General features: G+C 44.8%; 49 protein-coding genes (1 of these 49 running past the window's edge). 4 read left to right on the top strand and 45 right to left on the bottom strand.

Annotated elements, in window-relative coordinates; all coding sequences use genetic code 11:
- From ABYU67_RS05085 to rluF, 5 genes are all read right to left on the bottom strand, one after another.
- Positions 1 to 564 carry the beginning of a TIGR03364 family FAD-dependent oxidoreductase gene (locus ABYU67_RS05085; RefSeq protein ID WP_372843923.1) on the bottom strand. Its footprint begins 579 nt before the window's first position, so the window shows 564 of its 1143 coding nt (coding positions 1-564); its start codon is at positions 562 to 564; the stop codon falls past the left edge of the window.
- A gap of 73 nt (positions 565 to 637) precedes the next feature.
- Positions 638 to 1630, bottom strand: a complete 993-nt coding sequence (locus ABYU67_RS05080; protein ID WP_372843922.1) for an extracellular solute-binding protein — start codon at positions 1628 to 1630, stop codon at positions 638 to 640.
- Positions 1631 to 1712: 82 nt separating this feature from the next.
- Positions 1713 to 3395: an ABC transporter permease subunit gene (locus tag ABYU67_RS05075; protein WP_372843921.1), complete on the bottom strand. Its 1683-nt coding sequence runs from the start codon at positions 3393 to 3395 to the stop codon at positions 1713 to 1715.
- Between the two features lie 96 nt (positions 3396 to 3491).
- On the bottom strand, positions 3492 to 4379 hold the full coding sequence (locus ABYU67_RS05070) for an ABC transporter ATP-binding protein (protein ID WP_372843920.1): 888 nt from the start codon (positions 4377 to 4379) through the stop codon (positions 3492 to 3494).
- Positions 4380 to 4680: 301 nt separating this feature from the next.
- Entirely contained in the window at positions 4681 to 5679 is a 999-nt protein-coding gene (gene rluF, locus ABYU67_RS05065) for a 23S rRNA pseudouridine(2604) synthase RluF (protein ID WP_372843919.1), read from the bottom strand.
- Positions 5680 to 6053: 374 nt separating this feature from the next.
- Here rluF and ABYU67_RS05060 point away from each other — a divergent pair, with 374 nt between their 5' ends.
- Positions 6054 to 6467: a PaaI family thioesterase gene (locus ABYU67_RS05060; RefSeq protein WP_372843918.1), complete on the top strand. Its 414-nt coding sequence runs from the start codon at positions 6054 to 6056 to the stop codon at positions 6465 to 6467.
- A gap of 66 nt (positions 6468 to 6533) precedes the next feature.
- Here the strand turns inward: ABYU67_RS05060 and ABYU67_RS05055 are convergent, their stop codons facing one another.
- The 25 genes from ABYU67_RS05055 to ABYU67_RS04935 form a co-directional block, all read right to left on the bottom strand.
- Complete coding sequence (locus tag ABYU67_RS05055) at positions 6534 to 7349, bottom strand: sulfite exporter TauE/SafE family protein (protein ID WP_372843917.1); 816 nt, start codon at positions 7347 to 7349, stop codon at positions 6534 to 6536.
- A gap of 227 nt (positions 7350 to 7576) precedes the next feature.
- Positions 7577 to 8092: a flavin reductase gene (locus ABYU67_RS05050; RefSeq protein ID WP_372843930.1), complete on the bottom strand. Its 516-nt coding sequence runs from the start codon at positions 8090 to 8092 to the stop codon at positions 7577 to 7579.
- A 105-nt stretch (positions 8093 to 8197) separates the two neighbouring features.
- Positions 8198 to 9244, bottom strand: coding sequence for a methionine synthase (locus ABYU67_RS05045; protein WP_372843916.1), 1047 nt, complete (start codon positions 9242 to 9244; stop codon positions 8198 to 8200).
- A 47-nt stretch (positions 9245 to 9291) separates the two neighbouring features.
- Entirely contained in the window at positions 9292 to 10344 is a 1053-nt protein-coding gene (locus tag ABYU67_RS05040; RefSeq protein ID WP_372843915.1) for a DUF1852 domain-containing protein, read from the bottom strand.
- A 302-nt stretch (positions 10345 to 10646) separates the two neighbouring features.
- Positions 10647 to 11900 (bottom strand): NAD(P)/FAD-dependent oxidoreductase, encoded by a 1254-nt coding sequence (locus tag ABYU67_RS05035; RefSeq protein WP_372843914.1) that lies wholly within the window; start codon positions 11898 to 11900, stop codon positions 10647 to 10649.
- Between the two features lie 4 nt (positions 11901 to 11904).
- The gene (locus tag ABYU67_RS05030) at positions 11905 to 12930 is read right to left on the bottom strand and encodes an ornithine cyclodeaminase family protein (RefSeq protein ID WP_372843913.1); all 1026 of its coding nucleotides are present in this window, start codon (positions 12928 to 12930) and stop codon (positions 11905 to 11907) included.
- A 371-nt stretch (positions 12931 to 13301) separates the two neighbouring features.
- Positions 13302 to 14588: an NAD(P)/FAD-dependent oxidoreductase gene (locus tag ABYU67_RS05025; RefSeq protein ID WP_372843912.1), complete on the bottom strand. Its 1287-nt coding sequence runs from the start codon at positions 14586 to 14588 to the stop codon at positions 13302 to 13304.
- 17 nt (positions 14589 to 14605) lie between these two features.
- Complete coding sequence (gene nhaC, locus ABYU67_RS05020; RefSeq protein ID WP_372843911.1) at positions 14606 to 16075, bottom strand: Na+/H+ antiporter NhaC; 1470 nt, start codon at positions 16073 to 16075, stop codon at positions 14606 to 14608.
- Between the two features lie 319 nt (positions 16076 to 16394).
- Positions 16395 to 17885, bottom strand: coding sequence for an aldehyde dehydrogenase family protein (locus ABYU67_RS05015; protein ID WP_372843910.1), 1491 nt, complete (start codon positions 17883 to 17885; stop codon positions 16395 to 16397).
- 255 nt (positions 17886 to 18140) lie between these two features.
- Positions 18141 to 19538, bottom strand: a complete 1398-nt coding sequence (locus ABYU67_RS05010; RefSeq protein WP_372843929.1) for a VOC family protein — start codon at positions 19536 to 19538, stop codon at positions 18141 to 18143.
- A gap of 135 nt (positions 19539 to 19673) precedes the next feature.
- Complete coding sequence (locus tag ABYU67_RS05005) at positions 19674 to 20942, bottom strand: aspartate aminotransferase family protein (protein ID WP_372843909.1); 1269 nt, start codon at positions 20940 to 20942, stop codon at positions 19674 to 19676.
- A 162-nt stretch (positions 20943 to 21104) separates the two neighbouring features.
- Positions 21105 to 22082, bottom strand: a complete 978-nt coding sequence (locus ABYU67_RS05000; protein WP_372843908.1) for a LysR substrate-binding domain-containing protein — start codon at positions 22080 to 22082, stop codon at positions 21105 to 21107.
- 152 nt (positions 22083 to 22234) lie between these two features.
- A complete protein-coding gene (locus ABYU67_RS04995) occupies positions 22235 to 22948 on the bottom strand; it encodes a hypothetical protein (protein WP_372843907.1) in 714 nt (237 codons plus the stop codon).
- 500 nt (positions 22949 to 23448) lie between these two features.
- Positions 23449 to 24657: a chromate efflux transporter gene (chrA, locus tag ABYU67_RS04990; protein WP_372843906.1), complete on the bottom strand. Its 1209-nt coding sequence runs from the start codon at positions 24655 to 24657 to the stop codon at positions 23449 to 23451.
- A 119-nt stretch (positions 24658 to 24776) separates the two neighbouring features.
- Positions 24777 to 25484 (bottom strand): hypothetical protein, encoded by a 708-nt coding sequence (locus ABYU67_RS04985; protein WP_372843905.1) that lies wholly within the window; start codon positions 25482 to 25484, stop codon positions 24777 to 24779.
- Between the two features lie 294 nt (positions 25485 to 25778).
- Positions 25779 to 27044, bottom strand: coding sequence for a Rid family detoxifying hydrolase (locus ABYU67_RS04980; protein WP_372843904.1), 1266 nt, complete (start codon positions 27042 to 27044; stop codon positions 25779 to 25781).
- A 172-nt stretch (positions 27045 to 27216) separates the two neighbouring features.
- A complete protein-coding gene (locus ABYU67_RS04975) occupies positions 27217 to 27801 on the bottom strand; it encodes a HupE/UreJ family protein (protein ID WP_372843903.1) in 585 nt (194 codons plus the stop codon).
- Positions 27802 to 27897: 96 nt separating this feature from the next.
- Positions 27898 to 28536 carry an urease accessory protein UreG gene (gene ureG / locus ABYU67_RS04970; RefSeq protein ID WP_372843902.1) on the bottom strand — a complete coding sequence of 213 codons (639 nt, stop codon included), beginning with the start codon at positions 28534 to 28536 and terminating at the stop codon, positions 27898 to 27900.
- Between the two features lie 35 nt (positions 28537 to 28571).
- Positions 28572 to 29315 (bottom strand): urease accessory protein UreF, encoded by a 744-nt coding sequence (locus ABYU67_RS04965; protein WP_372843901.1) that lies wholly within the window; start codon positions 29313 to 29315, stop codon positions 28572 to 28574.
- On the bottom strand, positions 29269 to 29847 hold the full coding sequence (locus ABYU67_RS04960; protein ID WP_372843900.1) for an urease accessory protein UreE: 579 nt from the start codon (positions 29845 to 29847) through the stop codon (positions 29269 to 29271). The genes ABYU67_RS04965 and ABYU67_RS04960 overlap by 47 nt, the downstream gene beginning before the upstream one ends.
- A gap of 49 nt (positions 29848 to 29896) precedes the next feature.
- On the bottom strand, positions 29897 to 31600 hold the full coding sequence (ureC, locus tag ABYU67_RS04955; protein ID WP_372843899.1) for an urease subunit alpha: 1704 nt from the start codon (positions 31598 to 31600) through the stop codon (positions 29897 to 29899).
- Positions 31597 to 31932, bottom strand: coding sequence for an urease subunit beta (locus ABYU67_RS04950; RefSeq protein WP_372843928.1), 336 nt, complete (start codon positions 31930 to 31932; stop codon positions 31597 to 31599). Before ABYU67_RS04950 ends, ureC begins: the two co-directional genes overlap by 4 nt.
- Before the next feature lie 28 nt (positions 31933 to 31960).
- Entirely contained in the window at positions 31961 to 32263 is a 303-nt protein-coding gene (gene ureA / locus ABYU67_RS04945; protein ID WP_372843898.1) for an urease subunit gamma, read from the bottom strand.
- Between the two features lie 95 nt (positions 32264 to 32358).
- Complete coding sequence (locus ABYU67_RS04940) at positions 32359 to 33267, bottom strand: urease accessory protein UreD (RefSeq protein WP_372843897.1); 909 nt, start codon at positions 33265 to 33267, stop codon at positions 32359 to 32361.
- A 556-nt stretch (positions 33268 to 33823) separates the two neighbouring features.
- The gene (locus ABYU67_RS04935; RefSeq protein WP_372843896.1) at positions 33824 to 34468 is read right to left on the bottom strand and encodes a glutathione S-transferase; all 645 of its coding nucleotides are present in this window, start codon (positions 34466 to 34468) and stop codon (positions 33824 to 33826) included.
- Positions 34469 to 34936: 468 nt separating this feature from the next.
- Between ABYU67_RS04935 and ABYU67_RS04930 the strand changes: the two genes are divergently transcribed.
- Complete coding sequence (locus ABYU67_RS04930; protein ID WP_372843895.1) at positions 34937 to 36823, top strand: autotransporter domain-containing protein; 1887 nt, start codon at positions 34937 to 34939, stop codon at positions 36821 to 36823.
- A 181-nt stretch (positions 36824 to 37004) separates the two neighbouring features.
- Here ABYU67_RS04930 and ABYU67_RS04925 read toward each other — a convergent pair whose 3' ends face one another.
- The 8 genes from ABYU67_RS04925 to ABYU67_RS04890 all read right to left on the bottom strand — a co-directional run bounded on the left by ABYU67_RS04925 (position 37005) and on the right by ABYU67_RS04890 (position 46970).
- Entirely contained in the window at positions 37005 to 37637 is a 633-nt protein-coding gene (locus ABYU67_RS04925; RefSeq protein ID WP_372843894.1) for a hypothetical protein, read from the bottom strand.
- Positions 37638 to 38051: 414 nt separating this feature from the next.
- Entirely contained in the window at positions 38052 to 40097 is a 2046-nt protein-coding gene (betT, locus tag ABYU67_RS04920) for a choline BCCT transporter BetT (RefSeq protein ID WP_372843893.1), read from the bottom strand.
- A 318-nt stretch (positions 40098 to 40415) separates the two neighbouring features.
- Positions 40416 to 42116, bottom strand: coding sequence for a choline dehydrogenase (betA, locus tag ABYU67_RS04915; RefSeq protein ID WP_372843892.1), 1701 nt, complete (start codon positions 42114 to 42116; stop codon positions 40416 to 40418).
- Between the two features lie 118 nt (positions 42117 to 42234).
- Complete coding sequence (gene betB / locus ABYU67_RS04910; protein WP_372843891.1) at positions 42235 to 43749, bottom strand: betaine-aldehyde dehydrogenase; 1515 nt, start codon at positions 43747 to 43749, stop codon at positions 42235 to 42237.
- 131 nt (positions 43750 to 43880) lie between these two features.
- Positions 43881 to 44453, bottom strand: coding sequence for a TetR/AcrR family transcriptional regulator (locus tag ABYU67_RS04905; protein WP_372843890.1), 573 nt, complete (start codon positions 44451 to 44453; stop codon positions 43881 to 43883).
- Between the two features lie 20 nt (positions 44454 to 44473).
- On the bottom strand, positions 44474 to 44818 hold the full coding sequence (locus ABYU67_RS04900) for a multidrug efflux SMR transporter (RefSeq protein ID WP_372843927.1): 345 nt from the start codon (positions 44816 to 44818) through the stop codon (positions 44474 to 44476).
- Between the two features lie 319 nt (positions 44819 to 45137).
- Positions 45138 to 46265, bottom strand: coding sequence for a flavin monoamine oxidase family protein (locus ABYU67_RS04895; RefSeq protein ID WP_372843889.1), 1128 nt, complete (start codon positions 46263 to 46265; stop codon positions 45138 to 45140).
- Positions 46266 to 46292: 27 nt separating this feature from the next.
- Positions 46293 to 46970: a cupin domain-containing protein gene (locus ABYU67_RS04890; protein ID WP_372843888.1), complete on the bottom strand. Its 678-nt coding sequence runs from the start codon at positions 46968 to 46970 to the stop codon at positions 46293 to 46295.
- A 261-nt stretch (positions 46971 to 47231) separates the two neighbouring features.
- Here ABYU67_RS04890 and ABYU67_RS04885 point away from each other — a divergent pair, with 261 nt between their 5' ends.
- Positions 47232 to 48431, top strand: a complete 1200-nt coding sequence (locus ABYU67_RS04885) for a sugar transporter (protein ID WP_372843887.1) — start codon at positions 47232 to 47234, stop codon at positions 48429 to 48431.
- A 92-nt stretch (positions 48432 to 48523) separates the two neighbouring features.
- Here the strand turns inward: ABYU67_RS04885 and arfB are convergent, their stop codons facing one another.
- From arfB to ABYU67_RS04855, 6 genes are all read right to left on the bottom strand, one after another.
- Complete coding sequence (gene arfB, locus ABYU67_RS04880; protein ID WP_372843886.1) at positions 48524 to 48937, bottom strand: alternative ribosome rescue aminoacyl-tRNA hydrolase ArfB; 414 nt, start codon at positions 48935 to 48937, stop codon at positions 48524 to 48526.
- Positions 48938 to 48991: 54 nt separating this feature from the next.
- The gene (locus tag ABYU67_RS04875) at positions 48992 to 49837 is read right to left on the bottom strand and encodes a CoA ester lyase (protein WP_372843885.1); all 846 of its coding nucleotides are present in this window, start codon (positions 49835 to 49837) and stop codon (positions 48992 to 48994) included.
- A 115-nt stretch (positions 49838 to 49952) separates the two neighbouring features.
- Complete coding sequence (locus ABYU67_RS04870) at positions 49953 to 50714, bottom strand: SDR family oxidoreductase (protein WP_372843884.1); 762 nt, start codon at positions 50712 to 50714, stop codon at positions 49953 to 49955.
- 178 nt (positions 50715 to 50892) lie between these two features.
- Complete coding sequence (locus ABYU67_RS04865) at positions 50893 to 51687, bottom strand: SDR family NAD(P)-dependent oxidoreductase (RefSeq protein ID WP_372843883.1); 795 nt, start codon at positions 51685 to 51687, stop codon at positions 50893 to 50895.
- Positions 51688 to 51690: 3 nt separating this feature from the next.
- Complete coding sequence (locus ABYU67_RS04860) at positions 51691 to 52737, bottom strand: NADP-dependent oxidoreductase (RefSeq protein ID WP_372843882.1); 1047 nt, start codon at positions 52735 to 52737, stop codon at positions 51691 to 51693.
- A 150-nt stretch (positions 52738 to 52887) separates the two neighbouring features.
- Complete coding sequence (locus ABYU67_RS04855) at positions 52888 to 54693, bottom strand: acyl-CoA dehydrogenase (RefSeq protein ID WP_372843881.1); 1806 nt, start codon at positions 54691 to 54693, stop codon at positions 52888 to 52890.
- Positions 54694 to 54875: 182 nt separating this feature from the next.
- On the opposite strand from ABYU67_RS04855, the gene ABYU67_RS04850 reads away from it, so the two are divergent.
- Complete coding sequence (locus ABYU67_RS04850) at positions 54876 to 55874, top strand: GlxA family transcriptional regulator (protein ID WP_372843880.1); 999 nt, start codon at positions 54876 to 54878, stop codon at positions 55872 to 55874.
- A gap of 220 nt (positions 55875 to 56094) precedes the next feature.
- Here ABYU67_RS04850 and ABYU67_RS04845 read toward each other — a convergent pair whose 3' ends face one another.
- On the bottom strand, positions 56095 to 57306 hold the full coding sequence (locus tag ABYU67_RS04845) for an LD-carboxypeptidase (protein ID WP_372843879.1): 1212 nt from the start codon (positions 57304 to 57306) through the stop codon (positions 56095 to 56097).
- Positions 57307 to 57671 lie beyond the last annotated feature (365 nt).

Raw genomic sequence — 57671 nt, 5'->3', positions numbered from 1 at the left:
TCGGCTGGTATAAATCTGAGGTAACTCGATGGAGTGCACAATGGTTTTATTATAAAAATCTACCCCGTGCGCTTGATGTAACCAATTGGCCAATTTGCCAATGGTAGTTTTTGACTCAACTCTAAGCTCATGAGGGCTATACAGCACCCCCAAGCCGTCTTTAAGATAAGGGGCATTTGTAGCTATTTCAGTTTGCGTCAGTAAGCGACAAGACGCGCCCATCTCTGTCTCTAAAAACGCTTCAGCGACATCCATCGCCTCTGGGCGTTGAATAAGCATATGCAAACCACTATGCTCCACCTCAATACCTGCTTTGGGTGCTATATCTGCCCAGACATCACGCGTATGCATGGCTCGTTGCCAATGCGTCCCGCACTGCTGACCACTCACGGTGACAAAGCCAAAATTACGTACCGACGCGTCTTTGTTTTGTGACTCACGCTCGACCAGTGCCACACTCAGCCCTTTTTTCACCGCAGCATAAGCGCTTGCAAGACCGACAATACCACCACCGACTACCACCACGTCATATTTTTTTTCAGACAATTTGCTTGTTAACTGCACTTTGATGTTCCTTATTCTTAGAATGTAAAATTAGAACTTATATCTCAAATTTAGCTCACACTGGTTGCAACGCTTATAGCTTTTGACCGTGAAAAAATGCCCTATGCTTATCTAATAATTCAGCGGTGAGTGGCTCAGCATACGTTTTTACATTTTTGATTTGGTTCTCAGATGCAACAGTTTCACCGTCATAGATAATATTTGGATATATTTCTAACAGTTGCGGTCGCGCATTTTTAACGATGATTTCTGCCATTTTCATCGCATTCTGATTGGTTTTATCGCCTTTATCGATGACAGCAACTGACTCACTCAGCGTATAGTTGCCTTCGCTTGGATCGATATAATCAATGGGCAGTCCTTCTGCTTTATTAACGACGGCTTGATGACGCATACCAAAACCAATGGGCACCTCACCTGCCATGACTTTCTTCAATGGACCTGACCCTGATAATTCTAAATTTGGTCCAGCGTTGTCACGAATACGATTCATGAGTGTTTGCCCCTCGGCATCCATGCCATACGTGGCCGTGATATTTTGCACAAATAACCAACCGGTCGATGAGCCATTGGGATCAACCATGGCGATTTTGTTTTTATAAATTGGTTTTGCCAAATCTTTGGCACTGGTTGGTCTAGGCAGGTTTTGCGCGGCCATCTCTTTAGTATTTAAAATGATTGCTCCAGTAAAACTTAAGATGGGCGCATAGTAACTAGGTACTGCGACTTGGGGATTGACCTCAAAGCTGACATCCTTAAACATCGAATGCTTTGCCTGCGCGCTCTCTAGATAAAACGAGCTCATAGTGACCAAGTCTGCCTCTGTGTTTTTACCTTCCGCCAATAAACGCCCGCCCAGCTCACCGGTGCCAAAGGACTGGAATATATATTGACCTTCATAGCCTGCTTGATCTAGTACCTCTTGAATGACTTCTACCGCTTCTTCGTCGGCATTGCTATAAATGATGACTTCTTCTGCGCTACTTTCCTCTGAAGAAGCTGAGCTACAACCTACCAATGTGAATCCGAAAGCAAGACTTGCCATTAACGTTTTGAGTGAAAACATTATGTATCCTATATATTTTGTTGAAGGTTTAATTATTAGAAGTTAGTTATTAAAAGTGGCTTATATAAAACTTATCGATAGATTAAACAGCCGTTGCGGTAACAGCTTTTTCGGTGGTTATTTTCGATGTACCGTACAGTCGTCTGCTATGTATATGACGGATAAAAGCAAACAGGATCAAGGCGCAGATATTGGTCAGCAATATCATGAGCGATAAGATAAAAATCTCATCAAAGCGCGCAAAATGCTGCAACTCGACGATTTTGGTGGTAAGCACCATGGTTTTGGCACCAGAAATAAAGATAACCGCACTAATCGTCACCATGGCACTGATAAAGTAGAAAGACGCCACCTCGATTAAGGTAAAAAACGAGTTGGGAATCACCACGCGCCGTAGCGTCGCAAACCACGAATCACCCAGTAAGCTCGCCGTCGTCTCCCAGCCTAGATTCATTTTAGCCAGTGCGTTTTTACTCATCAGATAAGGGGTGGCGAAGTAGTGAATGATATTGCTTATCACGATAATAAAAATAGTATTGGCGACAGCAGAGCCTGAAAACATCATAAGATAAGCAATACCCACCACCATCCCTGGCACGGTATTGGTCACCAATGCTGAGCTCTGGATACTGAATTTACCAACTTTGAATAAGCCCGAGCGCTCGCATAATAGCGCTGAAAAGTAAGTGATTAAGGTACCAAAGACAGCTGTCAATACCGCGACGATGAGCGAGTTTTTATAGACGCGCATAAGATTGGCAGACTCTAAAACCTTGCTGACGGTTTCTGTACTGAACTGCATTTGATAAGGCCATGTCTTGATCCATGGAATGATAAATATCACCGCAAAGACCATCAGTAAACAAAACAAGATAGCGCTCGATAATACGGCTAATGCTCGGTCTTTGGTTTTCGAAGAAGGCAGGTCGATATTTTCAACCGAATCATAACGGACATTAAAACGCGCGACATACCAGAGTGTGGCAATGCTCAATATCGATGGAATGAGCATAAACAGTGCAACCACCGCCCCTTTTTCAAACGAAGGCGATGCCCCTAGTATTTGTGTATAAAGCTCAGTAGCGATGACCTTATATTGCCCACCAATGGACGCTGGAATGCCAAAGTCGGTAAAGGCTAAAAAGAAACACTGAATCATGGCCGCGGCAAAGGTGCCAATCAATGGGCGAATGACCGTCATGTCAAACTGGCGCAGAGACGAGTCGCCCATTAATTCTGAGACGATCACGAACTTTTTGTCTAAATACTGAAAGGTATTATTGAGTAATAAAAAGGCGATGGGTAAGGTATAAATGGTATAGCCAAGCCACATTCCTTGAAAGCCATATATATTTTCAAACAGCTGAAAGCCGAGTATTTGGGTCAATAAACCTTGCTTACCAAAGGTATAAATAATAGCAAAGCCATAGGTCACCGTTGGCAATAACATGGGCAATAAGGCGGCAACTTTGATGACCTTTTTAAAGCCCTTTGGTAAGTTGGTCCAATGCACGGTATAAGCTAAGATAAAAGCAAGCATGGTGGCACTAAGCGCACTTATTGTCGCTACAAAAAAGCTATTAAACATCACCTGTTTAAAGCTATCACTACTTGCGATACTCTTATAATTATCTAAGCCAATGCCATCACCGACATTGAATGACAGCGCCAGCATTTTACCTAAGGGTACGAACAAAAAGGCGATGAATAAAATCGTCACAAATAGCCAAATGGCTTTTGCTTGGGGTGGATTACTAAGCTTCATAAACGTCCAAAACAATCAAATGGTCAGGTTTTTACTGAATGACAGCTATAGTCAGTATTTCAGTTGCCGATTCAGTCACTGCAAGCTGTTACAAAATCAGCCTTTTGCAGTATCTTTTGACTTTTGCTTATCATGGACAGTGATAACTTTAGAGTCAGTAAGACGGGGACTAATCTCAGCCTCATACTGTCCATAGTTTTGGGTTTGAGTGTATTTACTTAGCGGATCAGCTTCAGAGATACCGTTGGCAAATAAGCTTAAGATATTGCGACGTTTGATATTGAGCTGATTTAGAATGAAGTTGGTGACAAAATCATTGGCAGGATTGTGTATGATTTCAGCGGGTTCAGCGAACTGCGCCACTTTACCATCTGATAGCAGTAGGATGCGATCAGATAACGTCATCGCCTCTTCTGGGTCATGGGTGACAATCAAGGTAGTTAGCTGATAGCGCACGGCAATCTCACGAATGCGCTCTTTGACGGTTTCCTTAATCACCCCATCTAATGCTGACAACGGCTCATCTAACAATAGTATTTTGGGTTTCATGACCAGCGTACGTGCCAGCGCGACACGTTGTTTTTGACCGCCTGATAGCTGATGAATACGCTTATTTAGATGGCCTTTGATGTCGAGTAAATCGACCAGCTCATCAACTTCTTGTTGTGTACTGACACTAGGATTGTTACGCAGACCGTATTCGATGTTTTGTTTGACACTCAGGTTGGGAAATAGTGCATAGTCTTGAAAGACGATATTAAACCCTCTTTGTCTCATAGAGACGCGGGTAATGTCTTCGCCGTTATAGGCAATACGGCCGCCATTGATGTCGGTCAACCCCAAAATCATATGCAGTAAAGTAGTCTTACCGCAGCCAGATGGCCCTAAGATGGATACTATCTCACCCTTGTTAATTTTGAGGGAGAGGTCATCAAAGATCACTTTTCCATCATATTTTTTTGTCACACCTCTGAGCTCTAGCATATCAACCAACCCAATCAATTTTAATGAACAATTTAATGATTTATTTTGCATAGGTCGGTAGTTTAGCTAGCCATTATGACAGCTTGGTTAAGGTCAGATGACAATCTGATGACATAGTTACTCTGAGAGGGTTACCCTGATATGGTGCGCTAGTGTGTATTGAGCTTAAGTATAATAAGGAGCGATTATCTAAGAAAAAATATGCAGTCAAAAACAAAAAATCCAGACAACATAGGCTGTCTGGATTTTTATACCGCATCTCTTATCGGCTATCTAAATCATTTGACTATAGCGCATTACCCTAGGGTTTTGAGGATCGCTTAGAGCCGCGAGCTTTTACAGGGCGCTTGCCATTTGCAGCAGGTTTTCCCTTGCCTCCGCCCTTTTTACCCTCCCCAAAAGGACGACTGTCCTTACCTCTAGAGCCCGCTGGTTTTTTGGCACCATCCTTGGAGTATTTAGCATTTGGCTTTGCTGTGCCTGTTGATTTTGAAGATTCTTTTGACTTTGACGCGGTATCAGTACGAGGTTTTTTTCTTGGGTTATGACGAGATTTCTTAGCCGAAGTTTTGTCTTCTGAAGAAGAGTCTTCTATGGATTTTAGTAAAGTCGACAACTCATTTGGGGTTAAATCTCGCCAGTCGCCAACGGGAAGACCCTTAAGACTCACGTTCATAATCCGTGTCCGCTCAAGCTTCACGACTTCATAGCCAAAATGCTCACACATACGGCGGATCTGACGGTTTAAGCCCTGTACTAGCGTGATGTTAAATACGGTAGGCGCCACCTTAGTCACAGGGCATTTTTTCGTCATCTTCCCCAAAATAGGCACACCACCTGCTAAACCCTCAATAAAACTATCGGTTATCGGCTTATTTACCGTCACCGAATAATCTTTCTCGTGATTATTACCGGCACGTAATACTTTATTGACCAAATCGCCATTACTCGTCAAAAAGATAAGCCCTTGGGAATCTTTATCCAAGCGCCCAATCGGGAAAATACGGACACTGTGTCTTACAAAATCGACAATGTTGTTTTTCTCAGAGCCCTCTGTGGTGCTCACAATGCCGACTGGTTTATTCAATGCAATAAAAACAAAATCATCGGCTTCTCGTGGCTCAATCAGCTGACCGTTCACTTTGACCGTATCTCCAGCCACTACTTGCGCGCCGACTTGAGCACGCTTGCCATTGATATATACATTACCTTGTTCAATAAAGCGGTCAGCATCGCGTCGAGAACAAATACCGCTTTCGCTGATATACTTATTTAAACGAGTCGAGGAAGCGTTAAACATAAAGCACCGTTTTTACCTAATAAAAAGCTTTTTTGCTAAAAAAAGACCTAAAATGAATGGATTATCAATAACGAGATGGCTTACATTATATAGCAGATTTAGTGCTCATATCGGCAGAGAGGGACAAAACCTAGAAATATATGTCCAGAATCATATAAAGTGGGATAAGGTCGATAGTGCTTTTTTATAGCGCCAAAATTTAAACACGCCAAGAAATAACAGGTAATATATAAACAAGATGTAGCGCTCTATATAGCGCAGAAAATTTCAGCATAGGCGATATTATTTGTTTTACTCATCTCAATGAACTTGAATACGAAAAATCTAAATACGAAGAACAGACCGTTAAGGATAATTAAACCACAGGAGCATGTATGTCTGCGACCAAAGAAGAAATAACGGCCTTTATGGCATTAGAATTCCCTCAAACCAAGTGCAAAGTAGAAGCCGTAGGCGATAATCGCTCAACCTTATCGCATGAGATCGGTATAGACGAGCTACGTCCCGGTGGCACGGTCTCTGGCCCTGTATTGATGAGCATTGCTGATGTCGCGCTCTATGTCGCGATACTGGGTAGAATTGGCATTGTACCCTTGACAGTAACAACCAGCCTTACTATCAATTTTTTGCGTAAGCCCTCAGCAGCAGCACGCATTATGGCTGATTGCACCTTGTTAAAAGTAGGTCGCACGCTTATTGTAGGCGAGGTTTCTTTATATTCAGAAGGCTCTAGCGACTTAGTGGCACATGTTGTTGGCACATATTCTGTACCGCCCAAACATAATTAAGCCATGGTCTCACAAGATTTTCTATGCAATCATATTTTGAGCAATAAGACATATAACGATGGATAATCAGCGCAGCCCTTTAAAGAGGAAATAACATCCCACCACGGTTAACAATAGCGCAAAGCACTTCTTTAAGAGCTCTGGTGATAGGATATGAGCGACTTTTGCCCCTAGCTTTGCGGTAAAAAAGCTCATGATACTGATGCCTAAAAAGGCGTAAATATGCACAAAACCAATGGTATTGGGCACATTGACTTGCTGCTGCATCCCAAAGAACATAAAGCCTAATGCCCCAGAAATAGCAATCGGCAGGCCACAAGCTGCTGAGGTGCCAACGGCTTTTTGCATTACAACACCATAACGCGTGAGATAAGGGACCGTCAAGCTGCCGCCGCCAATACCAAAAATGGCAGAAGCAATGCCAATCACCCCGCCTGCTGCGAGTTGCTTAGGTTTTGAGGGCAGCTCTGTATTAGCGTCCTTAGCATGGCTAGCGATCTGTTTTTTGCCACCGAAAAACATCTTGTAAGCGACCCAAAGCAAAAATATGCCAACGATAAGCTGAAGATACAACCCTGATATCTGTCCTGCAATGCCTGCCCCTAAAAAGCAGCCTATCGCTAAGCCTGGGGTTAGGTTTTTAAAGACAGGCCACATAACGGCACCTTTTTTATTGTGCGCCATGAGCGAGCTGATAGAGGTGATAATAATGGTCGCCAATGATGTCCCTAATGCCAGATGCATGATATTGTCAGGACTGTAACCCATTTGCGTAAAGACGATGAATAGCAGTGGTACGATAATCGTACCACCGCCAACACCAAATAGCCCCGCAGCAAATCCTGCTAAAGCGCCTATGATTAAAAAAATGATTAATTCCACGGGATAGTTACTTCTCGGTTAAATGATAGTTTTATAGTCGAGGCAAAATAAAATGGATACCTTATCTGACAACCTAAAACGAGGGTAAATTTTCTAGCTTGCAGTACCTACGCCGATAAAGGCTGAAAACTTAGGCTAAAAAACTTACTTCCGTCTCACTGTACCTTTTTTATATTAAACTGACTATATTTAAATGACAATGAGACAATCAAGGTCAGAAAGTCAGCTTAAATGGTTTCCACTTGACCTACTTGATGATAAGCGCGGTTAAAATATACCAAGCTTTCACCAGCGCCCTCTTGTTGATCGCTATATTGTTCGCCATGATTTATACCGACAACGCGGCACATAAAGACACTGTGCGTACCAACTTGCTGAACATCCTCAATCTCACAATCAAAACTGACCAGTGCATCTTCTAAAATAGGCGCACCTGTGACCAATGTCGTCCAAGAGCCCTGTTGAAATCGCTCTTCTGAGCATAATTTGGAGGCAAAGGCATTGGATATGGGCTCATGCTGTGCGCCCAATACATTGACACTTAAGGTTCTGTTTTCGATAAAATGGGCGTGCGAGCGAGCCGTTTGATTCATACACACCAGCAAGGTTGGCGGTGTATCGGTGACGCTGCATACCGCCGAGGCAGTAAACCCATGGGCGCCAGAGCTGCCTTTGGTGGTGACCACGTTGACGGCCGTGGTCAGCAAAGACATGGCGTCTCTAAAGGCAGTTGCTTTAATCACATCATTACTCATTGCTGCAATCCTAAATGTTAAATCGGTAAGTACATTAATAACTGAGGCCATTCATGAGATTAAACAAGCTTATATAGGTTTAGTGAGTACATCCTAAGCGCTCAGCTCTTGACGGACGATTGCCGCGCCTGCACTTAATGCTTGCAATTTACCGCGGGCAACTTGGCGAGACAATGGTGCCATGCCACAGTTAGTCGACGGATAAAGCTTGTCCGCATCGACGAATTGCAGGGCTTTACGTAGTGTATCCGCAACCTCTTCAGGAGTTTCAATAGTATTGGTTGCCACATCAATGGCACCAATCATCACCTTTTTACCGCGAATGAGTTCTATCAAATCCATCGGCACATGTGAGTTTTGACACTCAAGTGAGACAATATCGATATTCGATTGCTGCAACTTAGGAAAGGCTTGCTCATACTGCCGCCACTCTGAACCCAGCGTCTTTTTCCAATCGGTATTGGCTTTGATGCCATAGCCGTAGCAGATATGTACCGCTGTCTCACATTTTAACCCTTCTATAGCACGCTCTAAAGTCGCGATGCCCCAATCGTTGACGTCATCAAAGAACACATTAAATGCTGGCTCATCAAATTGGATAATATCTACACCCGCTGCTTCTAATTCTCTGGCTTCTTGATTCAAGATTTTAGCAAATTCCCACGCCAATTTTTCGCGGCTCTTGTAATGACCATCATATAAGGTATCAATCATGGTCATCGGACCGGGCAGCGCCCATTTGATCGGCTGATCAGTTTGCGCCCGTAAAAACTTGGCATCCTCAACAAACACTGGCTTTTGACGGCTTACCGCCCCAACGACTGACGGCACACTGGCATCATAACGATTACGAATGCGCACGGTCTCACGCTTCTCAAAATCGACGCCATCCAGATGTTCAATAAAGGTAGTGACAAAATGCTGACGGGTCTGTTCGCCATCACTGACAATATCAATGCCCGCATGACGCTGTTCTTGCAATGTCAAACGTAGCGCATCTTGTTTGGCGTCAAGGAGTTGCTCACCTTCTAATGCCCAAGGTGACCAAATTTTTTCAGGTTCTGCAAGCCAAGAAGGTTTTGGTAAACTGCCCGCAGTTGAGGTCGGTAATAATTGTTGTGTCGGTAATAGTATCGTCATGGGATTCATCTTCTTATTCATTTATATTTTGGCGAGAGTTAGATTGCTTAGGCCGCCTGCTTTTTGGCCGTGTCTTTTTGAGCCGCTTCTCTTTGAACGGTCACGCTTGCAACATCATAGCTTGCCGCCCATTCCTCAAGAATGTTTTGGTAAGGCTTGATAAACTGTTCTTCTGTGAATTTACCTTGCGTCACTGCCATTTGGCTGCGTTCTGCGCGGTCATAGACAATTTGCGTCAGTGAATAATCTTGATAGTTTAAACTCGGCTGATAGACGTGGCCCGCTGTCGAATTGGCATTATAAATCTCAGGGCGGTATATCTTTTGGAAAGTCTCCATGGTACTGATCGCACTGATGAGCTCAAAATTAGTATAATCGGTCAGCAAGTCTCCAGCGAAATAAAATGCCAATGGCGCCACACTACCAGTGGGCATAAAATAGCGCACGGTTAAGCCCATTTTGGAAAAGTACTCATCAGTTAGTGAGCCTTTGTCCAAAGAGCAGCCATCTAGTTTGTATTCAACGCCCAATACAGGATGCTGATTGGTTGTACGCTGATAGGTTCTACTGGTTGATACACTAAGGCAAATCACCGGCTGTTTATGAAACTCCGCTTGATAGGCATCTGAATTCAATAAATATTGAAATAATTTGCCATGTAAATCGCCAAAATCTGCTGGAGGTTGCGAGGCAGGATGTTTATCGAAATGCTCTGGCAACACCACACTAAAGTCATAATCGCGCACATAAGACGAAAAACTATTACCAATCATACCATCGATGCGGCTGTTGTCTTTATGGTCAATAATCGTTGTTTTAAGCGTTTCGATAACAGGGAATGTATCGCCATTACCCGCGACATCCATATCGACAGAAATAATATCCACCCCGACGGAATAACGGTCTGCGCTCGGGTTATCCCAATGCGCCAAGGCATTAAAACGATTATTAATCATGGTTAAGGTTTTGCGTAAGTTCTCTTCACGATGCTCACCGCGTGCCAAATTTGCAAAGTTAGTGGTCAGACGCGTACTGTCAGCAGGATGATAGTTTTCATCAAAACGTATACGCTTAATTGAACAGTTAAATGCTTTACTCATGATAATCCGCTACCCTAATCTATTCTCATTGTGTGAGATAAAACCAAATTTGTGTATGAGATGAATCATACCTGAACCAAATCATGAATAAAAACGACTTAAATTAAAGATAAGTTGAATTAAATTCATGTTGGTAAGATTAGGTTATGAGATAAGGATTGGATAGTAGATGATTTGACGACAGACTTAATAAATATTAAGCCTGTCAAATAGGTTAAAGATGTGGTCTAGTGCGTTTAAAAGCTACATCTCTTAAAGATTAAGTCTGTTAAAAGCTATTAAGTTTTTAAAATCTCTATTACTTAAAAATTAGAATCAAAGCGCCTACTACTAAACGGCTCTGCATCAATAAATAATGGCTTACCATGAATCATCTCTTCAATAAGACGTCCTGTCACCGGCCCTAGCGTCAGACCTTGATGGGCATGACCAAAGGCAAACCACAAATTGTCATGTTTTGATGCAGGCCCAATTACGGGCTTCATATCTGGCATGCAGGGTCGTGTCCCACACCAGGCTTCAGATTCAACAGCAGCCTCAAGCGGCAGCACTTTTTTTGCAAAAGTCAGTACAGTCTCTAGCTGATTAAAATCTTTCGGATCATCTAGCATTGCCATTTCAGCGCCAGTGGTGATTCTTACGCCCTGATCCATAGGGCCCATTACAAATCCTTTATCTACATCAAATAAGCTGTGAGAAATTGCGTTTTGGTCGGTAATCTTAAAGTGTTGGTGATAACCACGCATAGGAAATAAAGGGATCTTATAACCTAATGGTTTAATAAGATCCGCTGACCAAGGACCGGCAGCAATAACTAAATTCTGACATATATGGGTTCCGCTATCGGTGACAACCTGCCAGCCCTCCTCTGTCTGTATCATACTTTTTACGGTAGATTGCTTGATCTCTCCGGCCATTGCTTCAAAGTTTTTAGCATATGCTTTCACAAGACTGCCGGGGTTTTTTATCTGCCAAGAGTTTTTCCAGTGGATACCGCCGATATACTCGGTAAAACTCGCATTTGGCTCTAGCGCTTGGAGCTCTGCTAGCGATAGAACCTGATATTCCACGCCTTTATCGGCAGCTTTTACTGCTTTTTTAATTGATTTCTCAAAACTATATGAATGACGATGAAGCTCAATCCAGCCTATTTTACTAACCAGTTTATCAGCGCCCGATGCTCTAATCATAGGCGCATGCTCATCTGTACAATGCTGAATGAGGGTCTCCCACTCTTCATCAATCTTTGCAACGTTTTTTGGACTTGAGTGCATCCAATACTGTAATAATGGGCGCTGAAGACGATATATCGCAGACCAGCGGTAGCGAATATCAGCACTGCTATTAGGCAATACTCTGGAGATTTCTTTAAAACTTCTGGGAAATGGTTTGGTAGTTACCGCTTCTCTTGTGATAATACCGGCATTACCATAGGAGGTTTCTTCTCCGGGTCGCTTTTTATCTAACAAAAGTACTTGCGCGTTGTTTTTTTGCAGATGCCAAGCGATAGAGGTTCCTACGATGCCAGCACCAATCACAATAACGTCATAGCGCATATCACTATCCCCAAGTAATCATCCGCCCTAACCCTTCGTCTTTGGCTTTTTGAGCCACTCTCAAAGCAACTGCCGCATCAAAGCTTGCGGCTCCAACAGATTTGAACAGGGTGATGCCTTTTTTATCTTGGTCGATGGTAATATTTTTTGTGACCAAATCAGCTAAATCACCACTTAAATCCTTCCAAGTCCAACTGCAACCTTCAGCAGCATCTGCTTGAATCAAATCGCCCGCTTCGTGACGTCCACCTGCGATATCATCGATAAAGACATGTGAGCAGGCGTCAATGACTGAATCACTGACTTCTTTCATCTCAGGTTGATAAGCACCTACGGCATTAATATGGGCGTCGGCTTTGATTTGATTCACTTCAAACAAGCCTTCGGTTGCACGTGTCGCCAAATTAATCACATTGGCATCTTTTATAGCGCTTGCGATATCTTCGCAGACCTCCATAGTCACCGACCATTCTGGATACTGTTTTGCAAACTGGGCTTTAAAGGTATCGGCTCCTTTAATAGTTCGATTCCATAACGTGACCGTTTTGATGTTTGGACACACAGTGAGCACAGCATTTAGCTGCTCATATGCCATCCCGCCACAGCCTATAACTGCTACTTGCTGGCTGTCTGGTTTCGCTAAATACTTACTCGCGATACCTGATAGCGCGGCCGTACGTACTTGAGTCACGTAAACCCCGTCCATAAATGCTAGAATTTCACCCGTATCATTGTTAGAGACGCTTACCATAGCGGTCGTCGTCGGTAGATTTCGCTTTGGATTATCTGGACAAATGGTGACCAATTTAACGATAGCAAACTCCTCATGACCATCGAACAATACCGAAGGCATCGATAAATGTGAGCCACTGCTTTTATCACTGGCAGTGAAGGTCGGAATGACCAAGCGCTCAGGACATTTAACCCACTCTGGATGCTGCGCTTGTAGGGTCAATAGCTTCTCGATTGAATCGATCGCCATGGTCATGGACAATTGACTCTGTACCGTTTTGCTGTCTAAAATATGCATGAGGTTGCCTTGTAGTTTTTATTAAAAATAAGTCCTAGTTGACCATGATAGCATTTAACTAGAGATCAAAATCCTGCCGCGTTTCATAATCTCATTGGGATCGAGTATCTTATTAATCTGTCATGCGTCGTCATTATGCTTCTTTTACACTATAGACCATACTGCAAGAGTCAATGCTAGCATGGTAGAAGCATGCCCAGCATCAATATACGTAGCTTCTATTTGCATAAATTCTAAAATAGCCAATACTGAAATATCAGTCACAGTCTAGGTTTCAAATAAATAAAAGCAGCGTCCTGCTTATTTTACCCTTTACCAAATCAGCAACGGTAATCAATAAACATCAGACACTGCATCAACCAATTACCCAATTACCCAATAATTCTTAAGCATTGACCCGCATGATATAAAGTCAATCCCAGCTCAGTAAGGCCCGACTTAATGCTGCCAAAAGAGACTTTTGCCTCCTCTAACGTCTTAAATGGCAAGGGAATACTGTCTCTATTACCGGTCATTATATAATCGGCAAAGCACTTACCCATGAGCGTTCCTGTGGTAATACCGCGACCGTTATAAGCCGTTGCGGTCAGCAAACCCTCAGCAGGTTCCATAACTCGAAAGATATGGTCTTGCGTAAAGCCAAATCTACCAGTCCACTCATACTGCCACTTAAATGCTGGCAAATCTGGATAATAGCTTTGTTGCACCGCATTGGCCCATGATTGATAAAAGGATTTTGGTTTCAGCTGTGTACCACCTACTGTTCCCAATAATAGGCGATCATCGTCATCACGGCGAAAGCTAGACAAGGCTAAGCGGGTATCCCATGCCCCTGTTTTATATGGCAAAATCCGCTCTGCCGCCTCGCCGCTGAGCGGCTCGGATGCAATCTGATAATAATAAACCGGATAAAAGGTCTTTTTGATTTCTGTCCACTCGCCCTCGGTATAAGCGTTGGTGGCAATAATGACGCGCTCAGATTTCACGCGCGCTTTAGACGTCCTTGTATACCAATAGTCATCCACCTTCTCTAATGCTTCAACCGCAGAATGCTCATAGATAGTAACACCAATATCTGTTGCTACCTTGGCGAGCCCTCTGACATAAGCCAGCGGGTTTATAGTACCAGTACGGTGATCGAGTAGCGCCTTATTTATATTCTTAGTACCACAATACTCATGGCACTTACTGCCGGTTAATACTTCAACATTTGCACCGCGGCGACTAAGCTGCTCGTATCTAATATCGACATCGACTTCACCTTTAGCGTTATGTGCCATGTGGATATTACCGGCTTGAGTGGCTTGGGCGTCGATATTATAATGCTTGATTAAATCAAACACTAAGCTTGGCGCCTGTCCAAGGGCTTCAGTTAGATGCTCACCTGCCGCTTCACCTAGCGCAATATTCAATTCATCAGGGCGCGCCCAAGTACCTGCATTGACGAGCCCGACGCTTTGACCAGAGCCGCCGCTGCCTATCGTATGGCTCTCAAGTAAGATAACTTTGACGCCTTTTTCTGCCAAATGAATCGCCGCCGACAACCCTGTATAACCGCCACCTATGATACAAATAGTCGCTTCGGTATCACTATTCATCTGGCTATAGGTATCTATAAGGGGTGCGGTCATATTCCACAAACACTGCTCTTGCAACATCTCATGCTCCTCTTAAATTATACGTTGTCTACAATGGTGAGCCTGCTTGTGTCGTGATTAACAGTAGGTTCTTCACGAGGAATAAATTTATTTAACACCACCCATAGCAAGCCAAATAGCGGTGATAACCAGCATGCAAAGGCAAATGGCGCATAAGTTAATGTTGCTATACCTAGGGTTGCCGCGACAAAACTACCACCCATATTCCAAGGAATCAGAGGAGATAACAGGGTGCCGGTATCTTCAATAGAGCGCGTAAGCGTCGTGCGCTTATAGCCCATTTCTTGATATTTGTCTTTTAGCAGACGACCTGGCAATACCAGTGTGGTATAGACGTCACCGATGAGCGTACCGACACCAAGTGTGCTGGCATACGTGGTAATCACTAGACCAAATCTTGACTTCACCATGTTGTTGATTTTTGCCATGATGGCTTTTAGCGTACCGTAATGCTCGATTGAACCGACGAACGCAAGTGCAAAAATGGTTAAAGTCACGACCCATGTCATGGACATTACGCCGCCTTTAGACAACAGCTGATCGACGACAGCAAAGCCGGTCTCACTTTTAAAACCGTTTTGTAGGACGTTAAAGATGTCATGGATACCGACGCCTTGCATAAAAAAGGCTACGAGACCAGCGACTATTACACCTGATAGTACGGTTGGAATAGCGGGCATTTTCATCACCGCGGCAATGACAACGACAACAGCAGGTAATAAAGTGATAATACTGAGGTTATAGTTGGCGGCTAATGAGGTTTGAATTTCTTTGATTGAGGAGAGATCGACATTGTCTGCGCCATAGCCCATACCAATCCAAGCATAGATAATCAGGGCCGTAATCATGGCAGGGACAGTCGTTGGCAACATGCCACGGATATGATCCCAAAGATCAACACCAGCAGCGGCGGGTGTTAAGTTGGTCGTATCAGACAACGGAGACATTTTATCGCCAAAAAAAGCACCAGAGACGATAGCACCACCTGTGAGTGACGGAGGAATGCCTAGTCCTAAACCAATACCCATCATAGCTAAACCGACCGTACCAACCGTGCCCCACGAGGTGCCGGTTGCCACCGAAATAATGGCACAGATAATACAAACAGAGACTAGAAATGATGAAGGAGAAAAAACGCTAAAGCCGTAATATAAAATAGTAGGTACAGTACCGGCGATAATCCAAGCACCGATCAGCATCCCTACACCCATCAAGATAATCATGGCTGGCAGACCGATTTTCACCACCTTTAAAAAACGCTCTTCCATACCGTCCCAGCTGCGCCCACGCATCTTCATAAACAAGCCTGTGATCAAGATGCCACATGCTAGCGGAATATGCGGAGTAAAGTCTTTAAAAACAAAGAACTGCACCATTAAAATAATGGCAGTTAATAAGAGCGGGGCAATATCTAGCAAGAAGCTAGAAGAAGGGTCGTAGCCTTCGATATCAGGGTCATGTGGCTTATGGGGTTTGTCTGCAATCATAATATATCTACCTATCCTAGTAGTTAAAACCAAATCCATTGGTATATAGTTATCGTACGGTGTTGCTGGTTGATCAGATGAAGCCAGCCTAGTGGCCTAATTGATCTAAGTGATTTAAGTGTCCTAAGTCACCTCTCCAAATAAAATAATGTCGATTAAAGCAATACGTTTGTCTTCTCTTGTTAACAGCACGCTATTTACATCAAAAATATAGACATTAAAAAACAAGTAAAACTTAACGATAAAGGGCAGTTAAGCGCACATAATGGGCGCTTAACTGAATAAAAATACACTTTCGTATCAATAATTAAGGTTTGTATTAACCAAAGTTAATGCCCTGCGCGAGTGGCAGCTCGGTTGAGTAGTTGACCGTATTGGTCTGACGACGCATGTAGTTTTTCCACGCATCTGAGCCTGACTCACGACCACCGCCGGTTTCTTTTTCGCCGCCGAATGCACCACCAATCTCAGCACCACTGGTACCGATATTGACGTTGGCAATACCGCAGTCACTACCGCGCGCGCTTAAGAACAGCTCAGCTTCACGTAAGTCATTGGTAAAGACGCAAGAAGATAAGCCTTGTGGTACGTCATTTTGTAGCTCTAAAGCTTCGTCGAAGTCTGTATAGGTCATGACATATAAGATAGGCGCGAAGGTCTCATGGCGGACGACGTCATTTTGCTCATCCATCTCAACGATAGCTGGCGTGACGTAGTAAGCGTTTGGATATTTATCTTGCAAAACACGCTCACCACCAGTGACTTTACCACCGGCTGCACGGGCTTTGGTCAAGGCATCTTGCATATTGTTAAAGCTATCTTCGTCGATAAGTGGACCAACCAAGTTGCCTTCTAGTGGATGCCCAATGCTCACGGTTGAATAAGCGGCTTTTACGCGTGGTAAAATGTCGTCTTTTACAGATTCGTGGACGAATAGACGGCGTAGCGTGGTACAGCGCTGACCCGCCGTACCGACAGCTGAGAACAAAATGCCACGTAAGGCTAAATCTAAATCAGCACTTGGCGTTAGAATCATGGCGTTGTTACCACCAAGCTCAAGCAAAGACTTACCGAAACGCTCAGCCACTTTTGGCCCTACGATTCTGCCCATACGCGTGCTGCCCGTCGCACTGACGAGAGCCACATCTTTATGCTCAACCAACGCATTACCGACATCGGCTTCTCCCAATAAGAGCTGAGATAGATTGGCAGGCGCATCGCTAAATTTGGCTAAAGCTTTTTCAAATAGTGCTTGGCAAGCGATGGCGGTTAAAGGAGTTTTTTCTGAAGGCTTCCAGATAACAGGGTTACCACAGACCAAAGCTAGCGCCGTGTTCCATGACCAAACCGCAACAGGAAAGTTAAATGCTGAGATGACCGCGATGACGCCGAGTGGCTGCCAAGTTTCGCGCATGTGATGACCAGGACGCTCTGAGGCGATAGTCAAGCCATAAAGCTGACGAGACAGACCTACCGCAAAGTCACAGATATCAATCATCTCTTGGACTTCACCCAGACCTTCTTCTTTGATTTTACCGGCTTCTAAAGAAACTAGTGCGCCTAGATCTTCTTTGTGCTCACGGAGCACTTCGCCCAAAATACGGACCAATTCGCCACGCTTAGGAGCAGGCACTGTACGCCATTCTTTGAAGGCTTTTTTAGCATCTTGTATTTGTGTGTCGACATCGCTTACTTGATGCAAAGCGACCTTACCGATGATTTCACCATCGATAGGGCTATGGACTGCGAAATCGCCTGCTTGGTACTGTCTTTCATCGACGCCCATGGCTGACATGTATTGCTTAATCATACTGACTCCTTTGTATAGTATTTCGTTACGTCCGTGCAGATCTATAAACTACCCTGCCGTCGATCAAGTTGCAAAATAATAAATTTCTTGCTGTCATTCATTTTTGGAATAGCGCTCTAAACTTAATGGATAAAATCTTAATGAATCAATCTATTGACTGATATCATCCCCACTGTATTAAAGCAGATTAATCCTTACTGGCTTAAAACAATTTTTTAACTGCACTACTGTTCTGCCTGTTAACCATAAGTTGGTTTAAGCCACTTGCCGTAACGAGGCCAAACATGCCTGTAGACTCTCATTTTGCCGCTGTGCATATAATGCCAGCTCATCTTGCACACGCATGCCTAACGCTTGCTCAAACTCTTGTTTATTGGACTGACCCTCATAGCTGTTCTCGCTATCACTATGAAGATTGGACTGGAAGATACCAGCTGCACTCACAGGCAAAAAGTCTTCATAAACAATCGGCTCAATATGAATGATATCTTGCTCAATCAGGCTTTGCAGGTCGGCAGCAGAGAGCTCGTTTGACGATGAATCCACGAACTGGTTTGTAAAAGCCTCCTTGTCAGCTACCTGATAGAGGAAATAAGCGATCTGGTCACGATGCAGTGTCTTATAATCGTCTGGGAAAGTAGCAAAAGATTCGCTTAATAATCGATAATATTGCTCAGCATTGTCTTCATTTGGGGTCGTACCCAACTTTTCACGAGCTTCGCTGAGCAATTGGTCATAAAGCGCACGACCTTTTGGGGTCAGGGCTACACCGCGTTGCTCAATCTCACCAAATCGAGCAGTATGCTGACCGGATTCATACTGACCATCAGCACCTTTAAAACTCACTGCTTCTACTAACGCCTTAAAGCTGGTCTGGCGCAAAAGAATAGGACAGTGACGGTGTGGCGGCCCCTCAATGATGGCTTTTGGTATAATCCCGCGGCGCTCCATACCCTGTTGGATGGCATCGATATCTAGCGTCCTTGGGGTCAAATGATTGATATGTGGCCCTTTAAACCCAACCACATCGGCAATCAGTTGATGCTGAGCGGCTAGCTGCTCATATACATCTTTCGAGATAGGCGACTGCTCATGCCAGCGGAAAGTCTCGAGCGCTTCTTGGACAAATTGCTCACCCTGCTCATTTGTTAGACCGCCCTCGTTTTCATAAATTTTAATCAGTTTGATCGCGTCATCGGTAAAGATACAGCGTGCATCTAGTGCCGCTTGGGCTTGTTGCTTGAGCGTCGCATCGCCAATCAAATCTAAACGCAATAATGAGGTAAATACACGAAATGGGCTATTATTGAGCGATGCCGTATCAATCGCACGAAACGCTGTAGAATGCACTGGCACGCCAGCAGGCGCCAGATCATAGTAACCGACCGGATACATGCCCATGACTGCAAACAAACGACGCATCATCGTAAGCTCTGCCGCCGTACCCAATCGAATCGCTCCATGGCGCTCCATACTGAGTCTATCGATTTCATTAGTATTCTTAAGCTGTTCAGAAATCTCAGGCTGTTTGTCCAACACATCCTTATTAACTTCAGCGACCAGATTCATAAGATCAGTATACAGCGGCACTTCTTTTTGATACATATTTGACATAGCAAGCGAAAAACGATGACGGATATCGTCACTGCTCATGTCTTGTTGGTTTGAGCTTAGATGCTCTGAACTCACGGTTATTCTCCTTAAACTGCTTATAATGAAAAATAAATAATAGTTAAAATGACGGCGGCTTTATGTAGCTCATATAGGAGCTATAAACAAAAGTATTTACTAAATCGGCAGCTCATTTGGAATGGATGCCAGGATGGCTTTTAAAATATCGAGGCCTTCTTGTAGGGTTTCAGGCTCAATCGTTAATGGCGGTAATAAGCGAATAATATGGCGGTATTTACCACTAGGCATCAATAACAATCCTTGCTTACGAGCTTCCGCTAAAATATAGGCCATCACGCTTGGGTGCGTATTATGAGATGGATGACGCAGTTCTATGCCGCGCATAGCACCAATACCGGTTAAACCATATAACCAAGGCGTTAGACCCTCTTGTTGCCACTGCGCTATCGTCGATTCAATAGTCTGCTGATAGTGTTTTGCAGAGTCCCATATAGCATTTTCTGCCATGATATCGAGCGTGGCATTGGCAGCAGCACATGCTACCGGATTGCCAGAATACGTACCGCCCAAGCTGCCCTTTGGCAGATCATTCATCACACTAGCTTTACCAATCACAGCACCCAATGGCATACCGCCGGCAATACTTTTACCCAGCAATACCATATCAGGCTCAATCCCCAGATGACTAAAGGCAAACGGCGTACCCGTACGCCCAAAGCCTGACTGAATCTCATCCATAATCAGCAAGATGTCGTTGTCATTACAGAACTTACGTAGGTATTGAGCAAATTTTGGCGACATTAATTGAAAACCGCCCTCACCTTGCACCGGCTCTGCAATGATAGCGCCGATATTAGCAATATCCGTTTCGACTTCGAACAGGCGCAGCAATGCGTCAATGGCGTGCTCGTCACTGATATTATTGTCAGGGCTTGGGAATGGAATATGATAGACACTGCCAGCAAGCGGGCCAAGACCGCGTTTATACGGGACAACTTTACCATTGAGATTGACAGCGGCGAGAGTACGGCCATGGAAGCCGCCATCAAAAGCGATAACACCGACACGACCAGTCTTCATACGGGCAATTTTGATCGCATTTTCGGTCGCTTCGGCGCCGCAATTGGTCAGCATGCCGGACAACTCGCCTGCAATAGGAACTAAATCACACAGTCTTGGCATGAGCTTTTGGTAAAGCAGGTGACCAGCGGCATTGTAGGCGTAGTGGATGAGGCTTTGTGATTGATCGATGATAGCGTCAACGATATGTGGGTGGCAGTGACCAAAATTTAATACGCCGATACCACCGACGAAATCAATATAGCGTTTGCCGTTCGTATCCCAAACGTGCGCATTTTTACCTTTATTAAGGGTTACAGGATGCACCATGGTGAATGCATCGGTAACGTTATACAACGAATCCATGAACGTCTCTCATCTTCCTTGAGTTAGACGCTCATTTCAACAAAACGATAGGATTTGGGCAAACGAATAATAGTTGGGCGGGCATTCCTTTTTGTCATCGTGGCTGATTGGAACGGTTATTTTTTCACCATTGGCTTATAGCAGTTAATCATCTTACTGTCGTTATCCATGGCTGACACTCGTACACGTGATGCCAAGCAAACTGGCTAACTCGACTTGACTCTGACTGGACGTTTCTAAGTAGCATGCTATCCACTCTTGCATCACTTTGGTCTTGTGCGAGTTGCCAAGCGATAATGGATAAGACATATAATAAGCCCCTCTCCCCTTGGCCGCATAATGCCAAGCCATCACCAGCTGACCCGATTGCAGCTCAGGCGCTACTAGACGTAATGGCACTAGGGCAATACCATAGCCCATTAAGGCCGCCGAAATACAGGTATGAAACGTATCAAAGCGTGGCCCTACAAATGTACCATCTAAGCTAATCTGCTGCTGCTTAAAGTACTCGTACCATGCGCTAGGGCGCGAGCTCAGCTGTAGCAGCACGTAGCTGTTTAACTCTTGCGGTTGTAAGTCTTTACCTTGCAAATAACCAGGGCGGCAAACGGCCACACAGTACTCATCAAACAATTTGACATTTTTCATGCCCGACCACGTCCCTTCACCATATAAGAACGCAATATCCACATCATGCTCTTCAGAGAAAAATGGTCCCACCTGCTCTTTGATTTCCAGCCGAATTAAAGGATGTTCCTGACTAAACCCGTGCAGTGCCGGAATCAACCATCGCGCACAAAAGGTGGGGTGCGCGGTCATTTTTAACACTTCCAAATTACTGCTATGCGACATCAGGTTGGTCGTCGCGGTTTCTATGTGCTTTAGAATACTTAGCACATCAATATAATAAGCTTTGCCGGCAGGTGTTAACGAGATACGCTGTGAGGTACGATAAAACAAAGAGATATTCAGCATCTCCTCTAACTGCGCCACTTGTTTGCTTACCGCACTTTGCGTCATATGCAGCTCTAAGGCAGCATTGGTAAAGCTTAGGTGGCGAGCCGCTGTCTCAAAGCATTGCAGCGCTGTCGTCGAAGGATATCTTCTAAACGCAAGAGCAGGATTGGTGTCAGTTTTCATAGTCTGTGTTTATTTTCTTCCATGATAATAGGTGTGATACGTCGTATGACATCGCCTCTTTTAAGCACAGTCTACGTTTAATATGCCACTACAATTTAGCGAGAAAATAGGTTAACCCGCCTTCTGTACTACTTCGAGCGCTGATATAGCAATCAGATCCAGCCTTCCTCCAAAAGCCCTTCAGTGTTACTCACTTTAAAATCCTGATATAAGTTAAAAAATACCGCTGGGTCTTCCACATTATCGAGCAGTTCTCTTTTATGGAGTGCCACAAACATCGCTAGTGCATAAGCGGCACAGTGGATAGACTTTTTTGGATTAAACTCCATATCAGTAAAAGCTTGATATTGCATCACCTCTTCATGCAGCTGAGGGTTTTGCTTTAGGGCATTGATATACAGCCAATCATAAAACGCGGTCAATGGCTCTACGCTCCACTCGATACCAAAATAATCATAGCTAATTAATTCACCTGAGGTGATTAATCGCTCGTCTCTTTTGGCTTGTCTTGGCGGCGCTGTCAGCAAGTCAATATAGGGGCCACCAAACTCAAAAACACCACTGGCTTGAAAGGCATTTTCGACACTGTACTGCATGCCATCATGCTCATTCTTTAGCTTTAGGGTCAATGGGCTCAGTAAAAAACTCAGCTTATTACCCGATTTACTCGACAGCTCTAAAACCTGATTAAAGCCATACTTTTTACGTATAACTTGATGCATATCGTTGATAGATTTTTTCTTTTGCCGACTTGCAAATCCCACATGCCGCTCAAATCGAACCATATCCGTTTTTACCAGATTGTCACTGTTGACTCTAGGCATGAATACAGGTCTTTTTTCTGTCGCGTTTTGAGCTTGTTCCATAATGATGTACCTTATAACAATGTTCTTTTATCAATGCTACTTTATAACTAATTAAATGCGTCTGGCAGCCGAAATAGATCGAACCTTATCAGCGCTTGCGGGGCAGTTTATCTTATTATCGTTTATTTATCCTGCTCTATTTTAGAGTGATTAATACCCTTGAGCGACGCTGAATAAATGGTAAAGATAAATTTGGTGAATATTGGCCTTAGCATTTGATATAAATGTTAGAGCGTAATTTGATATGATGATTTTTAAGTGAGTTAAATCTTCCAAAATTAGAAAAAACCCACTAAATAACGAAATACTTTGGAAATTTATAAATATAGAGTCGACTCTCAATAAAATAGAGACGCTATATTGCAACGCGGAACTGGTGTAAATTTTTCTGGCGCGCTGTGCCTACGCCGACAGAGGCTGCATAAAATATATTCTAGTCTCGCTGTATCGTTTTAATACTGAATGCACTATATCTAACCGCTACACAGATAGTTGCCATCTTATAGCATTAATAACCATCCAGCGGCTCCGCAGCCAATCACTACCAGCCAAGCAGGGAGTTTCCAAAAAATCAAAGCAACTAAGGCAAGCAATGCCAGACCAAAATCTTTTGCTTCAACGATAGCGCTTGTCCATACAGGCTGATAAAGCGCTGCCAATAACAGCCCAACGACCGCTGCATTGACGCCAGACAGCGCAGCTCGTGTGCGCAGATTCTGGCGTAGGCGCTCCCAAAATGGTAACACGCCCATAACCAATAAAAATGACGGCGCAAAGATTGCTAGCAAGCCAATCATCCCCCCTAACCAGCCATTAGGTGCTTGGTTCATTGAGCTACCCAAAAAGGCAGCAAAGGTGAATAAAGGTCCCGGCACTGCTTGCGTGGCCCCATAACCTGCTAAAAAAGTATCGTTACTCATCCAACCTGCCGGAACAATCTCAGCCTGCAACAATGGCAGTACCACATGCCCGCCACCAAATACCAGTGATCCTGCGCGAAAGAAGGTATCTACCATAGAGAGGGTTTGGCTTGGGTACAATGCAGTTAGCAGCGGTAAGCCAATGAGCAATGCAAAAAATAAGAATAACCAAAAAATAGCAGCCGAACGTTTGACAGTAATAGGAAGCGGGTCATGAACAATCACCTTTTCAGGTTTGAACCATAGCAGCCCAATAACGGCGGCAATCGCAATAACGCTCACTTGCGCTAATGCAGAAGGCACCAAAAGTACAAAACAAGCAGTCAACGCCATGATAGAGACCCGCGCAACATCGGTACAGAGATTTTTCCCCATCCCCCAAACTGCTTGCGCAACCACCGCCACTGCCGCGACCTTTAAGCCATGTAATACACCAAGTGGAATAATATCCCCATAGCTGCTAATACCTAATGCAAATAAAATAAGCACTATGGCAGAGGGCAAGGTAAACCCTGTCCAAGCAGCAAGCGCGCCGGTATATCCTGCTTGCGATAACCCAATGGCAATACCAACTTGGCTGCTGGCTGGTCCTGGTAAAAACTGACACAGCGCGATTAGGTCAGCATAGCTATTCTCAGTTAGCCACTTGCGGCGTATCACAAACTCATCACGAAAATAGCCCAAATGAGCGACGGGGCCACCAAATGAGGTCAACCCCAATCTAAGGAAGATAAGAAAAACAGCCCATGCTGATCTGCTTTCAATAGTAGCGTTATGATGATGTATCACGAGTCACTCTCCTTGGCAGCCGCTCTCTCCTATTGTCTTTTTTTAAAGTCAAGAGAAGATATGAGCAATCAAAGTCGCATACAAAATTTGCTTGGTTATTTGGTCTTATTTCTTAGTTACTACTCAGCATCATCTAATAGTTTATTAAGCGTCTCTATCATGGGATCGTCTATGATATGGTCTTCTACAAAATCTACTATCTGATAAATGGTCGCCAAATCCATTGCTTGAATACCCAAGCTGGCTAACTGCGTATTAATCGCCGCTAAGCGCTCGTCGTCATCGTCGCCATCACTCACAAACCAATACATCTGCTCTAATAAGGTATCTTGTTTGGTCAATGTTGAATAGCTATCACCCTGAATAAAGAGATTAAAATAATAAGGTATCTCTACATCATTAATAAAAAAGGTACGCTTACACTCTAGAGTATAGGCTTGGGCTTTTTCACTGTCGTTACTGTTGTTGCCATCAATACCATCAACGCTTGCATCATTTTGGTCGTCTTCGCCTTGCTTAAGCTCTTCTTTTACTAAGCCCTGTAAGAGTTGGTAGCGCCCTGCCTTGATTTTATGATTATAAATAATGCTCGCATCCGCGATTGCTTCGAAAATAATAGCGCTAACATCCAAAGTATGATTATCAATATCATAGAAGCTTTTTAAAGCAGGTAAAAATTCGGTTAACTGCTCCTCTGGTACTGGGATGAGAAATTGCTGCTCGTATATCTTGATCATGTCTTCAGGCGCATAAGTATTGGCAGTATCAGTCTCATTTCTACCAGTAGGCTGTAATGGCAAAAAATTATACGGATTATCATGGGTCATTTGGGACGGCCTTTTATGTGTGTGGTCTTTAATAGATGTCTATTATCAAAAAATGAGAGTCTCTAAGCGCATATTATCTTTTAATATATGCTTAGAATTTATGCGGGTATTGTCGCTTATTTGGACAATTTTAGATAGATAGCGATAACCATGACCATGCAATTATTGTGATAAAAAAGGCTTCCAAGTATTTGAAAGCCTTTTTTATTCAAGTGAACGATGACTCATGATTTGATTATGGCGCGCTAGCAAGCGCGCGTCAAACCAGCTGTTATGACAAAATCTAAATGACCATTATCTTACAGGTGGTGTCCCTTCGGCATTAGAGAGCACCGCATCGATTTGTATCGATGCATCCATAGGGATTGCTGATACGCCAAATACCGTTCTGGCGGGCAGATCACCGTCAAAGAACGTGGCATAAACATCATTAACTGTGCCAATATCGCCAATGTTTTTGAGCTGAATAGTTACTTTAACGATGTCATCCATTTTATGATCGATACTCTCAGCAATGGCTTTGATATTTTCTAGGCACTGCTGAGTCTGCGCTTTTATATCACCATCGATAAGTTTACCTGTTTTAGGGTTGATAGGTAATTGACCCGACAAGTGATTATAGTGAGAAAAAGCAACCGTCTGGCTAGATAAAGAATCTACTGGAGCTTGCTCAGTATTATTGGCTTTAATCACAATGCCATGTCGATCTTCAACGGCTTGTGGCGGTGTGCCATCTCCATGTGATACCACCGCTTCAATCTGTACCAAAGCACCCATAGGCAGCCCTGAAACCATAGTCACTGTACGCGCTGATAGATAATTGACGGCTCTGGCAATAGCAGTATCTGGGAAGAAAGTACTATAAACGTCATCGACGGCTGCGATATCAGCAAGGTTGGTTAGACTAATATTTATTTTGACAATGTCATCAATGCCGACAGCGATACTGGTCAAAATTGCCTTGATATTGGTTAGGCACTGCGCCGTCTGCGCTGCTATACCGCCTGCCACTAGTTGCCCTGAAGTAGGATCAATCGGTAATTGTGCTGAGACGTTATTGTAATGAGAAAAAGCAACGGTTTGGGTAGATAGAGAATCGATTGGCGCGTTATCGGTGTTTTTTGCCACTTTTATGAGCTTACAAGGTGCTTGCGGATGCGTACCTACACCATTTGAGAGTAGTGCATCCATTTGTACTAAGGCACCGTCCATAGGCAGCTCTGCGACCATGACTAGGTTACGTGTCGGCAAATAGTTTGTAAAGAAAGTACGATAGACAGCATCTACTACCTGCATATCTGCAATATCTTTTAAAAATACAGTGATTTTAATCACATCATCCATAAGATGATCAGTACCTTCTACAATCGCCTTGATATTATCCAAGCACTGTTTGGCTTGTGCTGCGATATCAGCAGAGGCTAAGGCTCCCGTCTTCGGATCAATTGGCAATTGCGCTGAGATGTTATTGTAATGAGAAAAAGCGACGCTCTGAGTTGAGGTTGAACTGATCGGCGCACGGTCAGTGTTTCTAGATAGTTTTATGATGGTATCATTCATACTATTATAGTCCCTATTGGATGTATTTTTAATAAAGCAGGCATCTAGCCCGCTGTCGTCGCTTTAAGATCTTTAGTAGATGCAAAAAGGAATATGAGAAATTAAAAAACCGTAGGAAGTCCCTACGGCTTCTTAGCTTGATGCGAAACGAGAATTTTTTGATTCATGCATATTAGCCTGCAGCTAATACGCCACCGATGATAGCAACCACGCCGCCTAATGCACGGGTAATACGGTTATCGGCTTTGAGCATCATGGTACCTAAACCGCGACCGATAAAGGTAATAGCCAAGGTTGCGACAACGAAGCCAGCCATATAAAGCACTAAGCTTGAGCCTTGGGTCATCTCAGTACCGTGAGCATAACCATGGGCGACCATAAACAGTGCGACCAAAGTTCCACCAACAGCAGTCGGCAGTTTTGCGAGCGTGGCGATTAACACCCCAACTAGCAATACAGACATGGCGATGCCGGTCTCTATCCCAGCCAAACTGACACCCGCCCAAGCAAGGCCTGCGCCCACTATCATGCCGCCTACGACAAATAAAGGTGTGCCACGTTTCATTGTGGTGTTTTGGCGAATACTCCAAAAACCAATCGCGCCCATGGCTAATAAATGGTCAAGACCCATCATCGGGTGCAATAAACCGCTAAGAAAACCATTGCTCACATGCTCACCATGACCAGGGTGAGCCATCGCCAAAGTAGCGGTCATCATCAGCCCTACTGCCAGCAGCAATTTAGTCATTTTATTCATGTTTTTCTCCTGTTTTTCTTGTTTTCTACTATCTAATTGATTGGTCTAGATAATACTTTAAAATACTGTCCGCACACTTAACTATTAAGCGAGCAGTTACGCATTATTTGCAGCTTTGCTAGGACGACGCTCAGGTAACATACCTTGCTTTAAGATAAAGCTAATAATTTCTTCTACGCCCACGCCGTCATATAAATTTGTGAATATAAAAGGACGCTCGCCGCGCATTTTCTTTGAGTCACGCTCCATGATATCTAACGACGCATGGACATATTCGGCAATATCAATCTTATTAATAATCAGCAAATCCGACTTAGTAATACCTGGGCCGCCTTTACGGGGGATTTTGTCACCAGCAGCGACGTCAATGACATATAAGGTCAAATCAGAAAGCTCTGGGCTAAAGGTCGCCGCGAGGTTATCGCCGCCAGATTCTACTAACACCAGCTCTAGGTCAGGATGGCGCGTTTGCAAATCATCAATAGCAGCTAAATTCATCGAGGCATCTTCGCGGATAGCGGTATGCGGACAGCCGCCCGTTTCTACGCCCAAAATACGATCGGCAGGCAAGGCATCATGTTTTAATAAAAAATCGGCATCTTCACGGGTATAGATGTCGTTGGTGACCACAGCGATGTTATAGTGATCTTTTAGTGCACTACATAACTGACGTAACAGGGCTGTTTTTCCAGAACCAACCGGACCACCAACGCCTACTCTTAAACAATGTTTCATGGATATGTTCCTTATCTAAAAAAGAAGCCTTCAATTTAGCTTCGAAATAATCGTGAATATTGAGTTTCATGCTGAGCACTGCCCAGTGCTAAGCCGGGTAAAATCGGTCCCAATTGTGCATCCGTTAAAGTTAAAGCCTTATCGACTGCCGCCACCAGTTGCGGACGCAAGGTTTCATTTAAACGTTGGGCTGCGGTATGACCAAGTGGCAGGGCTTTACAAGCAGCTGCCAGCTGATTTTCCAGCCAGCCCCAAGCAAATCCTAATAAGGCTTGGCGTACAGGCACCTGCCTTTGATGGGCAGTCCATGCAAATACAGTGACATAACCCGGATCTTTTGGCAGCTTGGCATGACCTAGCTCAGTCTGTGGCTGCAACGCTAAACTGTTGAGTAAGCGTATCAATGCTTGACCCAAACGTATGTCTTCATCGCTAAGCTCAGCCGTCTCCCTGTTGGCATGTAGCCAGTCATTCCAAAATGCCAAACCTTCACTGTCGTTACTTGCCCAGCAGCGCTGCAAACGCCCTAAGACAGGCAGCTCACAACGCGTCAAGCCATCTCCTAATACACCTTCTAACCATTCACCCAGCTGCAGTTCGTTATTGACCCAGCCAAGCTCAAACGCACTTTCTAAACCTTGCGACCAAGCAAAGGCACCAATAGGTAATGCAGGGCTGATCAATTGCATTAAGCCCAACAAAGCCAAATCGCTAACCGTATTTGACGGCTCATCAATGCGCATGGGTATGGCCATCGTGCTGTGAGTGATTATGGTCATGATGCTGGGTCGAGCTATGTGAATGGTCGTGGTCATGCGACTGAGAATGCGCATGGTCATGTGAATGTGAGTGTGAATGCTCGCGACCAGCCTGCGCATAAGCACCAGACTCAGGATCAAATGGGGCTTCATGATGCACCAATTCTGCTCCCAACAGTACCGCTAGCTCTTCAAGCACATGATCTGGAGGAAAACGCACCCAATGACGCCCATCTTCATCGCTACCAAGGGCAAGTGATACATGTCGATTACCTAAGTGGTAGCACAGTCTAGCGAGTGGTAAGCCGCTTTCAATATAAGCGGTAGCTACTGGCTCATCAGCTGCCAGTACCTGTATCACTTCACCGCTCTTGGCTTGTAGCAAATCACCATGACGAAGCATAGGGCCTCGATCAAGAAATAGACCCATATCACGGTCGTTATCGCTAACTGCCTTTAGACGACCACGGATACGTAGCTCATAAGGCAGGGTCAAGGTGTCATAAATATCGGTCGAAGCAGTACCATCAATTCTTTTTATTAATTCAAGCATATTCTTATCCTTACAAACGATTTAAAACAATTGGTCTAAAACAGATGGCTTAAAACAAATGATAAAGCTGCGCTAATGGCAATTCAGAGAGCGGCTCACACGTTAAAAGCACACCGTCTACACGAACTTCATAAGTTTCTGGATCTACTGTTATGTTCGGGCAGTAATCGTTCAGCTTCATATCTTTTTTGCGCATGCTACGAACGTTTTTACAGGCGACCAATCGGCTTCGCAGCCCCAGCTTTTCTTCAAGTCCCGTATCCATCGCCGCTTGGCTAACAAAGGTCACGCGAGTAGCAGACACAGCCCGTCCTAACGCGCCAAACATACGGCGATAGTGCACCGGCTGCGGGGTCGAAATTGCCGCATTGGGGTCACCCATTGCAGCGCCAGCAATCATGCCGCCTTTTAATATAATGGACGGCTTAACGCCGAAAAACTTAGGCTGCCAAAGGACCAAGTCTGCCAGCTTGCCAATCTCTACCGAGCCCACTTCATGCCCAACGCCATGGGTAATGGCAGGATTGATGGTATATTTGGCGATATAACGTTTGACTCGAAAATTATCAGTACCGCGCTCTTGATCTTCTGGCAGCAGACCACGTTGCAAGCGCATTTTGTGCGCGGTTTGCCATGTACGGCAGACCACCTCACCAATACGGCCCATGGCTTGAGAGTCTGACGAAATCATCGAAATCGCGCCAAGATCATGCAAGATATCTTCTGCAGCAATGGTCTCACGGCGGATACGCGAGTCAGCAAAGGCCACGTCTTCTGGAATATTAGGGTCTAAGTGATGACATTCCATCAACATGTCGAGGTGTTCGTCGACAGTGTTGATGGTGTACGGGCGGGTTGGGTTGGTTGATGACGGCAAGACGTTTGGCTCACCACAAGCGACAATAATATCTGGCGCATGACCACCACCGGCGCCTTCCGTATGGTACGAGTGAATACAGCGGTCTTTAAAGGCCTCTAGCGTATCTTTAACGAACCCTGATTCATTTAAACTATCAGCATGTAGCGCGACCTGAATATCATAGCGATCCGCAACGTCAAGTGCATTACTAATCGTCGCTGGGGTCGCCGCCCAGTCTTCATGAACTTTTAAGCTCATCACGCCAGCTTTGACTTGCTCTTCTAGTGCTGCAGGCGTACTGGCACTGCCTTTACCTAAGAAGCCGATGTTGATAGGCAAATCATCTACTGCCTGCATCATTTTGCCGATGTGCCATGGACCTGGCGTGTTGGTAGTAGCTACTGAACCAGTTGCTGGACCAGTACCACCGCCAATCATGGTAGTAAGACCGCTCATTAACGCCTCATCTACTTGCTGCGGGCAGATATAATGCACGTGAGTGTCTACCGCACCTGCGGTCAATATTTGATTTTCACCAGCGATAATCTCAGTACCTGCGCCAATAATAACATCAACATCTGGCTGGGTATCTGGGTTACCGGCTTTACCGATAGCAGCAATGCGACCATCTTTTAAACCAACATCGGCTTTTACGATGCCCCACCAATCAATAATAATCACGTTGGTAATGACGGTATCCATCACTGAGTCTGAGCACAGCTGGCTTTGACCCATACCATCACGAATCACTTTACCGCCACCAAATACTACCTCTTCACCATAATGGGTATGGTCTTTTTCGATCTCGATCCAAAGCTCGGTATCGCCTAAACGCAGACGATCGCCAACGGTCGGACCATACATATTGGCATAGGCGTCGCGAGATATTTTCATTGTGTCTCTCCTAAATCGGAATTGGCATCTAGCGCACCCATCACCTCACCTCTAAAACCAAAGATGCGGCGCAGTCCAGCATAAGGCAGTAGCGACACCTCACGTTTTTGTCCCGGCTCAAAGCGCGTGGCGGTGCCAGCAGGTATCGCTAGTCGATGGCCATAGGCTTTTTTGCGATCAAAGCTCAGGGCGCTGTTGGTTTCAGCAAAGTGATAATGAGAGCCGACTTGTATCGGGCGATCACCCGTATTGGCCACCTCAATCACAAAGCTGTCACGGCCTACGCACAGCTCAATATCTTCTTTTTTTAATTGATATTCACCCGGAATCATCATGTTCTCCTTAAGCGTTACGCTCTTATTAGATAATGGGACTGTGCACAGTCACCAGTTTGGTGCCATCGGGAAACGTGGCTTCAACCTGAATACTTTCAATCATCTCAGGTACACCTTCCATCACATCCTCTCGGGTTAAGATTTCACGACCAGCGCCCATCATTTCTGCCACAGTACGCCCTTCTCGCGCGCCTTCCATAATCTCACAGCTGATCAAAGCAATCGCTTCTGGATAATTAAGCTTCAGCCCTTTTGCTTTACGGCGCTCAGCCAAAAGCCCAGCAGTAAAGAGCATTAATTTGTCTTTGTCTCTTGGGGTTAGTTCCATTATTGTCTCCATTATTATTGATATTGTTGTGCTAAAAACCGATTGATTCGCGGTTTGCTTTTATGCGTAATCGAAAAAGATACGCAAAAGAATTATTAGGTTAACCAAATACGCGGTATGACAGCTTTACGACCTGTCAATCTAGGACGCAGAATTTCCCGCGCTTGCTGTAATATATCCCACGCTTCATTGCGCTCCATGCCCAAGTATCGTAATAAGAGCACACCGCGGCGATAAGTCACTGCCCAATTATGATTGGCAGGTATGTTGTCGCGTAGCTCAGTAATGGTCTCAGCGGGGTCGCTCAGTCCCACAGCCCATAATGTGGCGTGTACCGTAGCGCCGCCCTGTCCCCATTTACCTAAAAATCGAGGGTGGCTTGGGTCAATGACTTGGCGCTCTAACCACAGTGGCTGGCCGTTTTGAGTAAGCTGAAAGCGCTGTTCAATGATGCCACTGACATACGGCAAGTCACTTGCGGGGCGACCAAGACCGATAATCTCCCAGCCCAAGCATTTGGCCGTTTTAGCCAAATCAACAATCACCGTTTGCTCACCGCATGAGCCATCAAAAGCCAGCGTTTCTTGTGGTAGCCATTCAAGTGTGGCGCCGTCTTCGACCTTAAGATGGGTATGCTGTGTCCAAGCGACATTATTACTATCCGCGCGATAGAGTTTGTTGGCCGCGGGGGTGGTCAGTAGTGCGTGGGCATTTTTAGACACCGTAACGTCAATGGTTAAAGAGTCGCCGCTGGCAATACCACCGGGCGGATGCAAAAGATAGACATGGCAGCAGCCATCACGACCTTCAGGATAAAATGCGCGCTGTACCCGAAGTGGCCCGTAATGACGCGCCACATTCATGCGGGTGATATGAGTGTCCTCTTCAGGATAGGCTGCAAACCCCAAGGTTAATGAGGCTGGCCAATGGCGGCTGGCATCAAAACGATGCCCAGAATCTACGATTGGCTGCGGATACACAGGCATAGCAGATAAAATCGTCATGCGAATGAAAACCTTTTTTATAGGCCCAGCGCGACATATATCGCTGAATCGTCAACAAATTGGCTGACAATAGCAAAATGATAAAATACATTCACGCGCACGGGTGAGGTTAGAGTGACAGCTTAGAAGCTGTTATCGAATGTCATGAGTTGGGCAGTGGCTGCCTAAAAACTATAATACGAATACTGCAGATAACTTACGATGTTACATGAGGGTAGAAGACTCTTCCCTTGGTATGTATATAAAATTGATTACGTTAAATAAGACTCCAAAAGGTACTTATAACAAAACAACCATATTATTTATCTCTTATAATTCATATAGACATATTTGTCAAATTATTTCTTTACTTTTACATAAATAACTATGAATGATTATCGCCTGACAGCGGTGGCAGCACTGAAAAACTACAGAAGCTTAACTACAGAGGCTAAAAAGAGGCTTAATAGCCGAAAGAAAGTTTACCTCTACGCCTTTTGTGAAGATTTTTTTGCTGGGGAGATTTTATACCGAACAATGTAGCTTAGCTACGCATTTACCAGTCTTTAAGCTTAAATTACTGGAAAACCACCATCTCATCCCCATCTTGCCACGGCTGAAATTTCGTCATTGTTCGTACAAATAACGGATGCTCAAGCCAGTCCTCTAGCCAGCGCTGCAGATTAGGGTAAGGTAAGTCATAAAAAACATCGCGATCGACATGCGCGAACTGACGCACAAAAGGCATAATGCCAATATCAGCAACCGTGACGCTGGTTCCTAATAAATAAGGATTATTAGTCAGCAGCTCTTCTAATACTTGTAAAAACACCTCTCCTCGTTGTCGATATTCTGTCTGGGTCATGTCGGTATGTCGGTCGGCATATTTATAACGATCGAGCCAATATTTAAATTCGTTGTCGTTTTTATCCATCAAATCATAAGACTGTTGTAAGGTTTTTTTGTCCAAAAGCCCTTGTGGATCTTGCTGTTCAAGCGCCCATATCATGATCTCCCTACTCTCCTCTATCACCGTTCCATCTAAAAGCTGCAAAACAGGTACCGTACCTTTTGGGCTAATCGCTAGCATCTGCGGCGGCTTATTTTTCAGCGTTATCTCGCGCAGCTCTACCTGCAACTCGGCAAAAAGCAAGCCGAGACGGGCGCGCATGGCATAAGGGCAGCGACGAAAAGAGTATAGACAAGGATAAGAAAAAGTCATGGTAGGGTTCATCTTTCAATTGAAGTTAAAAGGTTTAGACATGGAAGTTGTTTGTCATAAGAACGTAGCATCATTTAAAAATGCTAGTGATAACATCTTCGTTTGCCCATCATAGCAATGCCCGTCATTGCGTTCAACGGTGGGACTGATCCTTTAGAAATGGCGCACCTGATGAGAATATAGTGCATTTAGTATTAAAGCGATACAGCGGGACTGGGATGAATTTTACGCAGCCTCTGTCGGCGTAGGCGCAGCTCGCCAGAAAAATTTATACCAGTTCCGCGTTGCGATATAACGTATCGGCTTTATTGAGAGTCGACTATAGTAGTCATGACAAACTGATTGATATTTTATATTTGTCAACTTATCCAACTTATATTGGGATTTACGATGAATTCAATTGATAGGATTTTTAAAAGCGGTTACACTTCCTTAATAAACTGCTACATTAACGACAAGGAAGTCGATATGCCTCGTAATACCTCTCACGCTATTATTACCACTACTACCCTTAAAACTTTGACCAAAAGTATGTTTGCCATCTCGCTATCGATGACAGGTCTGGCGCATGCTGAGCTTTATAGCAGCGTGACATTTTTTGGTGATAGCTTGACCGACGGCGGCTATTTTAGCCCTATTACCCAAGGTAAACTCGGTATTAAAGAGTCGGGTCAATTTACGACCAATCCTGATAATGTATGGGCAACCTCATTTGCTGAGCATCTTGGCACCACTTCTGTTGCCAATACTCTTGGTAGTCCCCAAACTGGCAATAACTATGCTATTGGTGGCGCCAGAGCTGGTGTGGATATCGTTAATACGGATTTCGGTGTTAACGTTCCTGTTGCTTCTGTTAGCACTCAAGTAACTGGTTATCTGGCTAATAAAAAAGTCGATCCCAATGGTATGTATGTGGTGTGGGGAGGCGCAAACGATTTACTGGCGGCAGCTACAAATCCTGCCAATGCGATAAATACGATTTCATCAGCGGCTGGTAGTCAAGTCGGCGCCATTAAAGCGCTAAAAGATAATGGCGCGAACTATATTTTAGTACCTAATATCCCTGATATAGGTCTGACACCTACTGCTATCACTGCAGGAGCAGGATTTCAATCGTCTGGTACGATGTTAGCAAATCTATATAACCAAACTATGTATAGTGGCGCGGTCGCTACCGGCGCAAATATCATACCGCTAGATACCTTTAGTTTATTACAACAAGTCGCTGCCAATCCCAAAGCTTATGGCTTTACTAATATGACTCAAAAAGCTTGTAACACCTCAAGCTCACTGTTGTGCGGATCAAATAACTTAGTCGCGCCAGATGCCAATGAAAGCTATTTCTTTGCTGATGGTATCCACCCGTCGGGACGTGCGCATCAAATGATTGCCGATTATGCCAATGCCGTCGTAACCGCGCCTAGCCTTATTGGCGTACTGCCGCACATTGCGACGACAGCAGGACTGGCAACTAGCGAGCGCTTGCAATCTCATATCAACCAAATCCAAAGCAGTGAGCAAAAACCTGCCCGTACCTTATGGGCAACCGGTGAGTTCGAAAATCAAGACATTGCAGGGTTTGAAGGCGATAGTAATACCCAAGTATTATTGGGCGTAGACTTTGCTCATCCTAATTCAGCGCATGCAGTAACAGGCCTATATGGTAATATCACTCAAAAGGATTTTGAGAATTCAGGAGTTCGTACTGGCTTAAGCAATATCGATTTAGAAGAAGTCGGCTTTGGTGTCTATCATAGTAATACGCTAGATAAACTTGGCGGTGTGCAAATCAATGGTGCCGTTGGCTTTGGTAATCTAGACGTTGATGTCACACGGGCGGTTACACTTGGTGGCAATAAGCAAGAGTTTAACTCTAATGCCGATGGTAAACGTTACTATGCCAACTTACAGGCAGGATATCCGATGCAGCTCAGCAGTCTTGCTATCACACCATATATCGGTGCAACGGCTAGCCGTGTGAGATTGGATGCGTTAAAAGAGCAAGAAATGTCTGGTATCGCCATGCAGTTCGATGAGCAAAAATATACCACTACCTATGGCAAGCTTGGCGTAAAAGCCAATCATCCCCTAGCCGATACACTGAATCTATTTGGTGATGTCCATTATCAAAAGCAGCTGAGTGACAACCGTGAAGCGGCGTCTGCGCGTCTCAACACCATAGGAAATATCAGCTTTGATACGCCGATGGTACGGACCGACGATGATAACTTGGGTATGACACTTGGCGTATCTAAAAGCTTTGGTCTATTAAACGCCAATGCTGGTGTCACGCACTCACAAGGTGATGACGACAAAACCACGAGTTTGTTCGTTGGTCTTAGCAGCACTTATTAAACGGTTTCAATGAAGCTTAACTGCTAATATAGTAAACCTTTAAACTCAAAAAACCGCCAGACACTAACAGTGCGTGGCGGTTTTTTATTAAGACAGAGGTTCAATGGGAGAGATACATCACCTTGTAAACTTTTCTCTTACCTTATGTTGCACATCGAATATTGTGTACCATCATGACTTCTCATGATTTCACTGGTAGCCCGTATGCTACCTTGCCGATCATCTCACTATGCTGCTCAATCGTCAGCCAGTAGCCTTTGATCACGCCGCCATATGGCAAATTGCCATTATGATTCTTATAATGCTCATCAATACACTTTTGTACGATGACCTCACGTTCTGTCTCAGTCATTCGAGCAATGTTTTCAGGCAAGTGAACATGAGCCAATTGCGCCGCACCGCCGCGAGACATCCAGTTTGCACCAGCCGTAAACTCAAAATCAATATCTGCCTTTAGGTAGTATTTGGGTAAAGGCGTGCCGCAATGTGCCAAATCATAGGTGATTTGAGCGATATCTTGTTTAAATGCGTCTTCATGCATATCAAGTATTAAAACCAGCTTTTCTAGGAATTGCTCAGGGGTAAAGTAGGCATCGATATAACTGCCGTCCAGTCCCATTTTTTCGCTAGACAGTACATGACGCAGGCGATCACAGGCAGGAATAGTGTGCTTAAGCGGATAACCCATGGCTTTGATAATGTCTTGGGGACGGCGCTCATACTTATCGATTTGAGCGATAATACGCCGCGCTAAAGAATGCTGCGGTCTATAATAGCGGGTATATTTAGAATGAGTAGCAGGAAGATTAAACAAGTGAGACTCCTATAACTCCGACAATAAAAGTATGATAATAAGCCAAATTCGGCAAATCAAATAAGGCATGGATGACTTTGTCGGAGAAAAGGCTCATGCGCTTTACCAGAGTTGTTTTATATCGTGCTGGAAGTTGCAAGGCTTGTAGCGTTGCCATTGATTGAGTCACAATGACAAGGGACAGCTACAAAACCATTAAACCCACGATAGATCAATGACGATGCTCAATAATAATAGCACATCATATAATGGCAATACTGTTAATCTTCATTATAAAACGTAGCAGTCTATATTCTATATATTTTATAGCAAATCGACTATAGCACTGACATGTAAAATACTGACATGTAAAAAATTCTATAAGCTGCATTCAACTTATAGGATCAGTGTAAAATCTGCTGTGCAACTTAATAATTATCGCTCTAAATGCAAATACTGCAAATGGCATTCATACTGATGCAAAATATCGACCAGCACTTGCTCTTTCGTATAGCCAACCAAGTCATACTCTTGCGAGCCGTCACTTAAAAACACCTCAGCACGGTAATAAAACTCAGCCTGCTTACTTGAAGTATTTAGCGTAAAGTTCGGACGTTCCGTCTTAATCAGATTGACCTCATAAATAAAGTCATCTTCATTACCATGACCGACGCGCAGTTTTACTCCATCTATCTGCCCGTCATCCTCACCCATGCCGGCATCTATATCTTTACCGATACTCGCCAGATTTCGGATATCCAAAGACGTTGTGAGTCCACCTGCTTTTAGCTCGTTTTCAACCTCAATCATGGCAGGCTTAACCACCGTCTGTAGGAACTTCTCCACCTGCTTATGACTTGGGAAACTGACAATACGTTGCAAGCGCGCTTTCCAGCCTTTACCACTATCGAGCACGTTTGCCGTGCCAACGGTACTGGCTTTGCGTTTATTACCCTCTTCTTTTAACGACTTCCACATAGCCATCATGTAGAGCACTAAAATCAGAGAAAATGGCAACCCAGCAATCACAGAGACTGACTGTAATGAGGCAAAACCACCGGCAAATAGCAAACCTAAAGTAATCAGGCCCGTTGCTGCTGCCCAAAACAGGCGTAACCAAACAGGTGCGTCAGTGTCATTGGTCATACCTCTTGAGCTTAGGTTTGCGAGGACTAAAGCACCTGAGTCAGCAGACGTCACAAAAAATATCAGACCAATAACCACACCTGCGAACGACAAAATGTCGCTATAAGGGAAGTATTCAAACAGGGCAAACATGCCCATCGCCGCATCATTGATAGCAATTTCACCAAGCTCAGTGGCGCCATTGGCAACCAAATCTATCGCTGAATTACCAAAGATAGAGAACCAGGCAAAGATAAAACCAAGTGGGATAAACATCACCCCAAAGACAAACTCTCGCAAAGTACGACCACGGCTAATACGCGCGATAAATAAGCCCACAAATGGCGCCCAAGCGACCCACCATGCCCAGAAAAATATCGTCCAACCTGACTTCCAATCAGCACCAGCGCTGCCGTCATAAGCATAGACATCAAAGGTTTTAAAAATGATGGTCTGGAAATATTGACCGATATTTTGGGTAAAAGTGTTCAGTAGATAAATGGTATTGCCCATCACCAGTATCGCCACCAACAGCAATATCGATGACAGCATATTGAATTCAGATAAACGGCGGACGCCTCTTTCAACGCCCGTCATGGCAGAAATAGCGGCGGCAACGACCACCCCTAAGATAATCAGGCTCTGTACCATTTTGCTCGATTCGATACCGAATACATGAGTCAAGCCTGCATTGGCCTGAAGCACCCCAATACCTAAGCTTGTCGCAATACCCATCAAGGTACAGACGACGCCAAAGGTATCAATACCATCACCAAGCCAGCCTTTGATTAAACGCTCACTAAAGATAGGTGTCAGTGGCGACCTTAGGGCAAGCGGCATGTTTTTACGATACGCAAAGTATGCCAATGCCATACCGATTAGCGCATAAATACCCCAGCCATGTAGACCCCAATGTAAAAAAGTCTGCGACAGTGCTTGGCGCATCGCTTCAGCACTGGCAGGTTCAAGCCCTGTATGCGGTGTTAAATAATGCATCAATGGCTCAGAGGCACCAAAGAATAACAAGTCAATCCCGATACCCGCGGAAAACAGCATCGCCGCCCACGCTAAAAAGGGAAACTGCGCTTTTTCATGGTCTTGCCCAAGCTTGATATCGCCGTATTTAGAAAAGCCAACAAACAAGGCAAAGATACTATAGGCGGCGACCACCAGCATATAATACCAGCCAAAACTCTCTGATACCCACGCCATACTAGCGCTTAATAATGTCTCACTATAATCTGGAAACACAATCGTCCAGATGATCAATAAAATAGAAATAATAGCTGAACCTAAAAAAACCGTCTTATTTAGGGTCAGGGGTTTCGTCGCATCTGCTGATGGCGAGCTGTACATAAAAGACCTCAATAGGTAAATGAAACAGAGTCTGATATTGCTTTGTCCGTCATAACTTTATGACTGATAATCCCATAACGTATAAACAACCTCATGACGCACAAAGCAGTACCAATGAATAAAATATGCTAACTCAACAATATGTGAAAATAGCACCATAAGCGGTAAGCAAAGCGCATCATAAAGGCTCGATCCGCTTAACATAAGCGCTGATGAAACGGACCTTTACTGTGAAAGGTCTTCTTTTTTGGAAGGGTCTTATATTAGTTATTGTCTGATAACTTATACCATTATTTAGACGCTCATTCAGACAGTCTTTTAGATAGCAGAGTTATAAACACGCATCGGCTCAGCTCTGAGCGGCGCACCATTGGCAACGTAATAATCTGCTGTTGAGCGTGGTAACTGCACACCACGCATCTTATCGACGATTTTTTCGGCAAGCATGATGGTCGTCGCATTTAGATTACCACTAATGATGTTGGGCATGATCGAGGCGTCAACGACGCGTAAGCCATCGATACCGTGCACCAACCCTTCACCATTGACGACTGAATCATTGCCCTCACCCATCGCACAGGTACATGATGGGTGGTAAGCGGTCTCGCTATGATTACGGACATACTCATCCAACTGCGCATCAGTCACCAAATCATCGGTCGGTGCAATGGCGCGCCCACGATAAGGGTCAAGGGCTGGCTGATGCATGATCTCGCGAGTGATACGCATGGCGGCGCGGAACTCTTGCCAATCCTGCTCATGCGACATATAGTTAAATAAAATACTTGGATGCGCGCTTGGGTCTTTTGAGGTTAGCTTGACGCGACCACGACTTGGCGAGCGCAATGAGCCCACATGCGCTTGGAAACTATGCGATTTCACCGCACTGCGACCATCGTAACGGACGGCTAATGGCAAGAAGTGATACTGGATATTAGGATGGGTAAATTTCTCATCGGTACGGATAAAGCCGCCGCCTTCGAACTGATTTGACGCGCCAAGCCCTGTACCCATAAATAACCATTCGGCACCGATCGCAGGCTTATTCCACCATTTATTGGCAGGGGCTATCGAGACGGGCAGCTTACATTCATACTGCATATACAGCTCTAAATGATCTTGTAGGTTATTACCAACGCCCGGTAAATCTAAAACCTCAGTCACGCCCACATCTTTGAGCCATTGACCAGGACCAATGCCGGAGCGCTGTAACAGTTGCGGTGTGGCAATCGCGCCCGATGAGACAATCACTTCACGAGACGCATAGAATTTTTTGGTTTGACCTTGATGCGCGATTTTGACACCGACAGCGCGCTTACCGTCAAAAAGAATCACGTCAGTCAATGCACCAGTCAAAATGGTGATATTGCTACGTGGTTTGGCGCGGTCGAGATAACCGCGCGCGGTAGAGGCTCGGCGACCATTCGGCGTCACAAAACGATCCATCGGACCAAAGCCCTCTTGCTGATAGCCATTTAGGTCATCCGTACGCGGGTAGCCTGCTTGCACGCCCGCTTCTATCATAGCTTCAAACAGTGGGTTAACCCCAGGTTTGGAGGTGGTCATCTCAACCGGACCGCCGACGCCATGGTAGTCGTTCTCGCCAGCATCACAGTTTTCTAGCTTTTTAAAATACGGTAGGCAGTCCGAATACGTCCAATCTTCTAAGCCTTTGATTTTCGCCCAATCATCAAAATCAAGCGCATTGCCACGGATATAGCACATACCGTTAATCAATGATGAGCCGCCAAGCCCTTTACCGCGACCACAGTCCATCACGCGGTTATTCATATAAGGCTCGGGGTCGGTTTTGTAGCCCCAGTTATAAGTGGTGCCCTGTAACGGCATGGCGAGCGCCGCTGGCATCTGGGTACGAAAGTCTAGGCGATGGTCTGGACGACCTGCTTCTAGCAGTAATACCTTAATATTGGCATCTTCGGTCAAGCGGGTGGCCAGCACGTTTCCTGCTGAGCCTGCGCCGACTATAATATAGTCATATTCAGGTGTGGTTGCTGTCATAAAATGCTCCATAAAATCAAAAAAATCCATCATTTCATATCAGTAAGGCGGTGCTAAAAGGACAAATAACGCCTAGCACGCCAACCCTACTGTTTTAAAATTTTTACCGTACCGCTGTTTAAAATACCGATTCAAACTTGCCAAGCTCTACTTGAATAGACTTGGTTTGAGTATAATGTTCAAGGGCTTCGATGCCATTTTCACGGCCAATACCTGAATGCTTATAACCACCGACTGGCATTTGCGCAGGTGACTCACCCCAAGTATTTAACCAGCAAATACCCGCTTCAATCTGCGCAATCACGCGATGCGCGCGGGTTAGGTCTGTAGTCACGATCCCAGCTGCCAATCCATATTCGGTATCATTGGCACGGCGAATGACTTCCTCTTCGGTCTCATAGGTCAATATCGACATCACGGGACCAAAAATTTCCTCGCGTACAATGGTCATATCATCGCTACAATCGGTAAAAATGGTTGGGGCGACAAATGCACCTTTAGCAAGCTCGCTAGTTGTCACTCGCTCACCGCCAGTCAATAGGCGCGCGCCGCACTCTTTTCCTTGCTCAATATAACCAAGCACTCTGTCCATATGCGGAAAGCTAACTAGTGGACCCATGTTGATGCTCTCATCCATCGGATCGCCAAGCTTGATACGTTTGGCGCGCGCTAAGATAGCTTCTTCAAATTTGGCTTGTAAGGCTTTTGGGATAAAGACGCGCGTACCATTGGTACAGACCTGACCTGTGCTATAGAAGTTTGCCATCATGGCGATATCAGCAGCGCTGTCGATATCGGCATCATCAAATATAATCAATGGCGACTTGCCACCAAGCTCTAAAGTCACGTCTTTCAGCGACGATGATGCCGCACTTGCCATCACTTTTTTGCCCGTTGGTACCCCGCCCGTAAACGAGACTTTAGCGATATCAGGATGCTGGGTTAATGCTTCGCCAACTTTATAATCTCCTTGTACGACGTTAAAGACGCCATCTGGTAAGCCTGCTTCTGTGAATATTTCTGCCAGTTTTAGTGCTGTTAACGGCGTGACTTCTGATGGTTTAAAAATCATTGCATTACCAGCGGCTAGAGCTGGTGCAGCCTTCCACATTGCAATCTGAATTGGATAATTCCATGCACCGATACCTGCGACCACGCCGAGCGGCTCGCGGCGGGTATAAACAAAGCTCGTATCACGTAGCGGAATCTGACGTCCTTCAAGCATCGGCGCAAGACCTGCATAATACTCAACGACATCAGCACCGGTGACGATATCGACATATTTAGTCTCAGAAAGCGCTTTGCCGGTGTCTTTGGTTTCAAGCAATGCCAGCACATCATTGCGTGCGCGCAATATCTCAACTGCCTTTAACAAAATGCGACTGCGCTCGACCGCCGTCATCGCCGCCCATACTTTTTGACCTTGTTGCGCCGCTTTTACCGCATCATTAATCTGCTCATCAGTCGTTTGCTGAATGGTGGTAAGCACTTCACCCGTGGCCGGATTAATATCTTCAAAGGTAGCTAAGGAGTCATCGATAGCCAAGTAGCGACCGTTAATATAAGCGGTCTGTATTTGTGTTAAATCAATGATGTCTGTTAAGTTGCCTAGGTCTGTTTTGGAATCTGTCATGAGTTCTTTCTCCTTACAACGACTGGCAAAAGCTTTATAAAAAAAGTTAATACCAACTACTCTCGTCATGGGTTAAATATTTAAAATCAATTTATAGTGTCGATTTCGATAAGTCATTTAATAGCAGCGCTTTATTCTTGCGCAGCTTGCGTCATATTTATCAAACGCTTATGGATGGATGCTTTATCTGAGATATTAATCCCTGAAAAATCAGAGAGCCAAATACCATCAGCGACCAAACGCACCATACATAAGGTTTCGGTATTATCGGTTTCTTCATGTTTTTTTAATTGTACATTTGCCCATTTGGCCCATAAGTCACGTAGCTCACTATCACCTAGCATCAATGCATATAGTGTCGCTTGGCTATTGAACTCATGCTGCCCTTTTTCGCCCAAGCTGATCGTGGCATTGATATAAGCGCGGGTAAAAGAGCCAAAACGTACCGGATCTTTTGCCATAGCCGTGTCCACTTCCACCTCAAACTTTTTCATCGCATCATGAAACACTTCCATCACCAAGGCGTTTTTGGTGGTGAAATGATGCATCACGCCACCTTTGGTTACCCCGACGGCATCAGCGACGGCTTGGAAGGTCACCTTGGCCAAACCTTGCTCTAACGTGATACGTGCCGCTTGGTCAAGTAACGCCCGACGTACTACTTCTGGTTGTTTTTTACGCTTATGCGCGTTTTCAGCTTCCATTTTTATCTCCAGATACACAATTAATGCCCGACAGAATTGGACAGCAAATTCATCACCACGACACCGCCCACAATCATCGCAATACCGACCACCGCTGCCGTATCCAGTGTTTGCTTAAAAAACACTAGACCAACGAGCGACGTCAGTACAATCCCAAGTCCAGCCCACAATGCATAAGCGATACCAAGCGGTATGGTCTTGATGGTTTGGGTCAATAAATAAAACGAGATGGCATAGAGCACACCCATAATCAGGGTCGGCACCAAACGCGTAAACTGCTCTGACTTAGCTAAAAAAGTCGTGCCAACCACTTCGCAAATGATGGCGATGGCTAGATAACCGTAAGCAATAGTGGTAGGACTCATCATTAGGATACCTGTCTCAAATTGAGCGCACATTAGTAATGTATATACATTAAAGAAACCAAACGGTCGGTATTTTATAGAAATAATCTAGCAATGTGAAGGGTTAATATGTATTTTGTTTATTCTAGGTGAGATAAGTTGAGATGAAGTGATGCTAGGAAGGTGGACTGATAAAGTGATTTTACTTGACGAGCCGCGTTTGGGCTTTAGCTGAAATCCCTCCTTGCTATACAACATTAAACGCTCGTGTAGCAAGGAAAACCAGAACCAAAAACGACCGTTTAGGAGGAACTTTTTATATTGAAATAAGCATGATTCATTAAGAAAAGACTGACTTAGGTAGATTTTGCACCCCTATGCTAGCGGCATCGATCGCGCCAGCAAGATAACCTGGGAACTGTGTCGACCACTCACTACCAATACCTGTCAGACAGTTTTCCCATACACCGGATGTTGCTTTAGGAAAAGGTGCTGATGCATGTTGGCCATCACCACTCACATCAGCATCAGTCGCTGTAAACGGCTCTTGTGCCCAGTCTTTAAGATATTCTCTGTCGGGATGCTCTGCCTCTACGCCAAAAAGTCTTACCAACTGTGCACGGCAATGTGCTTTTAACACTGCTTCAGATACATCTTGACGTACTGACGCAGGTACCCCTATAAAACCAAACAGCGCACCACTACCGTCTACCACTGAAGCATCATGAATCTCAACCATCGGACCTTGCGCACTTCTCGCCGCGCCAGAAAGCCTCTGTTTTTGCCAAAAAGGCGTGTCATAAACTGCCACATATTTGGCGTGGGGCGCCATCCACGTTGCTGTTTGCTGCCACTGTGATGATAAATTAGAGGGCAAAGCAGGATTAAACTTAATACTTGTCATGGCCAAACGTGGCGGTAGCGCAAGTAGTATATGCTGCGCATGCCAAGTCATGTCTTGCTCAGGCATGTCTTGCTCAGGCATGTCTTTACTCGCAACTTCAACTTCAATGCCTTGACCGGTATTATTTAACTGACATACAACGTGACCAGTCAAAATACGTGAAGCATCTAATCGAAGATACAAAGCCTCTATCAATGCCGCCATGCCATCTTTAAGCCGCATAGATGGTGGTGAGCTTTTGTAGCCTTGTGTACGAGTAGCAGGCATATCAGGCAAGCGCTCAACCAGCATATCGCCCTCTTCAAATTGGGTGACGGTCTCTAATTGCAATTCTGCAATAAGACGCGCTAACTGCTGCTGATAGTCTGGCCAAAACCAAGAAGGTCCCAAATCAAAGCTATCTATATTTGTATAATCTCTCGAAAGTTTAGCAGTAACGATACGACCGCCCAGCGTCGGACGCGCCTCCAACAGCACATAATCAATGCCTTTTTTCTCTAATAAATAAGCCGCATATAAGCCGCTTAGACCACCGCCAATTATCACGACCGATGCTTTGTTCATATTATTTTCTCAATAGTGCATATAAAATCAGTGAGCATCGATACCGATGATTTGTGCTAAATGTCCAGTTTTTAGATAAACTGTGGCACCATTTGCGCCTGCTGTTATTTGCGATGTCGCATCGGCAGGCAGACGTATCCAACCGCCACGCTGATAGGTTTGTCCCGCTTCTATCAACGTGCCCTCTAGCACCAATAGCTCCGCACCTCCTGTGATAGCCTCTGCAAACAATACCTCACCTGCATTGATACGTTGCAAACTGACCTGCTCCCTTGTATCCGAGTATAAATGGCAAACCTCACGATCACCTTGTTGCTGCCAATTGTTAGCGTCCTTGGTATCGATAGCGACATGATGAGTCTCGTCGACTGTCATCTGCCAAAGTTTGACAAAAATAATAGCGCCCTCATGACTATAAGGTTGATGCCCTGACGTTGGTGGGTTGCGAAGATACCAACCAGCAGGGTAATCGCTGTTGTCCGCCGAAAACGTACCAGATAGAACCAAAATCTCCTCGCCACCCGGGTGTAGATGATGCGGAAAATTTGACTCAGGGGCGTAGCGTACGATACTGGTAGCACGCGCCTTTTCGGCGCCAACACGGTCAAGCATCACGCGCTCGACGCCGTTTTGTGGTGATTGAACCCACTGATAATGTTCAGGCGCTAAGGCAGCACGGCATGAAAAATCTGCATTGATGAGCATAAGACAACTTCTCACTAAGTATGGTATTGTTCGGAATTATCCTCTGATTTATCGGTTTTGACAAACCAGATAAACCTATTATCAACGTCAGTATTTATCATTAAAACGGCTAGGCATTAATGATAGTAGCAAAAAACCTCTTTAACTAAAGCGGCTGACTTGCTATCTTGCCCTCCTTCTCTTCATCATTACGACGTATTTCCGCCATTATTTTTAAGCTAATTTTTATGATTAGCGCCTTCTTTATTTGTATTGGATCATATGAAACATAACCTTGAGGTGAGCGCAACTGCTCGCCGAACTCAGTATTTTCAAGTATTTTTGATGGGCGTCAGCGCCTTTATTATGAATACCACCGAATTTGTCCCTGTCGCTTTATTAAGTGACATCGCGCAAGATTTTTCTATCACCACGGCTGAGACTGGCTGGATGTTGACGCTGTATGCGTGGATTGTCGCGGCGATGTCATTGCCACTAATGCTACTGACCAGTCGCTTTGAGCGTAAAAGCTTACTCTTGGGCTTGTTTGCGGTATTTATTGCCAGCCATGTGTTGTCTGTATTTGCTTGGAGCTTTGATGTATTGCTGATTAGCCGTGTTGGCATTGCGCTATCACACGCCATATTTTGGTCCATCACCGCAGCGATTGCGATACGGGTGGCACCAGAAGGCAAAAAAGCACTGGCGCTGAGTGTACTTGCAACTGGCACTTCACTAGCGATGGTGCTTGGCGTGCCATTAGGGCGCTTGGTCGGTCAGTGGTTCGGCTGGCGGGTGACCTTTGGCGGTATTGGTGTGCTTGCTTTTATCGTGTTTATCTTGCAAGCAAGGCTATTGCCGACGCTACCAAGTATGTTTGAAGGCTCATTTAGAAAAATCCCAGAGCTGCTCAAAAATCCTTTATTGGTCTGTCTGTATCTGCTGATTTTACTAGTCTTTACCGCCCACTATACTGCTTATTCTTATATTGAGCCTTTTATGCGCCAAGTCGGTGCCGTTAGTGAAAACGCCGCGACGGTTGTGTTGCTATTATTTGGGGTAGCGGGGATTGCAGGCAGTGTGATATTTAGCCGCTGGGGCGATCGTTTTAATACCAGACTGATGCTGATATCGACGATACTTATGCTGCTATCGATGCTGGTATTATTGTTTGTCGTGACTTCTATCTGGGCGCTGAGCGTGATTGCCTTACTGTGGGGCGCGGCGCTTATGCTGCTAATCATCTCTATGCAAGCCAAGGTCATCATGGTCGATGTCACAGCGCAAGATATGCTGATGTCGATGTTCTCAGGAATTATTAATCTAGGTATTGGTACAGGTGCGCTGTTCGGCGGTTATGCGGTGACGCATATCTCCATCTCAAGCGTCGGCTATGTTGGTGCTGCTATCGCGAGTATAGCGCTGCTACTGATGCTATTTATGATAAAGCGCTTCCCTGAATTGAGTAGAAGACTTGGCTAGTAATAAAGATACTAGTAACTAAGCCCATAAAAAATGCCAGCCACGTCAATGGGCTGGCATTTTGCTTTATCGCTCATTTAAAAAGCGCTTAATCAATAATCCACTTTACCACGCAAGGCTTTGGTCTTGCCGCGCTGGGTTTTTTCATCCACACGTTTACGTTTGGCATTTCGGCTAGGTTTGGTAGGCTTGCGGGTTTTATTAATATGAGTGGCTTTTATAATAAAGCTTTGCAGCCGCTCAAAGGCATCAATTCGATTACGCTCTTGGGTACGAAACTGCTGTGCCTTAATAATAAGCACACCTTCTTTGGTAATACGGCTGTCTTTAGTATCCAATAAGCGCTGTTTGATGGCATCACTCAAGCTTGAGGCAGGAATATCAAAACGCAGATGGATGGCAGACGAGACTTTATTAACGTTTTGACCGCCAGCGCCTTGCGCTCGTATGGCGCTCATCTCGACGTCGCTATCGCTTAGACTGATACTATTGCTGATAAAAATCATAGGATGCTTTGATAGAGTATGAGCCAATATGATAAAGCATTATGGATTTGCCTGCTACTTTGCCAGTAGCTGATTCAATAGCTGACGACAGCGCTCAATCACTGGCGCATCTACCATATGACCCTCTATCTTAAATACCGCTTGCCCGCTTTGTTCATACTCCTCTAGCACGCGTCTGGCAAACTCAATATCAGCTTCAGTTGGTTGCAAAGATTGCTTAACCCTCAGCACTTGCTTTGGATGGATACAAAGCATCCCAGACATGCCCATTTGCGACCATAGCTGTACCCGCTGTTCAAGACCTTTATCATCGTTAAAATCGGTATAAACCGTATCAATAGGCGGCGATAACTGATGCACTTTTGAGGTTAATATTAATTGATAACGAATCTGATTGGCGACTATCTCTGCTGATGAGGTCGCAACTTGTACGTGCAAATCATTGCACAGATCCAAAAACCCATAGCTAAATGCCAGCAGTCCAGTAGCTTTTGCCATAGTATCGATCTGATATAAGCCAAGTGCAGTCTCTATCAGTGCCATGACGGGCAAAGCAGTGTCATTATGGGCTTTTTCGATATCTGCCGCTTGCTCTGCTTTGGGCAATATCAGACCAGCAAAATTGGGCATTTGCTGACAGAACGCCATATCTTTGAAAAACTCCTCGCTGCCTGCTTTATTAATTCGTAACCAAATAGGCTGATAGTCCTGACTGTTATAATAGATTTCTAAATCTTTACGAGCTTGCTCCTTGTCCGCTCTAGCAACCGCATCTTCCAAATCAACAATCACCGCATCAGCACCACTTGCAAATGCCTTCGTCACTCTATCTATACGCGTGGCTGGCACGAATAGCCAAGTCTTAGTATTGCTAAAACGATTGATAATAGCTGCTTGCATATCTGCTTCCTTTTTGCCAATAAATGCTTGTTACTATAACCAAATAAAAACCCATATGCTATTTATCAGCATATGGGTTTTTAGATGACTCTATTTTTAGAGAGCCAACTGCTCACTAAGCAAGCATACCGCCATCGACGACGACAGTTGCGCCCGTGGTATAGCTTGACGCATCAGACACTAAGTATAATACCGTACCCGCCATCTCGTCCGGATCGGCCACGCGTCCTAATGGAATCGCATGTAGCGCCATCTTTAAGACTTTATCATTTGTGGTCAAGGCCGAGGCGAACTTAGTATCAGTTAGACCCGGCAATAACGCATTGACGCGAATATTTAAAGGGCCACATTCTTTGGCAAAGGCTTTGGTCATGCTAATCACAGCCGCTTTGGTGATCGAATAAATACCTTGCTTATCCCCTGCAACCAAGCCATTGACCGAAGCGGTATTTAAAATCACCCCGCCGCCCTGCTCGCGCATCATCTTACCAGCAACCGTCGACATAAAGAAATAACCGCGGATATTGACTTCTACCGTCTTATCAAACGCGCCCAGATCGGTATCTAAAATATGACCATAATAAGGGTTGGCAGCGGCATTATTGACTAAAATATCAATGCGGCCAAATTCGCTTTTGATATGCTCAAAAATCGCCTCAATCTGTGCCATCTCACCGACATGACAAGCAAAAGCACTGGCCTTATGACCATCAGCTTTGATGCTATCTGCAACCGCTTGGCACGCCTCAACTTTGCGGCTAGAGACGATCACATGCGCGCCTCTAGATGCCAATAAACGGGCAATAGACTCACCAATACCGCGGCTGGCACCCGTCACCAGCGCAACCTTGTCCGTTAAGTCAAATAAATCTTTCATTATTATTCCTTATATTCTTGAATATATTATTTATACATTTTAAATTTTTACCAGCTCAGCGAAACGTCATACCATTTGCAAAAATTTGAGTAGCAAGGAAGACGAGTGTAAGTACTACAATTCGTAGACTAAGCGAGTTTGACACTGCTAATCATGTTTTTGGGATTGGTATAAACTGTTAAGCCAACATACCACCATCAAGGGTAAACGCATGACCATTCATAAAGCTGCTCTCATCGCTCGCTAGCCACGCAATCGCGCCGGATACTTCATCCACTGTCCCTAAACGGCGCAGTGGACTGGCATGAATAGTGGCTTTTTGCGCGCGCTCGCCCATCTTCGCCATGGTATTTTGCACCATTGGCGTATCGATAAAGCTTGGACAAACAGCATTAAAGCGAATATTGACGCGCGCATATTCATGAGCGGCAGACTTGGTCAGCCCCATAACACCATGCTTAGCAGCGCTATAAGCTGTCAGCAGGGGCGCAGAACGCAAACCAGCAATAGACGCGACATTAATGACGTGACCACCGCCATTGGGTGCCATACAAGTAACCGCGGCACGCATACAATGCCAGACGCCTTTTAGATTAACCGCAATATTACGATCAAAGTCATCATCGCTTAGCTCATGCATTGGTGCTGGCTGATGGTCGATACCAGCATTATTTACCACCACATCAAGACCACCAAGCTCTTGCATCGCAAAGGCAAACAATGCGCGTACTTCATCGCCGCTGGTGACATCAACCTTTTTAAAGACGATACTATTGCCAGCGTCTTGGGCTTGCTTAGCAACGCCTGCGCCCATCTCTTCTGCCAAATCGCCAATCACTACTTTCGCACCGCGACTGGCGAGTAGTAGCGCACTTGCCGCGCCGATACCAGACGCACCGCCGGTTATTAAAATCCGTTTACCAGAGACGTTACTGGCTACGTCTGATGCAATTCCATTTGTATTCACTGTCATGATTTATCCCTCTACCTTAAGTACCAGTTTGCCGAAGTTCTCACCTTTAAATAGCATCATCAAGGTATCTGGGAAGGTCTCGATACCCTCGACAATATGGTCTTTTACTTTAATATCACCTGACCCAATCCAGCCTGCAATGTCTTTCATCGCTATCGGGTATTCTTTAATATTATCAAAAACGACGATGCCTTCCATACGCGCACGATTGACCAACAGTGACAGATAGTTCGATGGTCCTTTGACCTCTGTAGTGTTGTTATATTGGCTAATCGCCCCGCAAATCACGATACGCGCATGCAGATTAATTTGCGTCAGCACATCGTTTAAAATATCGCCGCCGACATTATCAAAGAAGACATCGACGCCGTTTGGACAAGCGTGTTTTAAGCCTTTTTTTACATTTTCATTTTTATAATCTACCGCCGCATCAAAGCCCAGCTCATCAACCAAGAATTTGCATTTCTCAGCACCGCCAGCGATACCGACGACTCGGCAGCCTTTGAGTTTGGCGATTTGCCCAACTAAGCTGCCGACCGCGCCCGCAGCGCCAGAGACGACGACGGTCTCGCCAGCTTTTGGTTGACCCGTTTTTATTAAGCCAAAGTAGCCCGTCATACCCGGCATACCAAGCACGCCTAAGTAATAAGACAATGGCGCAAGCTTTGGATCGACTTTATGTAGCCCTGTGCCATCACTGACGGCATACGACTGCACGCCGTTATGACCTGCGACATAGTCGCCAACTACAAACTTTTCATGCTTACTTTCGATCACTTTACCCACTGTTCCCGCGCGCATCACCTCACCAATCTGTACCGGTGCGATATACGATTTTGCATCATTCAACCAGCCACGCATTGCCGGATCCATCGAGATATATTCAATTTTTATCAGCAGCTCACCATCTGAGACAGTCGGCAAATCTGTCTCGGTATATTCCCACGTATCCGCGTTTGGCGCGCCAATTGGTCTTGCTTTTAAACGCCACTGCTTATTCATCTGCTTATTCATCTGCTTATTCATCTGCTTATTATCAGCTGTCATCATTTATTCCTTTAAATGTTATAAAAAGTTGTTGATATCGTTTGCCCGCTTGCTATGCGCTTGGCACGCCAGAAGCTTCGAAAAACTTATCCCAGCATCACTTTGGTCGCCTTATTTGAAAACTTTTTATTTGAAAACTTTATAAACAATCGCTTAAAACCATTCTGCTTGCATATCGGTACAGACCGCATTGTCGTTATTCAATAGCTCGATATCGCGCTTAATTAATGGCAATTCCCAATCGATAAAGTATTTGGCTGCTTGGATTTTGCCATGGTAGAAGTTTTGTTTTTCAGTATTTTGTTCTACAGCTAATAGTTGCTCAGCTTTGCTCGCTTGGCGAATCCAAATCCAACTGACTACAATAGTCGCAAAAATATTCATCAAGGCTTGCGCGTTCCCCGTCAATGTGATGGCTTTTTCGGTTTGTAGAACTTTGCTTAAATGCACGAGCACTTCATGCAAATGCCCCATATAAGGCATCAACTTACCCGTAAGCTTGGCAGTTTCTGGTGTATTAATATTCTCTAAATCTTTGGTAATTTCACGCTTTAAGATTTGAATACCAAGACCCTTGTTCTGCCATAACTTACGAAATGATAAATCTAACGCCTGCACGCCATTTGTGCCTTCGTGAATGGGATTGAGACGATTATCTCGCCAAAACTGCTCGGCTTGATACTCACGTGTATAACCTGCGCCGCCCAATACTTGAATACCCAAATCATTGGCTTTTGGACCATATTCAGACGGCCATGCTTTGAGCACTGGTGTTAATAAATCCAATAATTCTGATAGCTCATTTTTGAGTGTGGCATCTTCACAAGTATTGATGCGGTCAATGAGGTTTGAGCCGTATAAGCATAGTGAAATGCCGCCCTCGCTATAGGCTTTTTGCGCAAGGAGCATACGTTTGACATCACCATGATTGATAATAGCCGTCGCTGCATCTTCAGGTTTATTGTTTGGAGCGATTCTGCCCTGCATTCTGTCTTTGGCATAATCGAGCGAATACTGATAACCGCGATAGCCAATCATCGCCGCGCCAAAACCAACCGCAATACGTGCCTCATTCATCATCTTAAACATATAACGCAGGCCAAAATGCTCATCCCCAATCAGATAGCCGTGACACTCGCCTGCATCGCCAAAGCTTAATGCGGTAGAGGTCGCGCCGCGATAGCCAAGCTTATGAATCAGTCCGGTTAAATGCACATCATTGCGTTCGCCGACTGATAAATCGTCATTGAGGCGATACTTGGGTACGGCAAATAGCGAGATGCCTTTGACGCCAGCAGGACCGCCCGGTACTTTGGCTAAAACCAAATGCACAATGTTATCAGACAACTCATGATCGCCCGCTGAGATATAAATTTTGCTGCCTTTGATACGATAGCTACCGTCGTCCTGCTTTACTGCCGTGGTTTTGATATCGGCAAGCGACGAACCAGCATGTGGCTCAGTTAGTGCCATGGTACCGGTAAATTCACCCGTTAGCATACGCGGCATAAAGGCATTTTTAATCTCGTCGCTGGCGAAATGCGAGATAACATTAATGGCGGCAGTGGTCAAAAATGGATAAGCGGTGGTTGATGGATTGGCCGCCATAAAATAGCCTGCCACTGCGGTCATCACTGTTTCAGGTAACTGCATGCCGCCATCGTCAAAGCTATAACGACCGGCGATAAAACCCGACTCACGAAAGGCATCAAAGGCGACTTTGACATCGTCTATCATGCTGACTTTTGTGCCGTCAAACTGTGGCTCGTTTTTATCCGCCACATGATTATGTGGTAAAAACAAATCAGTAGCGATTTTATTGGCGGTGCCCAATACCGCATCAAAGGTTTCGCGGCTGTGTTCGGCAAATTTAGGATGCTCGGCTAAGGTTTCTGCCCCCAAAACATCATATAACTGAAACGGTAATTCAAAGTCGTTGATAAGCATATCTGCTGACATAGTGTCCTCACTGACTTAATAAATGTGATAATGACTTGATAGTAATCTAATTTTTCGCTTTGCCGTATTGTCATTTATGACATAATCATGGTCAAATCAGACATTTCTCATGTGTTAAATTAGAAAAATCTCGTCAAAAAACGTCATTTTTAATAAACATTTTTAAAGGAAATTACGCAGCCATGCCCTACTTCAAACCCTTTAACGTCATCATTGTCGGTTTTGATGGCGTGCTTGGCAGCGCCCTGACAGGGGCATTGGATTTATTTTCGTTTACTGGTGTCAGCTGGCAACGATTTTTGGATGAGGAAGTCGAACCGAGATTTAATGTGCAAATTGCCAGTCTTGATGGCGTCGATATCAGATGTAGCAATCGCTTAATCATGCAAGCGCATTGCGATATTCGGCAGGTGACGGACTGCGATTTATTGTTAATCCCAACGATTGGCGATTCCATCGATAAAGTGCTCAGTCAGAACGCTGCTTTGCTTGAACATATCAAGCGACTGGCAAATACCAAAGCCGATATCGCCAGCAATTGCAGTGGCGCGTTTTTTTTGGCAAAGGCAGGCTTACTCGATGGCAAAGTTGCGACAACCCATTGGGGTTATGCCAGCAAGTTTAAGACAGATTTCCCACTGGTGGATTTACAAGAAAATCAGTTTGTTACTCAGTCGAGCAATATATTTTGTGCGGCAGGAGGCAGTGCCTTTTATGATTTGGGATTGTTATTAATCGAGCGTTATTGTGGGCGTGAGATTTCGACTCAAGTAGCGAAAACCCAGATCATCGATAGTAAAAGAGGCAATCAAAACAGCTATACCAACGTGACTTTGCATAAGCCGCACGCTGACCAGCTGGTTCAGCAAGTACAAGAGTTTATAGAGGAAAATTTTAAGCAAGCTATACAGGTGAGCCAGTTAGCAGACATGGTAAATATCACGCCGCGCACCTTAAACAGACGCTTTCAAGCTGCCGTCACCATGCGCCCGATTGAGTATATTCAAGCAGTGCGTATTGAGCAGGCCAAGCGTCTTTTAGAGTTGGGCGATGTGACGATTAAGTCGCTCGCCGAGCAGGTTGGTTACGATGATATCTCATCATTTACTAGGCTATTTAAACGCGCCACCGAGCTAACCCCAAAAGAGTATCAAGAAAAGTTTTCACGCTTGGCAATTTAACTTTATAGTAGGTTTTTTAGAAGTCATACGTTGCTGAAGCAAGATTATCACAGCAAAATTTTATATAATTCATTCGATATAAAAACGATACAGCGAGATGAAACATTGTTTTTCGCAGCATCTGTCGGCGTAGGCACAGCACGCAAGAAAAACAACGTTTCATTGCGCGACTTGATAGCCATGTAACTGATCTATTTGGATTCGACTATAGACTTAAACTTTATTGCCATAAGCCTTCGACATGAATGGCATCTGCTTTAATCGTTGGATAATCGCTAAACGTCAATTGATAACCGCCAGCGTTATTTGGGCGAAGCTGACATGTGGCACCCAGAGGAAAGCTGTGTTTTTTGCCAATATGACCAAAGCACATACCGCTATAAATTGGTAATCCTGTCAGCTGATGCAATTGACGAATCACAGTAGCGACATCATAACGCTTGTCATAACTGTCCTCACCGCTACCTGATAACGCACCAAATACAATCGCTTGCTGATGCTTAAACACGCCTGCCAAATACAAGTCATAGAGCATGCGCTCGATACGGTAAGCTTGCTCGCCGACATCTTCTAAAAATACAATACCGCCGTCAATATGCGGTAAATACTCACTGCCTGCCAGCGCCGATACCACGCTTAGATTACCGCCCCAAATAGTGCCAGTTAAAGTTTTTGGCTCAGATTGTGCCAAGATACTCGGTAAATTTGGGCTGGTTAACGACGCATCTTGTATATTGATAGTCAGATTAGGATTGGTTAATGCTTCTACAAACTGCCGGCAGCTGACCTCATCGGGTTTAATTTTACCAAACTCGCTATAGAGCATCGGCGCCGCAAGCGAGCTCATGTCGCCTTTTGCCAACAGCGCACACTGAATCGCCGTCACATCGCTAAACCCTGCCAGTATCGTACCACGCTCCTTCATAATGCGTCCAAGCGTTGACCAATCAACCATCGGCAATAGGCGCACAGCACCATAGCCGCCGCGTACCCCAAACAATAACTTTGGTGCGGCAATGGCACCTGTCGCAAGGTTTTGAAAGTCACTGGCACGCTGCAAGTCTGTACCCGCAAAACGCAAATATTGGCGATTGATAATCGAAGGATTTTCTACTTTAAAGCCCGCACAAGCCATACGATCCAATGCCAATTGATTACGCTCATCACTGCCACCGACGTTGGAGCTGGCAAAAATCCGTGTCTCAATACTTGCTGTGATACAGTGTTTTGGTGCAGGCTGTGACGATGATCGCTCATCCGATAATGCGGTTGGCAAATCATCCTTGGTAAGCCGTAGGCTGTGATTTGGGTCAATAGGACTGGCAGCAAAAACCTGAGAGATCCCTTGAGTCGCCAATGCCGCCGTACCCGCACCAACGCCTACACGACATAAAAACTGGCGACGATTTAGTCGAGAAAATATCTTGGTCATTGTTTTACCTTTTGTACTGTTCAGTTGCTGCTTGTTTAATAAGGATGCTTGTTTAATAAAAATGCTTATTTAGCATGGCTAAAAAGAGTGCCATCTCATGTCACATACGTTAAGCCATTATTTTTAAAATATCGCATTATAACGGAAGATGTGACGGCAAGCGGGTTTAAGATGTTTTAAGAGAGTTCAGCTTATTGTTATGCTGGTCAACAAAACTATACAGAAGCACACATCGTCTTATTTGGATGAAGTCGCTACTCTTGTTATAGTAAAGGACGATTTATCGCAATTAACCATAAATACTCACTGATAAAAAAGGATGATAAGCATGGCTGACAAAGAAAAAGAGGAAAAAAGCCTGATGG

The organism is Psychrobacter sp. (assembly GCF_041554015.1).
In the GTDB taxonomy this organism is placed as follows: domain Bacteria; phylum Pseudomonadota; class Gammaproteobacteria; order Pseudomonadales; family Moraxellaceae; genus Psychrobacter.
The sequence above is the reverse complement of the archived record's forward strand: the minus strand, read 5'-3'. Positions and strand labels throughout refer to the sequence as shown.

Bases quoted from the DNA above. Each gene is read 5' to 3' on its own strand.
- ABYU67_RS05080 (WP_372843922.1), bottom strand. From the start codon at position 1,630: ATGTTTTCACTCAAAACGTTAATGGCAAGTCTTGCTTTCGGATTCACA.
- ABYU67_RS05075 (WP_372843921.1), bottom strand. From the start codon at position 3,395: ATGAAGCTTAGTAATCCACCCCAAGCAAAAGCCATTTGGCTATTTGTG.
- ABYU67_RS05070 (WP_372843920.1), bottom strand. From the start codon at position 4,379: ATGCTAGAGCTCAGAGGTGTGACAAAAAAATATGATGGAAAAGTGATC.
- rluF (WP_372843919.1), bottom strand. From the start codon at position 5,679: ATGTTTAACGCTTCCTCGACTCGTTTAAATAAGTATATCAGCGAAAGC.
- ABYU67_RS05060 (WP_372843918.1), top strand. From the start codon at position 6,054: ATGTCTGCGACCAAAGAAGAAATAACGGCCTTTATGGCATTAGAATTC.
- ABYU67_RS05045 (WP_372843916.1), bottom strand. From the start codon at position 9,244: ATGACGATACTATTACCGACACAACAATTATTACCGACCTCAACTGCG.
- ABYU67_RS05040 (WP_372843915.1), bottom strand. From the start codon at position 10,344: ATGAGTAAAGCATTTAACTGTTCAATTAAGCGTATACGTTTTGATGAA.
- ABYU67_RS05035 (WP_372843914.1), bottom strand. From the start codon at position 11,900: ATGCGCTATGACGTTATTGTGATTGGTGCTGGCATCGTAGGAACCTCT.
- ABYU67_RS05030 (WP_372843913.1), bottom strand. From the start codon at position 12,930: ATGCATATTTTAGACAGCAAAACGGTACAGAGTCAATTGTCCATGACC.
- ABYU67_RS05025 (WP_372843912.1), bottom strand. From the start codon at position 14,588: ATGTTGCAAGAGCAGTGTTTGTGGAATATGACCGCACCCCTTATAGAT.
- nhaC (WP_372843911.1), bottom strand. From the start codon at position 16,075: ATGATTGCAGACAAACCCCATAAGCCACATGACCCTGATATCGAAGGC.
- ABYU67_RS05015 (WP_372843910.1), bottom strand. From the start codon at position 17,885: ATGATTAAGCAATACATGTCAGCCATGGGCGTCGATGAAAGACAGTAC.
- ABYU67_RS05010 (WP_372843929.1), bottom strand. From the start codon at position 19,538: ATGAGCAGTGACGATATCCGTCATCGTTTTTCGCTTGCTATGTCAAAT.
- ABYU67_RS05005 (WP_372843909.1), bottom strand. From the start codon at position 20,942: ATGGATTCGTTGTATAACGTTACCGATGCATTCACCATGGTGCATCCT.
- ABYU67_RS05000 (WP_372843908.1), bottom strand. From the start codon at position 22,082: ATGAAAACTGACACCAATCCTGCTCTTGCGTTTAGAAGATATCCTTCG.
- ABYU67_RS04995 (WP_372843907.1), bottom strand. From the start codon at position 22,948: ATGGAACAAGCTCAAAACGCGACAGAAAAAAGACCTGTATTCATGCCT.
- ABYU67_RS04985 (WP_372843905.1), bottom strand. From the start codon at position 25,484: ATGACCCATGATAATCCGTATAATTTTTTGCCATTACAGCCTACTGGT.
- ABYU67_RS04980 (WP_372843904.1), bottom strand. From the start codon at position 27,044: ATGAATGATACCATCATAAAACTATCTAGAAACACTGACCGTGCGCCG.
- ABYU67_RS04975 (WP_372843903.1), bottom strand. From the start codon at position 27,801: ATGAATAAAATGACTAAATTGCTGCTGGCAGTAGGGCTGATGATGACC.
- ureG (WP_372843902.1), bottom strand. From the start codon at position 28,536: ATGAAACATTGTTTAAGAGTAGGCGTTGGTGGTCCGGTTGGTTCTGGA.
- ABYU67_RS04965 (WP_372843901.1), bottom strand. From the start codon at position 29,315: ATGACCATAATCACTCACAGCACGATGGCCATACCCATGCGCATTGAT.
- ABYU67_RS04960 (WP_372843900.1), bottom strand. From the start codon at position 29,847: ATGCTTGAATTAATAAAAAGAATTGATGGTACTGCTTCGACCGATATT.
- ureC (WP_372843899.1), bottom strand. From the start codon at position 31,600: ATGAAAATATCTCGCGACGCCTATGCCAATATGTATGGTCCGACCGTT.
- ABYU67_RS04950 (WP_372843928.1), bottom strand. From the start codon at position 31,932: ATGATTCCGGGTGAATATCAATTAAAAAAAGAAGATATTGAGCTGTGC.
- ureA (WP_372843898.1), bottom strand. From the start codon at position 32,263: ATGGAACTAACCCCAAGAGACAAAGACAAATTAATGCTCTTTACTGCT.
- ABYU67_RS04940 (WP_372843897.1), bottom strand. From the start codon at position 33,267: ATGACGATTTTATCTGCTATGCCTGTGTATCCGCAGCCAATCGTAGAT.
- ABYU67_RS04935 (WP_372843896.1), bottom strand. From the start codon at position 34,468: ATGACTTTTTCTTATCCTTGTCTATACTCTTTTCGTCGCTGCCCTTAT.
- ABYU67_RS04930 (WP_372843895.1), top strand. From the start codon at position 34,937: ATGCCTCGTAATACCTCTCACGCTATTATTACCACTACTACCCTTAAA.
- betT (WP_372843893.1), bottom strand. From the start codon at position 40,097: ATGTACAGCTCGCCATCAGCAGATGCGACGAAACCCCTGACCCTAAAT.
- betA (WP_372843892.1), bottom strand. From the start codon at position 42,116: ATGACAGCAACCACACCTGAATATGACTATATTATAGTCGGCGCAGGC.
- betB (WP_372843891.1), bottom strand. From the start codon at position 43,749: ATGACAGATTCCAAAACAGACCTAGGCAACTTAACAGACATCATTGAT.
- ABYU67_RS04905 (WP_372843890.1), bottom strand. From the start codon at position 44,453: ATGGAAGCTGAAAACGCGCATAAGCGTAAAAAACAACCAGAAGTAGTA.
- ABYU67_RS04900 (WP_372843927.1), bottom strand. From the start codon at position 44,818: ATGAGTCCTACCACTATTGCTTACGGTTATCTAGCCATCGCCATCATT.
- ABYU67_RS04895 (WP_372843889.1), bottom strand. From the start codon at position 46,265: ATGAACAAAGCATCGGTCGTGATAATTGGCGGTGGTCTAAGCGGCTTA.
- ABYU67_RS04890 (WP_372843888.1), bottom strand. From the start codon at position 46,970: ATGCTCATCAATGCAGATTTTTCATGCCGTGCTGCCTTAGCGCCTGAA.
- ABYU67_RS04885 (WP_372843887.1), top strand. From the start codon at position 47,232: ATGAAACATAACCTTGAGGTGAGCGCAACTGCTCGCCGAACTCAGTAT.
- arfB (WP_372843886.1), bottom strand. From the start codon at position 48,937: ATGATTTTTATCAGCAATAGTATCAGTCTAAGCGATAGCGACGTCGAG.
- ABYU67_RS04875 (WP_372843885.1), bottom strand. From the start codon at position 49,837: ATGCAAGCAGCTATTATCAATCGTTTTAGCAATACTAAGACTTGGCTA.
- ABYU67_RS04870 (WP_372843884.1), bottom strand. From the start codon at position 50,714: ATGAAAGATTTATTTGACTTAACGGACAAGGTTGCGCTGGTGACGGGT.
- ABYU67_RS04865 (WP_372843883.1), bottom strand. From the start codon at position 51,687: ATGACAGTGAATACAAATGGAATTGCATCAGACGTAGCCAGTAACGTC.
- ABYU67_RS04860 (WP_372843882.1), bottom strand. From the start codon at position 52,737: ATGATGACAGCTGATAATAAGCAGATGAATAAGCAGATGAATAAGCAG.
- ABYU67_RS04855 (WP_372843881.1), bottom strand. From the start codon at position 54,693: ATGTCAGCAGATATGCTTATCAACGACTTTGAATTACCGTTTCAGTTA.
- ABYU67_RS04850 (WP_372843880.1), top strand. From the start codon at position 54,876: ATGCCCTACTTCAAACCCTTTAACGTCATCATTGTCGGTTTTGATGGC.
- ABYU67_RS04845 (WP_372843879.1), bottom strand. From the start codon at position 57,306: ATGACCAAGATATTTTCTCGACTAAATCGTCGCCAGTTTTTATGTCGT.